The organism is Actinomadura rubrobrunea NBRC 15275 (assembly GCF_001552235.1).
Classification (GTDB): Bacteria; Actinomycetota; Actinomycetes; order Streptosporangiales; family Streptosporangiaceae; genus Spirillospora; species Spirillospora viridilutea.
This window is the reverse complement of sequence record NZ_BCQU01000034.1, coordinates 1-57,671: the sequence shown is the minus strand read 5'-3', so window position 1 is coordinate 57,671 and position 57,671 is coordinate 1. Positions and strand designations below refer to the sequence as shown.

At 73.1% G+C, this 57,671-nt stretch carries 49 protein-coding genes (1 of these 49 running past the window's edge); 19 read left to right on the top strand and 30 right to left on the bottom strand.

Annotation, left to right across the window (positions count from 1 at the left end; genetic code table 11):
* The 4 genes from AR3_RS13225 to AR3_RS13210 all read left to right on the top strand — a co-directional run.
* Nucleotides 1-234, top strand: partial view of a helix-turn-helix transcriptional regulator gene (locus AR3_RS13225; protein ID WP_067913784.1) — the 3' end only. The gene continues 615 nt to the left of window position 1, outside the view; the window shows 234 of its 849 coding nt (coding positions 616-849); its start codon lies beyond the left edge, outside the window; the stop codon is at nt 232-234.
* Between the two features lie 179 nt (nt 235-413).
* Nucleotides 414-1,388: a TIGR04222 domain-containing membrane protein gene (locus AR3_RS13220; RefSeq protein ID WP_067913779.1), complete on the top strand. Its 975-nt coding sequence runs from the start codon at nt 414-416 to the stop codon at nt 1,386-1,388.
* A 148-nt stretch (nt 1,389-1,536) separates the two neighbouring features.
* Entirely contained in the window at nt 1,537-1,845 is a 309-nt protein-coding gene (locus AR3_RS31700) for a hypothetical protein (protein WP_067913775.1), read from the top strand.
* 55 nt (nt 1,846-1,900) lie between these two features.
* A complete protein-coding gene (locus tag AR3_RS13210) occupies nt 1,901-2,860 on the top strand; it encodes a TIGR04222 domain-containing membrane protein (RefSeq protein ID WP_067913771.1) in 960 nt (319 codons plus the stop codon).
* A 24-nt stretch (nt 2,861-2,884) separates the two neighbouring features.
* Here AR3_RS13210 and ccrA read toward each other — a convergent pair whose 3' ends face one another.
* Both ccrA and AR3_RS13200 read right to left on the bottom strand, forming a co-directional pair.
* On the bottom strand, nt 2,885-4,222 hold the full coding sequence (gene ccrA, locus AR3_RS13205; protein ID WP_067913766.1) for a crotonyl-CoA carboxylase/reductase: 1,338 nt from the start codon (nt 4,220-4,222) through the stop codon (nt 2,885-2,887).
* A 62-nt stretch (nt 4,223-4,284) separates the two neighbouring features.
* Nucleotides 4,285-10,758 carry a type I polyketide synthase gene (locus tag AR3_RS13200; RefSeq protein WP_067913763.1) on the bottom strand — a complete coding sequence of 2,158 codons (6,474 nt, stop codon included), beginning with the start codon at nt 10,756-10,758 and terminating at the stop codon, nt 4,285-4,287.
* A gap of 310 nt (nt 10,759-11,068) precedes the next feature.
* On the opposite strand from AR3_RS13200, the gene AR3_RS13195 reads away from it, so the two are divergent.
* Together AR3_RS13195 and AR3_RS13190 are read left to right on the top strand one after the other, a co-directional pair.
* Entirely contained in the window at nt 11,069-12,739 is a 1,671-nt protein-coding gene (locus AR3_RS13195) for an MFS transporter (RefSeq protein ID WP_176579568.1), read from the top strand.
* A 10-nt stretch (nt 12,740-12,749) separates the two neighbouring features.
* Nucleotides 12,750-13,991, top strand: coding sequence for a glycosyltransferase (locus AR3_RS13190; protein ID WP_067913760.1), 1,242 nt, complete (start codon nt 12,750-12,752; stop codon nt 13,989-13,991).
* A gap of 929 nt (nt 13,992-14,920) precedes the next feature.
* Here the strand turns inward: AR3_RS13190 and AR3_RS13185 are convergent.
* The 5 genes from AR3_RS13185 to AR3_RS30505 form a co-directional block, all read right to left on the bottom strand.
* Nucleotides 14,921-15,232, bottom strand: coding sequence for a hypothetical protein (locus tag AR3_RS13185; protein WP_146150247.1), 312 nt, complete (start codon nt 15,230-15,232; stop codon nt 14,921-14,923).
* Nucleotides 15,233-15,360: 128 nt separating this feature from the next.
* On the bottom strand, nt 15,361-16,692 hold the full coding sequence (locus AR3_RS13180) for a helix-turn-helix domain-containing protein (RefSeq protein ID WP_227023115.1): 1,332 nt from the start codon (nt 16,690-16,692) through the stop codon (nt 15,361-15,363).
* Nucleotides 16,693-16,851: 159 nt separating this feature from the next.
* On the bottom strand, nt 16,852-18,045 hold the full coding sequence (locus AR3_RS13175; protein WP_067913752.1) for a helix-turn-helix domain-containing protein: 1,194 nt from the start codon (nt 18,043-18,045) through the stop codon (nt 16,852-16,854).
* Between the two features lie 101 nt (nt 18,046-18,146).
* On the bottom strand, nt 18,147-19,340 hold the full coding sequence (locus tag AR3_RS13170; RefSeq protein WP_067913750.1) for a helix-turn-helix domain-containing protein: 1,194 nt from the start codon (nt 19,338-19,340) through the stop codon (nt 18,147-18,149).
* Between the two features lie 80 nt (nt 19,341-19,420).
* Complete coding sequence (locus tag AR3_RS30505; RefSeq protein ID WP_157406664.1) at nt 19,421-19,576, bottom strand: hypothetical protein; 156 nt, start codon at nt 19,574-19,576, stop codon at nt 19,421-19,423.
* 364 nt (nt 19,577-19,940) lie between these two features.
* Between AR3_RS30505 and AR3_RS13165 the strand changes: the two genes are divergently transcribed.
* Together AR3_RS13165 and AR3_RS13160 are read left to right on the top strand one after the other, a co-directional pair.
* Nucleotides 19,941-20,492, top strand: coding sequence for a hypothetical protein (locus tag AR3_RS13165; protein ID WP_146150248.1), 552 nt, complete (start codon nt 19,941-19,943; stop codon nt 20,490-20,492).
* 44 nt (nt 20,493-20,536) lie between these two features.
* Nucleotides 20,537-21,109 (top strand): OmpA family protein, encoded by a 573-nt coding sequence (locus tag AR3_RS13160; protein ID WP_067913746.1) that lies wholly within the window; start codon nt 20,537-20,539, stop codon nt 21,107-21,109.
* A 623-nt stretch (nt 21,110-21,732) separates the two neighbouring features.
* On the opposite strand, the gene AR3_RS13155 is transcribed toward AR3_RS13160, so the two are convergent.
* The 5 genes from AR3_RS13155 to AR3_RS13135 all read right to left on the bottom strand — a co-directional run bounded on the left by AR3_RS13155 (nt 21,733) and on the right by AR3_RS13135 (nt 29,240).
* Nucleotides 21,733-22,455: an SDR family NAD(P)-dependent oxidoreductase gene (locus AR3_RS13155; protein WP_067913742.1), complete on the bottom strand. Its 723-nt coding sequence runs from the start codon at nt 22,453-22,455 to the stop codon at nt 21,733-21,735.
* Nucleotides 22,456-22,661: 206 nt separating this feature from the next.
* Complete coding sequence (locus AR3_RS13150; protein WP_067913739.1) at nt 22,662-25,178, bottom strand: MMPL family transporter; 2,517 nt, start codon at nt 25,176-25,178, stop codon at nt 22,662-22,664.
* A 76-nt stretch (nt 25,179-25,254) separates the two neighbouring features.
* Complete coding sequence (locus AR3_RS13145) at nt 25,255-27,063, bottom strand: fatty acyl-AMP ligase (protein WP_067913736.1); 1,809 nt, start codon at nt 27,061-27,063, stop codon at nt 25,255-25,257.
* A gap of 412 nt (nt 27,064-27,475) precedes the next feature.
* A complete protein-coding gene (locus tag AR3_RS13140) occupies nt 27,476-27,727 on the bottom strand; it encodes a TFIIB-type zinc ribbon-containing protein (RefSeq protein WP_083951446.1) in 252 nt (83 codons plus the stop codon).
* A 199-nt stretch (nt 27,728-27,926) separates the two neighbouring features.
* Complete coding sequence (locus AR3_RS13135) at nt 27,927-29,240, bottom strand: hypothetical protein (protein WP_067913729.1); 1,314 nt, start codon at nt 29,238-29,240, stop codon at nt 27,927-27,929.
* A 391-nt stretch (nt 29,241-29,631) separates the two neighbouring features.
* Here AR3_RS13135 and AR3_RS13130 point away from each other — a divergent pair, with 391 nt between their 5' ends.
* A complete protein-coding gene (locus AR3_RS13130) occupies nt 29,632-30,333 on the top strand; it encodes an IclR family transcriptional regulator (RefSeq protein WP_245637881.1) in 702 nt (233 codons plus the stop codon).
* On the opposite strand, the gene AR3_RS13125 is transcribed toward AR3_RS13130, so the two are convergent.
* Nucleotides 30,330-30,695 carry a YkvA family protein gene (locus AR3_RS13125; RefSeq protein WP_106258609.1) on the bottom strand — a complete coding sequence of 122 codons (366 nt, stop codon included), beginning with the start codon at nt 30,693-30,695 and terminating at the stop codon, nt 30,330-30,332. The two genes, AR3_RS13130 and AR3_RS13125, sit on opposite strands and share 4 nt — an antisense overlap.
* Before the next feature lie 427 nt (nt 30,696-31,122).
* Between AR3_RS13125 and AR3_RS13120 the strand changes: the two genes are divergently transcribed.
* Nucleotides 31,123-32,193: a prolyl oligopeptidase family serine peptidase gene (locus AR3_RS13120; RefSeq protein ID WP_217998530.1), complete on the top strand. Its 1,071-nt coding sequence runs from the start codon at nt 31,123-31,125 to the stop codon at nt 32,191-32,193.
* 90 nt (nt 32,194-32,283) lie between these two features.
* On the opposite strand, the gene AR3_RS32160 is transcribed toward AR3_RS13120, so the two are convergent.
* Nucleotides 32,284-32,619, bottom strand: coding sequence for a septal ring lytic transglycosylase RlpA family protein (locus AR3_RS32160; protein WP_281179262.1), 336 nt, complete (start codon nt 32,617-32,619; stop codon nt 32,284-32,286).
* A 34-nt stretch (nt 32,620-32,653) separates the two neighbouring features.
* Here AR3_RS32160 and AR3_RS32605 point away from each other — a divergent pair, with 34 nt between their 5' ends.
* Complete coding sequence (locus AR3_RS32605) at nt 32,654-32,785, top strand: hypothetical protein (RefSeq protein WP_281179261.1); 132 nt, start codon at nt 32,654-32,656, stop codon at nt 32,783-32,785.
* 735 nt (nt 32,786-33,520) lie between these two features.
* Here the strand turns inward: AR3_RS32605 and AR3_RS13110 are convergent.
* From AR3_RS13110 to AR3_RS13100, 3 genes are all read right to left on the bottom strand, one after another.
* Nucleotides 33,521-34,363 carry a hypothetical protein gene (locus AR3_RS13110; protein WP_146150249.1) on the bottom strand — a complete coding sequence of 281 codons (843 nt, stop codon included), beginning with the start codon at nt 34,361-34,363 and terminating at the stop codon, nt 33,521-33,523.
* A 291-nt stretch (nt 34,364-34,654) separates the two neighbouring features.
* Nucleotides 34,655-35,761, bottom strand: coding sequence for a ferritin-like domain-containing protein (locus AR3_RS13105; protein WP_067913716.1), 1,107 nt, complete (start codon nt 35,759-35,761; stop codon nt 34,655-34,657).
* A gap of 284 nt (nt 35,762-36,045) precedes the next feature.
* Complete coding sequence (locus AR3_RS13100; protein WP_067913713.1) at nt 36,046-36,468, bottom strand: hypothetical protein; 423 nt, start codon at nt 36,466-36,468, stop codon at nt 36,046-36,048.
* Between AR3_RS13100 and AR3_RS13095 the strand changes: the two genes are divergently transcribed.
* Nucleotides 36,455-36,691, top strand: a complete 237-nt coding sequence (locus AR3_RS13095) for a hypothetical protein (protein ID WP_067913710.1) — start codon at nt 36,455-36,457, stop codon at nt 36,689-36,691. The genes AR3_RS13100 and AR3_RS13095 overlap by 14 nt on opposite strands.
* Before the next feature lie 92 nt (nt 36,692-36,783).
* On the opposite strand, the gene AR3_RS13090 is transcribed toward AR3_RS13095, so the two are convergent.
* Nucleotides 36,784-37,383, bottom strand: coding sequence for an LURP-one-related family protein (locus AR3_RS13090; RefSeq protein ID WP_067913707.1), 600 nt, complete (start codon nt 37,381-37,383; stop codon nt 36,784-36,786).
* Between the two features lie 57 nt (nt 37,384-37,440).
* Nucleotides 37,441-38,064, bottom strand: coding sequence for a TetR/AcrR family transcriptional regulator (locus AR3_RS13085; RefSeq protein WP_083951442.1), 624 nt, complete (start codon nt 38,062-38,064; stop codon nt 37,441-37,443).
* Nucleotides 38,065-38,232: 168 nt separating this feature from the next.
* Here AR3_RS13085 and AR3_RS13080 point away from each other — a divergent pair, with 168 nt between their 5' ends.
* Nucleotides 38,233-39,558 carry a GH1 family beta-glucosidase gene (locus tag AR3_RS13080; protein WP_067913693.1) on the top strand — a complete coding sequence of 442 codons (1,326 nt, stop codon included), beginning with the start codon at nt 38,233-38,235 and terminating at the stop codon, nt 39,556-39,558.
* Nucleotides 39,559-39,677: 119 nt separating this feature from the next.
* Here AR3_RS13080 and AR3_RS13075 read toward each other — a convergent pair whose 3' ends face one another.
* Entirely contained in the window at nt 39,678-40,733 is a 1,056-nt protein-coding gene (locus AR3_RS13075) for a CapA family protein (RefSeq protein WP_227023116.1), read from the bottom strand.
* A 472-nt stretch (nt 40,734-41,205) separates the two neighbouring features.
* Here AR3_RS13075 and AR3_RS13070 point away from each other — a divergent pair, with 472 nt between their 5' ends.
* On the top strand, nt 41,206-42,132 hold the full coding sequence (locus AR3_RS13070; RefSeq protein ID WP_067913686.1) for a Rieske (2Fe-2S) protein: 927 nt from the start codon (nt 41,206-41,208) through the stop codon (nt 42,130-42,132).
* A 22-nt stretch (nt 42,133-42,154) separates the two neighbouring features.
* On the opposite strand, the gene AR3_RS13065 is transcribed toward AR3_RS13070, so the two are convergent.
* The 4 genes from AR3_RS13065 to AR3_RS13050 all read right to left on the bottom strand — a co-directional run bounded on the left by AR3_RS13065 (nt 42,155) and on the right by AR3_RS13050 (nt 44,605).
* Nucleotides 42,155-42,607 carry a VOC family protein gene (locus AR3_RS13065; RefSeq protein ID WP_067913683.1) on the bottom strand — a complete coding sequence of 151 codons (453 nt, stop codon included), beginning with the start codon at nt 42,605-42,607 and terminating at the stop codon, nt 42,155-42,157.
* Entirely contained in the window at nt 42,604-42,861 is a 258-nt protein-coding gene (locus AR3_RS13060; RefSeq protein ID WP_067913679.1) for a DUF8836 family protein, read from the bottom strand. The genes AR3_RS13065 and AR3_RS13060 overlap by 4 nt, the downstream gene beginning before the upstream one ends.
* Nucleotides 42,862-42,932: 71 nt before the next feature.
* Nucleotides 42,933-43,700 (bottom strand): sulfite exporter TauE/SafE family protein, encoded by a 768-nt coding sequence (locus AR3_RS13055; protein WP_067913800.1) that lies wholly within the window; start codon nt 43,698-43,700, stop codon nt 42,933-42,935.
* Nucleotides 43,701-43,816: 116 nt separating this feature from the next.
* The gene (locus AR3_RS13050) at nt 43,817-44,605 is read right to left on the bottom strand and encodes an ABC transporter ATP-binding protein (RefSeq protein WP_067913676.1); all 789 of its coding nucleotides are present in this window, start codon (nt 44,603-44,605) and stop codon (nt 43,817-43,819) included.
* A 268-nt stretch (nt 44,606-44,873) separates the two neighbouring features.
* On the opposite strand from AR3_RS13050, the gene AR3_RS13045 reads away from it, so the two are divergent.
* Nucleotides 44,874-45,659, top strand: a complete 786-nt coding sequence (locus tag AR3_RS13045; RefSeq protein WP_067913674.1) for an Rv1486c family protein — start codon at nt 44,874-44,876, stop codon at nt 45,657-45,659.
* 81 nt (nt 45,660-45,740) lie between these two features.
* On the opposite strand, the gene AR3_RS13040 is transcribed toward AR3_RS13045, so the two are convergent.
* The 5 genes from AR3_RS13040 to AR3_RS13020 form a co-directional block, all read right to left on the bottom strand.
* Nucleotides 45,741-46,451 carry an RDD family protein gene (locus AR3_RS13040; protein ID WP_067913672.1) on the bottom strand — a complete coding sequence of 237 codons (711 nt, stop codon included), beginning with the start codon at nt 46,449-46,451 and terminating at the stop codon, nt 45,741-45,743.
* Between the two features lie 90 nt (nt 46,452-46,541).
* Nucleotides 46,542-46,889 (bottom strand): DUF2752 domain-containing protein, encoded by a 348-nt coding sequence (locus AR3_RS13035; RefSeq protein ID WP_227023117.1) that lies wholly within the window; start codon nt 46,887-46,889, stop codon nt 46,542-46,544.
* Between the two features lie 623 nt (nt 46,890-47,512).
* Complete coding sequence (locus AR3_RS13030) at nt 47,513-48,301, bottom strand: PP2C family protein-serine/threonine phosphatase (RefSeq protein ID WP_083951440.1); 789 nt, start codon at nt 48,299-48,301, stop codon at nt 47,513-47,515.
* Nucleotides 48,302-48,339: 38 nt separating this feature from the next.
* Nucleotides 48,340-49,035, bottom strand: a complete 696-nt coding sequence (locus AR3_RS13025) for a response regulator (protein WP_067913670.1) — start codon at nt 49,033-49,035, stop codon at nt 48,340-48,342.
* A 160-nt stretch (nt 49,036-49,195) separates the two neighbouring features.
* A complete protein-coding gene (locus tag AR3_RS13020) occupies nt 49,196-50,431 on the bottom strand; it encodes a GAF domain-containing sensor histidine kinase (protein ID WP_227023118.1) in 1,236 nt (411 codons plus the stop codon).
* 241 nt (nt 50,432-50,672) lie between these two features.
* Here AR3_RS13020 and AR3_RS13015 point away from each other — a divergent pair, with 241 nt between their 5' ends.
* The 4 genes from AR3_RS13015 to AR3_RS13000 all read left to right on the top strand — a co-directional run bounded on the left by AR3_RS13015 (nt 50,673) and on the right by AR3_RS13000 (nt 56,834).
* Nucleotides 50,673-52,130 (top strand): MFS transporter, encoded by a 1,458-nt coding sequence (locus tag AR3_RS13015; RefSeq protein WP_106258582.1) that lies wholly within the window; start codon nt 50,673-50,675, stop codon nt 52,128-52,130.
* Nucleotides 52,127-53,149 carry an S-adenosylmethionine:tRNA ribosyltransferase-isomerase gene (locus AR3_RS13010; protein WP_067913667.1) on the top strand — a complete coding sequence of 341 codons (1,023 nt, stop codon included), beginning with the start codon at nt 52,127-52,129 and terminating at the stop codon, nt 53,147-53,149. The genes AR3_RS13015 and AR3_RS13010 overlap by 4 nt, the downstream gene beginning before the upstream one ends.
* Before the next feature lie 95 nt (nt 53,150-53,244).
* A complete protein-coding gene (gene serB, locus AR3_RS13005) occupies nt 53,245-54,453 on the top strand; it encodes a phosphoserine phosphatase SerB (RefSeq protein ID WP_067913666.1) in 1,209 nt (402 codons plus the stop codon).
* A 125-nt stretch (nt 54,454-54,578) separates the two neighbouring features.
* Complete coding sequence (locus tag AR3_RS13000; protein WP_067913665.1) at nt 54,579-56,834, top strand: FUSC family protein; 2,256 nt, start codon at nt 54,579-54,581, stop codon at nt 56,832-56,834.
* A gap of 53 nt (nt 56,835-56,887) precedes the next feature.
* Here AR3_RS13000 and AR3_RS12995 read toward each other — a convergent pair whose 3' ends face one another.
* The gene (locus AR3_RS12995) at nt 56,888-57,358 is read right to left on the bottom strand and encodes a SixA phosphatase family protein (RefSeq protein WP_067913662.1); all 471 of its coding nucleotides are present in this window, start codon (nt 57,356-57,358) and stop codon (nt 56,888-56,890) included.
* Nucleotides 57,359-57,671 lie beyond the last annotated feature (313 nt).

Genomic DNA, 57,671 nt, shown 5'->3' with positions numbered 1-57,671 from the left:
CTGGCCGGCGCGCCCTTCACCCGGCGGTTGCAGTCCCCGCCGGCCGCGCCGCGCCGCACCGGCGTCGAACGCCTCGTCCACCCCGACGTGGGGGAACTGCGGCTGGCCTACGAGGTGCTCGACTCCGAGGGCCAGCGCCTGGTCGTCCACCTCCCCGCCGACGACGCCACCTCCGCCGCCCTCGATCACCTCGACAACCGCCGGCCCGGCGCCCTGCGCGCGGTACGGGGCTGAGCGGCTCGCCTGAAGCGCCGCGGCGGGGCTCTCGGCCCGCGCGAGGAGTCACGAGACCCCGGGCATGCCGGTGCGCCGTCGTCTGCGGGACGGCAGTCCACGCGGGCGTTCCGGCAGCGGCCTGAACCCGGCCCGTCATCGGCCCGTCGAACCGGGTACCGGTGCGACGGGAGGGTGCCATGCGGGCGCAGGAGCAGCTCTGGGGAATCCCCGACGTCGCCTTCCTGAAGGGCGCCGCGATCCTGGGCGTGCTCTTCATCCTGGTCGCGGGCGTCGTGCGTTTCCGGCTGCGGCGCGGCCACCCGCCGACCCGGCCGCTGCACCCCTACGAGGTCGCCTACCTCACCGGCGGCGGGCGCCACGCCATCGCGGCGTCCCTGCTGTCGCTGCGTCTGGACGGCGCCGTCCGCGCCGATCGTCCCGGCGGCGACCTGCACGTCGCCGGCGAGCGGCGGTCGGCGGACACGCCGCTGGACGAGGCCGTGTACGAGGCCGTCCGCAACCGCCGGGCGCGGACGGTGGCGGCGGTGGCCGCGGACGCGACCGTCAAGGACGCGGTGAAGGCGCTGCGCGACGGCCTGATCACCCAAGGCATGATCATGGACGGGCGTCGCCGCCGTCTGGCCCGGCTCGCCGCCGTGCCGCTGTGGCTGGTGGCCGCCGTCGGCATCGCGCGTCTGGCGTGGTACACGGCCGACGCCAGGTTCTTCGGCGGCCCCGACGTCCCGACCGCCGCATTCCTGAACATCTGGCTGGCCGCCGGACTGGCGATCCTTTACGCGATGACGCTCGGCGACCCCGAGAAGACCCGCGCCGTCGAGGCCGCCCTGAAGGACATCCGGCAGCGGCACGGCCACCTGGACCCGCGCATGTTCCCCGCCTGGGCCACCTACGGGACCCCCGCGGCCGCCATGGGCGTGGCCCTGTTCGGCACGGCGGCGCTGATGAGCATCGATCCGGAGTTCTCGCAGGCCGCGGGGCTGGGACGGCTTCTGCAGTTGGCGGGCCGCGCGTCGGCGTCGGGCGGCATCGGCTACGCGGGGCCGTCCTGTTCGTCCACCGCGTCGGTCTGCTCGTCCAGCGGTTGCGGCGGCGGCTCTGGTGGAGGCGGCGATGGATCCGGCGGCAGCGGCTGCGGAGGAGGCGGCGTCTGACGCCCGCCCGGAGCCTCGTCGCACCTCGGACCGAGAAGCGGTCAGGTTCTGACCGCTTCTCCTGCGACGCTGGTCACCGACGGGCGGTGCGGCCGACTCCGCGGCGCGACCGCCCGGCAGAGGTGAACCGAGAACCCGAGGAGCCGCCATGTCCGCCGGTGCGACCGTCCTGGACACCCGGACGCTCAACCGCGCGACGCTCGCCCGGCACCTGCTGCTCGACCGCGCGGACCTGCCGGTGCTGGACGCCGTGACCGTCACGCCGCTGCGCCGCCTCACCCGAGCCGAGCGCGCCGAGGTCGCCGAGGAGGGAGCCGCGCTGGCGGCCTTCCTCTCCGACGGCGCCGGCGACCGCGTAGAGATCGCCGCTGGGGTTCGACCCACGGCGTCCCCCCGTACGCGGATGCATCGCCGCCCGCGGGACGGCGGTCCACATGGGCGTTCGGCGCTGGCCTGAACCCGGCCCGCCACCGGCCCGTCGAACCGGGTACCGGTGTGCGACGGGAGGTGCCATGCGGGCACAGGAGCAGCTGTGGGGAATCCCCGACGTCGACTTCCTGGTGGTCTTCGCGCTGCTCGGCGTGCTGTCCGTCGTGGGAGCGGCCGTCGTCAGGTTCCGGTTGCGGCGCGGCCATCCGCCGACACGGCCGCTGCACCCGTACGAGGTCGCCTACCTCACCGGCGGCGGCCGCCACGTGATCGCGGCGGTCCTGATGTCGTTGCGGCTGGACGGCGCCGTCCGGGCCGCCGACCGGGGCGGCGACCTGTACGTCACCGGCGACCGGCGTGCCGCGGACACGCCCCTCGACCGGGTCGTCCACGAGGCCGTCCGCACCCGGCAGGCCCGCACCGTGGCGGGGGTCGCCCAGCACGCCGAGGTCAAGAAGGCGATCCAGGAGCTCCGCGACGGCCTGGTCGCCCAGGGCATGGTGATCGACGAGCGGCGGCGGCGCCTGGCCAGGCGCGCCGCATGGCCGCTGGTCGCGATCATCCTCGTGGGCGTCGCCCGCCTGGTGCAGTACCTGCTCGACGATCCGCCGGGCGCCCCGGTCGCCGCGATCATGATCTTCCCGGTCATCGTGGTGCTGCTGCTCCTGTACGGCGTGCTGGCGGGGCACGCGGAGCAGACCCGTGCCGTCAAGGCGGCGCTCCGCGAGACCCGCGACCGGCACGCGCACCTCGACCCGCGCATGTCCCCGGCCTGGGCGACGTACGGCATCCCCGCGGCGGCCATGGGCGTGGCGCTGTTCGGGACGGCCGCCCTGATGAGCATCGACCCGGCGTTCGCCCACGCCGCCGGCCTGGGCCGCCTCCTGCAGATGGCCGGTTCGGGGTCGCCGGGCGGTGTCGACTACGGGGGGCCGACCTGCTCGTCCACCGCGTCGGTCTGCTCGTCCAGCGGTTGCAGCGGCGGCGATGGCGGCGGCGGTTCCTCGTGCGGCTCCTCCTGCGGCGGGTGCGGCGGCGGCTGACCGGGCCGAGCGGTGTGCGGCGGGTCAGCGGCGCCGGTACAGGGTGAGGTTGTGCTCGCCGATGCGTTCGCGGAGGGCGGGGTCCTCGACGCCCTGCCCCTCCTTCTCGGCGGCGCACAGGACGGCGACCTTGCCGACGTGCCGGTTGGTCTGGACGACGCGGGCGGCCTCGCCGGTCCGCTCCAGGGGGTACACGGCGGACAGGGTCGGGTGGATCATGCCGAGCGCGATCAGGCGGTTGACCTCGACGGCCTCGGCGTAGTTGAAGCCGTGCGAGCCGATGATGCTCTTCAGCCGCATCCACAGGAAGCGGTTGTCGTACTCGTGGCGGTAGCCGGTGGACGACCCGCAGGTGACGATCTTGCCGCCGCGCTTGGCGACGTAGACGGAGGCGCCGAAGGTCTCGCGGCCCAGGTACTCGAAGACGATGCCGGGGTCCTCGCCGACGCGGCGGCGGATCGCCTCGCCGAGGATGCGGCCCGCCTTGGGGTGGCGCATGCCCTGCTCGCCCAGGTCGAGCTCGGTGCGGTTGATGACGTGCTCGCAGCCCTGGGCCCGCACCAGCGCGGCCTTCTCCTCCGACGACACGACGGCGACGGGGATGCCGCCGCCGTTCTTCACGAGCTGGACGGCGTAGGAGCCGAGGCCGCCGGTGGCGCCCCAGACGAGGACGACGTCGCCCTGCTTCATGCGGGCGCCGTGGACGCCGACGAGCATGCGGTACGCGGTGGCCGCGCACAGGGTGTTGGACGCGGCCTCCTCCCAGGTGAGGTGGGCGGGCTTGCGGATGAGCTGGTTGGCCTTGACGACGCAGTAGTCGGCGAGGCCGCCGAAGTTGGTCTCGAAGCCCCACGCGAGCTGGGTCTCGCTCATCATGCCGTCGTCGTAGGAGCCGTGGTCCTCCTCGTCGACGTAGGCCGGGGAGATCACGACGCGGTCGCCCGGCTTCCACTTGCGGACGCCCGCGCCGGTGCGGACGACGACGCCGGCCGCGTCGGAGCCGATGACGTGGTACGGCAGGTCGTGGCGGGCGCCGTGCCAGCCCTGGCGGCCGAACTTCTCCAGGAACGCGAACGTCGGCACCGGTTCGAAGATGGCCGACCAGACGGTGTTGAAGTTGATCGCGGCGGCCATCACGGCGACCACGCACTCGTCGGGCGCCAGTTCGGGCATGTCGACCTCGCCGACGTGGATGGAGCGGCGCACGTCCTTGTCGGTCTGGCCGTCGAACAGGCCCACCTCGTCCTTGCGGAGGTGGGCGGCGCGGAAGCGGGTCGGCAGCGGGCAGTCCAGCAGCTGCCGGCCGTCGGCGCCGGCGCGGACGGCGTCCAGCAGCGGATCGGACGAGGCGGACGTGACCATGGATCTCCTCGGGGTGATCGGGATGGACGGGCGGCCTCCGTGCGGGACGAGTCGACCGGGGGCTAGGGGGCCGGTGCGGTCGCGGCGCGGCCGCCGTCCTCGGCCGCGCCGACGGCGAGCCGGTGGTCGAGGTCGGCGGCGAGGACGCGCACGGCCGGCGGGTCGAGCAGGTTGAGGTGGTGCGCCCCGGGGACGGTGACGACCTCCAGGTTCGGGCACAGCGGGCCGAAGCCGTTGGTGCCGTCGAGGACATAGCGGGCGTCGTGGACCGCCCAGGGCGTCTCCTCCGGGGCGCGGTAGAGGACGACGCGGCCGTCGTAGGGCCGGGGTTCGTAGGTCTCCAGGGAGCGGGTGTCCTGGTGGGACGTGAGCTGGTGGGTCAGCGCGGCCTGGGGGATGCGGTCGGCGAGGGGCGCGGCGCGCTCCATGAGCAGCGCGAACTGCTCCTCCTCGGCCAGCCCGGACAGCTCCTCGTAGGCGAGGGCGATGTCGAGGCCGTAGGTCTGGTTGACGTAGTCGGCGAACGCGGAGTACCGGCGGGCCAGGGCGTCGGCTTCGTCGTCGACCGGCAGCGGCAGCCCGGCGTCGAACAGCGCCACCAGTTCGACGTCGCGTCCGGCGGCGGTGAGCTGCCGCGCGGTCTCGTAGGCGAGCACGCCGCCGAACGACCATCCGCCGAGCCGGAACGCGCCGTCCGGCTGCGCTTCCATCAGCCGTTCGGCGTAGCGGGCGGCGCGTTCGGTGAGGGGCGGGGCGTCGTCGAACCGTTCGAGGCCGTGGACGGGCTGGTCGTCGCCGAGCAGCGCGACGAGCTGCCGGTAGCAGGCGGTGGTGCCGCCCGCCGGGTGCGCGACGAACAGCGGACGCCGTGTCCCCGACGGGCGGAGCGGGCGGACGATCTGGCGCGCGGCGCGTTCGTCGGCGGCGCGCAGGAACTCCGCGACGTGCTCGGCGGTCGGCACGGCGAGCAGCTCGCCCCGGGTGACCGGCTCGGGGGCGGCCTGGTCGGCCAGTTCGGCGGCGACCCTCGCGACGACCTGGTCGGCCTGGTCGTCGCGTCCGCCGAGGTCGGCGAAGAAGTCGGCGGTGACGCTGACGCGGTCCAGGCCGAGCACGTCCTCGAAGATGCGGACGGCGAGGCGTTCGGCGGCGTCGCGGGGCATCACGTACCCGTCGGTCGCGTTCGCCGCGGCGTGCGGGGCGACCGGAGCGGCCGGGGCGGGGGCGTCCAGGCCGAGCTCCGCGGCGGCCCATTCCTCGAACGCGTGGACGCTGGCGCCCTTGAGCAGCACCGACGGCGGCACGGTGAGGCCGAGGTCGTGCTCGACTCCGCTCTTGATGCGCACCGCGACGAGCGAGTCGAGGCCGAGATCGGTGAGCGGGACGGACGGGTCGAGCCGTTCGGGGTCGAAGCCGAGCACCGAGGCGATCCGGTACCGGACGCGCGCGGCGATCGCGGCGCGGGCCTCGGCCGCGGGGAGGCGGCGGACCGCGTCGATGCCGGGCCAGTCGTCGGCGTCGGACCGCGCGGCGGCGGCCGTCTCGGTCAGCGCCGCGAAGTACGGCATGCCGATGATCTCGGGGAACAGTTCGACGGCCGCGGCCGGGTCGAACTTCAGCACGCCGGTGACCGAGCGGTCGGCGGCGAGCAGCGCCTCCAGCGCCTCGGCGCCCTCGTCCGGGGTGATCGGGTCGAGGACCGGCACGGACCGGCCGGCGGCGCCGCCGACGCGTGACCAGGTGCCCCAGGCGACGGCGGTGGCGGGGCGGCCGTGGGCGCGGCGGTGGACCGCCAGGGCGTCGAGCGCCGCGTTGGCGGCGGCGTAGGCGGCCTGGCCGGGCGAGCCGAGCAGCGCGGCGGCCGAGGAGTGCAGCAGGAACCAGTCCAGGTCCAGGTCCCAGGTGGCGGCGCTGAGCGCCCGCGCCCCCTCCACCTTGGCCGCCCACACCTGGTGCAGGTCGTCGGGGCCGAGGTCGGCGACGAGGCGGTCGGCGAGGACGCCCGCGCCGTGCACGACGCCGCACAGGCGGCGGCCGCCCTCGCGGGCGGCGGCGACGAGCCGGTCGGCGGTGCCGGGGGCGGCGATGTCGCCGAGGACGACCTCGACCTCCACGCCGCTCTCGCGCAGCCGGGTGATGGCCTTCTCCGCGTCGGCGTCCGGTCCCGAGCGGCCCGACAGCACGAGCCGTCCGGCGCCGCGTTCGGCGAGCAGCCGGGCGGTGACCAGGCCGATGCCGCCGTACCCGCCGGTGATGATGTACGCGCCGCCGCGCCGCACGACCCGGCGGGGGCGTCCCTGGCGTTCGGGCAGCGCGGCGCGGGCGAGGCGGGCGACGCGGCGCACGCCGCTCCGCCAGGCGACCTCGCGGGCGGCGCCGTCGCCGAGCAGCTCGGTCACCAGGTCGGACGGGCGGTCCACGTCCACGAGGGTGGCGCGCAGCGCGGTCCGTTCGAACGCCAGCACGCGGGTGAGGGCGCGGAGGAAGCCCTGGCCGGGTTCGCCGCTCTCGCCGTCCGCGACGGGCAGGGCGCGGCGGGTCGCCACCCACAGGCGCGCGGTGTCGGGGAGCGCGCGGGCGATCCCGGCGACGGTGAGGACGAGGTCTTCGTCGACGAGGTCGGGCGGCGGGACGGCCAGCACGGCCGCCGCGTCCGGCTTCGCGGGCGGTTCGGCGGTCAGGGGGCGGCGGGCGACGCGGTGGCCGCGTTCGTGCAGCTCGGCGGCGACGGCGGCGGCCAGGGCGTCGTCGTCCTCGGCGAGCAGCAGCCAGTCGCGGGGCTCCCCCGGCCCGGGTGCGGGCTCCTCGTCCCACACCACCTCGGTGATCTTGTCGGTGAGGGGGACGGGCACGTCCGCGCGCTCCACCTTCCGCAGCCCGATCTCGACGGCCTCGACGAGCACGTCCCCGTCCGGGCCGAGCAGCCGCAGCGCGCCGACCAGCCCCTCGCCGGTGTCGGTCACCTCGACGTGGACGCGTCCGCCGCGGTGCGTCGGCCCGTACACGCGCAGGCCGCCGATCGTCTCCGGCAGCCACACTCCCGCGTCGAGGCGCGCCGCCTCGTCCGACAGGACGGCCAGGCAGCGGTCGAAGACCTCCGGGTGCAGCACGTAGTGGCGGCTGCCGCGCTCGGCCCCGGCCACCTCGACGGCGGGTCCGGTCGGCGGGACGGGCTGCGGGCGGTGGTCGTCGCCGACGTCTGCGCTGGCCACCCGCGTCCACGTGCCGGCGGGGGTGAGCGCGTGGATCTCGACGCGCTGTTCCTGCTCGGTGAACGTGGTGGTGACGGTGGTGTGCTCGGCGAGGGGGAGCCTCCGTTCCATCCACAGGCCGTTGACGCGCACCCGCCGGCTGCCGAGCGCGACGGCCCCCGCGGCGAGCGCCATCTCCGCGACGGCGGCGAAGGGCAGCACGTTGTGGCCGTGGACGCGCACGTCCGCCGGCCACGGCTGCGCGGCCGTGCCGACGTCGGCGCGCCACGCGTGGCGGTCTTCGCCGGGAAGCTCGACGTGCGCGCCGAGCAGCGGATGTTCGTCGCTGCGCCGCGCCGGGCGGCGCGACAGGTCCACCCAGTGGCGTTCGTGCCGCCACGGCGACGGCGGCACGTCGATCACCGCGCCTTCGGACGGGCCGGTCAGGGGGTGCCCGTGCACGGCGAGGTCGGCGAGCCGGGTGTGGAAGGTCAGCGTGTCGTCGGTCTCCCGGCCCTTGGGGGCGCGTTTGAGCGTGTGGGTGACGAACGCCCCGGTGCCCTCCAGGGTCTCCTCCAGCGCGTGCGTGAGGAGGGCGTGGGCGTTCACCTCGATGAACGTGCGGAAGCCGTCGTCGGCGGCCGCGGCCACCGCGTCCGCGAGCCGCACCGGGTTGCGCAGGTTCGCGGCCCAGTGGTCGGCGGTCAGCGCGGGCGTGCCGTCGGCGTAGGCGCGCGGGTCGTCCAAGGCGGTCGTGTAGAGGCGGATGCCGTCGGCCAGCGGGGTGCCGGGTTCGGCGCCGACGTCGGCGAGCTGCTCGCGCAGCTCGGGGACGAGCGGGTCGACCTGCGGCGAGTGGCCCGCGCCCTCCGCTTTGACCAGGCGGGCCAGGCGGCCCTCCTCCTCGGCGCGTCGCACGATTTCAGCGATCTGGTCGGCGTCGCCGGTGACGACGGTCTGCTTCGGCGAGGAGTGGACGGCGGGGTGGACGTCCGGCAGCCCCTCGGCGAGCCGCGCCACCTCGTCGGCGGACGCGCCCAGCACCGCCATGGCGCCGCCCCCGACCAGCCGGGTCAGCAGGCGCGACCGGCGGTGGATCACCTTGACGCCGTCGGCCAGGGTGAGGGCGCCCGCGACGACGGCGGCGGCGACCTCGCCCATCGAATGCCCGATGACCGCGCCGGGCGTGACCCCGTACGACGCCCACGTGCGCGCCAGGGCGACCTGCACGGCGAACAGCGCGCACATCGCCTCCACGGGGCCGTCCGGCTTGGTGCCGGACTCCAGCAGGTCCCAGACGGCGGGGCCGCCCTCCTCGGCGAACAGCGTGTCCAGGTCGTCCAGGGCCTCGGCGAACGCGGGCTCCTCCTCCAGCAGCCCGCGGGCCATCCCCGCGCGTTGGGCGCCGTACCCGGAGAACACCCAGACGGGTTTGCCGGGCACGCCGAGCGCGGTGCCGGCGACGACGCCGGGGTGGGGGCGGCCTTCGGCCAGGGCGGTCAGCCCGTCCAGCAGCGCGGCGCGGTCGCGGGCGGCGACGGCGGCGCGCGCCCGGCCGCGTCCGTTGCGGCGGTGCAGGGTGTGGGCGAGGTCGGCGAGCGAGACGTCGTCGCGGGTGCGGAGCCAGTCGGCGAGCACTCGGGCGTGGTCGCGGACGCGGTCGTCGGACGCGTCCGACAGGGGGAACACCCGCATGGCGGCCGGGGGTGAAGAGCGCGGCGCGGGCCGCGGCGCCTCCTCCAGGACGATGTGCGCGTTCGTGCCGCCGAACCCGAAGCCCGACACGCCCGCGAGCGCGGGCCGGTCCCGGTCCGGCCACGGCGTCTCGTCGGCCGCCACCCGCAGCCGCAGGTCGTCGAACGGGATGTGCGGGTTGGGCTCCTTGTAGTGAATGCTCGGCGGGATCACTCGGTGGTGCAGCGCCAGGACGGTCTTGATGAGCCCCGCAGCGCCCGCCGCCGACTCCAGGTGCCCGAGGTTCGACTTGACCGACCCGATGAGCAGCGGCGCGTCCGGGTCGCGGCCGACGCCGAGCACCTCGCCCAGCGCCGCGGCCTCGATCGGGTCGCCGAGGAACGTGCCGGTGCCGTGCGCCTCCACGTAGTCGACCTGGCGGGGGTCGACCCCGCACGCCGCGTACACCTCCCGCAGCAGCGCCTTCTGCGCCTCGGCGTTGGGGGCGACCAGGCCGTTGGAACGGCCGTCGGAGTTGACGCCGCTGCCGCGGACGACCGCGAGCACCCGGTCGCCGTCGCGCAGCGCGTCCGACAGCCGTTTGAGCACCAGGACGCCGCAGCCCTCGGCGCGGACCATGCCGTCGGCGGACGCGTCGAACGCCTTGCACCGGCCGTCGGCGGCGGTCCCGCCCGCCTGGTCGAACGTCATGGTGATCGTCGGGGACAGCAGCGCGTTGACGCCGCCGGCCAGCGCCACGTCCGCCTCGCCGTCGCGCAGCGCGCGGACCGCCAGATGCGTCGCGACCAGCGACGACGAGCACGCCGTGTCGACGATCATGCTGGGGCCGCGCAGGTCCAGCAGGTACGACAGGCGGCCCGCGACGACGCTGAGCGCGGCGCCGGTCGCGGTGAACGCCTCCAGCGCGGCCGGGTCGGACGCGGTCAACGCGGCGTACTCGGGGGCGGACACGCCGATGAACACGCCGGTGCGGGAGCCGCGCAGCCCCGCCGGGCCGAGCCCGGCGTGCTCGAACGCCTCCCAGGCCACCTCCAGGACGAGCCGCTGCTGCGGGTCCATCACGGCGGCCTCGCGGGGGGTGATGCCGAAGAACGAGGCGTCGAACGCGGCGATGTCGCGCAGGTAGCCGCCGAGCCGCGTGGTGGCGGCGAGCCGGTCGGCCGCTTCGGGGGATCCGTCGTCGAACGGCGCCCACCGGTCGTCGGGGACCTCGCGGATCGCGTCGCCGCGTCCGGTGAGGAAGGCCCACAGGTCGCCGGGGCCGGTCAGGTCGCGGTCGCCGCCGGGGAACCGGCAGCCGACGCCGATCACGGCGATCGGCTCGTCCGCACGCGTCCGGCCCGCGGGCGCCGGGGCGGGCTCGGGGGCGGGGTCGCCCGACGTGAGCGCGGCGGCCAGCCGGTCGATCGTCGGGTGCTCCCAGACGAGGGTGGCGGGCAGGGCGCGGCCGAGCAGCCGTTCCAGCTCGCCCGCGACCGCCACCGCGTCGCGCGAGGCCAGTCCGAACTCCTCCAGGGGGCGGCCCGTGTCGACGTCGGCGGCGGGGACGCCGGAGCGGCGCGCGATCTGCTCGACCAGGAACCGGCGAACCGAATCCTCGCTGATCCGCGTGCCGTCCTGCGCGGCTCCGGAACGATCGGTGCTCTGCATGCGTGCGGATCCCCCAATGAATCCAGGATCGTTCGAAGCGGAGGGACCACCTTGACCCACAATCACCGGCGCATGATGCGCACCCAGACCACTTTTCTCCGCGTTTACTTGTCACCTTAATGACAAGACCGCACGCGCGCCGCTGTGGCCTCATGGGATAGTTGACAGAACCGCTCCGGCCACAAGGAACGGTAACCGCCCGCAAACAATTCGTCACAATAACCACACACGCTCGTAGGGGGAAGCGGCCTTTTCTCCGCGCCCGTCCGGCGGCGCCCGCGGGGCCGGGGGAATGCGCCGCGCAGGTGCGTTGACACGCGGCCGATACAGATGGGCGCTGGCGGTCGTCGCCGTCAGCGCGTTCATGATCACCATGGACAACACGGTGGTCGCCAACGCCCTGCCCACGATCATGGCCGACCTGGACCTGTCCGCCGCGGCCAAGGACTGGGTGGCCACCGGCTACATCCTGATGTTCTCCTGCCTGCTGATCGCGGGCGGGCGGATCGCCGACGTCTACGGCTGCCGGGCGGCGTTCGTGTCCGGCATGGCGGTGTTCACGGCGGCGTCCGCGGCGTGCGGGCTGGCGCCGGACGCCACCGTGCTCATCCTGGCGCGGGTGGCGCAGGGCGCGGGCGCCGCGCTGGCGCTGCCCGCCACGCAGGTCATGGTCACCGTGGGACGCTCCGACCGGCAGCGCTCCCTCGGCATGATCGTGTGGGTGGGCGCGGGCTCCACCGCCACCGCGCTCGGCCCGGCCATCGGCGGGTTCATCGTCCAGCACTGGCACTGGGGCTGGATCTTCCTCATCAACGTCGCGCCGGGCGTGCTGGTGATCCTGCTCGGCCTGGCCGTGCTGTCGGACCGGGCCGCCAACCCCGACGCCCGGGTGGACCTGCCGGGCGTGCTCATCTCCGCGACCATGCTGTTCGCGTTCACCTACGGGCTGGAGGAGGGACGCACGCGCGGCTGGACCGACCCGTCCGTGCTCAGCGTGTTCGCCCTGGTGCTGGTCGCGCTGGCGTGCTTCGTCGTCGTGGAGAGCTGGGCCCCCGACCCGATGATCGACCTGCGGTTCTTCCGCAACCGGGTGTTCACCGGGGGGCTGGTGTCGCAGATGCTCTACGGCATCGGCTTCAACGGCATGATCTTCTACTCGGCGGCGTTCCTGCAGCGCTACCTGGGGTTCAGCCCGCCCGAGGCGGGCCTGGTGCTGCTGCCGCCGTCCATCGCGATCATGGCGCTGACCCCGGTGGGGTTCTGGCTCGCGGCCCGGATCGGGCCGCGCCCGGCCATCGGCGGCGGCATGGCGCTGATGGCGTTCGGCATGTTCCTGTTCTCCACGCTGCGGCGCGGCGACGGCTACGCCGAGCTGATGCCCGGCGTGATGATCCTCGGGGCGGGGGCGGCGCTGGCCATGCCGCTGGTGATGTACGTGCTCAAGGCCGTCCCGGAGCAACGCGCAGGAGTCGCCAGCGGGATCATCAACGTGATCCGCGAGGCGTCCGGCGCGTTCGGCATCGCGATCCTCGGGGTGCTCGTGCGGGAGGTTCCGGACGCGGGCGCGAGCGCGCAGAGCCTGGAGCGGTTCCGCGAGGGCACCGCCTCCGGCCTCGTCCTCGGCGCCGCCCTCGTGCTGATCGGCGGCCTGATCTGCGGCGCGACGCTGCCCAGCAGGCGCGGCTGGACCGGCCCCAAGCACGGCAAACGCTCCCGCCCGTCCGTGCCGCCGCCGCGCCGGCCCGAACCCGTCCTCGCCGCCCCGGTCGCCTCCGGCGAGGCTCCCCGATTCGGCCGCCTGCGCCGCAAGAGCGCACACCCCCACAGCTCCACAGACGTCCAGTCGCCGCGCGGGGACGAGGCGCCGCGCCGCTTCCCCTTCCCCCCGCCGCCCCCGGGCTGGTACCTCCCGTACGTGCCGGAGGACGACACCGACCCTTGGGGCGAATGGGACGGCCCACGGCGCGGCGACGCCTGGTAAAGGAGGACCGTTGAGCCGCAGAATCGTGATCCTCGCAGCGGGGTCGCGCGGCGACGTCCAGCCGTGCGCGGCGCTCGGCCGGGCGCTGACCGCCCGCGGCCACCGCGTCCGCCTGGTCGCCGGCACCCGCTACGCCCCCCTCGCCCTCGCCGCCGGGCTCGACCACGCCCCCCTCACCGCCGACCCCACCGAGATCCTCTCCTCGGACGCGGGCCAGAAGCTGCTCGCCGGGGGCCGCAACCCCGTCACTTTCCTGGGCGGGTTCCGCCGCATCCTCGGCCCGATGGCGCAACGGCTCCTGGACGAATGCCACGACGCCTGCAAGGACGCCGACCTCATCCTCAGCCCCACCCTGGGCCTGCTGGGCCGCCACCTGGCCGAACACCGGTCGATCCCCTGGGCTCTGATCCACTTCCAGCCCAGCCACCCCACCGGCGCGTTCCCGCACCCGTTCCTGCCGCAGGCGCGCCTGCTCGGCCCTGTGGGCAACCGGGCGAGCTTCCTGGCCGTCGACCAGCTCGCCTGGCAGTTGTCCCGTCCGTTCATCAACCCCTGGCGCCGTGACAGCCTCGGCTTGGCGCCGCTGTCGACGCGCGGCCCCATGCACGAGGCCCGCCGCGAAGGCCGCCCCGTGTTGGCGTGTTTCAGCCCGAGCGTCGTACCGCGTCCCCGCGACTGGCCCAGATACGTGCACGTGACGGGCTACTGGTTCCTGGACGAGCCGTCATGGCGGCCGCCCGCCGAACTCGCGCAATTCTTGGCCTCCGGGCCGCCGCCCGTCTACGTGGGCTTCGGCAGCATGGTGCCCAAGGACCCGGACATGACCGACCGGATCGTCCGCACGGCCCTGCGATTGGCGGGCGTCCGCGGCATCGTCCACGGCGACCCGTCCACCTCGGACGACGACGTCCTCGCCGTACGGGACGTGCCGCACTCGTGGCTGTTCCCCCAGATGGCGGCCGTCGTCCACCACGGCGGCGCAGGCACGACCGCCGCCGGGCTGCGCGCGGGCGTGCCCGCGGTGGTGTGCCCGTTCTTCGGCGACCAGCCGTACTGGGCCGAACGTGTAGCGGCATTGGGCGTCGGGCCTCGCCCCGTCCCGTTCAGCAGCCTGACCGTGCCGCGCCTGGCGAACGCGATCCGCCAAGCCGTCCAGTCGCAGGACATCTGGCGGAACGCCTCCGCCCTAGGCCGCCGCATCCGCTCCGAGGACGGCCTCACCCACGCCTGCAACGTCCTCGAATCCCTATGACAGTCGCCGCAGCCCCAGGCACCAGGCCACACCGGTGCCCAGGGCTGCGGCGTTAGGAGGGCGACGGCACCCGAGTTGCCGCACTCGAGGACGCTGATTGTGGTGCCGACCGTCGTCCAGGACTAGCGACTGCCGCTCAGCACCACGCCGATCACCACTCGTCCGTCCGCGACAACGCGCCGAGCAGCCGTCGCAACGCCCACGGCCCCGGTGCGCTTCGTGCCGCCTCCGCGCCGGACGTGACAGGTCCGGCGGACGCGATGCCACCACACCACGCGGCGATGAATCCGCCGCAGCAAACACCGCCACCGCCCGCGTGGACCCGTGCGAAACCGCACCTACGTGTGGCCGAGCCTGCACAAATGCAGGCCGTGCAGCCACACTCTCCGAAGACGTGGAAAGAGCATCGCGCGAACTCGCAAGCTGTCCGGCCCACGTACGAGACGACGCCACGAGACCACGCGACGATGACTGCGCATCGGTAGGTACGGCCGCCACCGTCCGCGGCGGCTGATGCGACACCGCACTCTGACGATCGTGAGACCGGACCTCCGCATGCGGACGCAGCGCAGCCGTCGGCGGCCCGGACAGCGCACCGCCCGAACGCGCAGGTGGTTCGGTGCGTGCTGGCGGAGGGCCAGCCGGAGCCCGAAATGTGGAAGGCGCCCACAGCTCCGCCGTCATCCCGCCCACTCCCAACGCCCCGCTCGGCCACTGCGGCACGGACGCGTCCAGGCGACGCGCGAGCTCGGCCGGGTCATCCGCCTCGATCAAGTGGACGCGGCCGGAAGGGTCACGCCAGGCGCCCCACAGGCTGCCGGTGAACGCGCCGCGCCAGACCATCACCGCTGGGAAGCGCGCACGCAGCACGGCCAGCACCCGCTCGTCATCCGCCTCCGCCGCCCGTCCACCGGCGACCGGCCCGGCGGTCATGACCGCTCCTCCGGCCGCCGCGACAGGCAGGCGTAGATGTACATGGCCGCGTCGTCCACCTGCTCAGCGGGGGCGATCGGCTCCCGCCACGAGGTGAAGAACCACGGCACGCCGCCGTCGTCGGCGCGGCGCCGGCACGTGATCAGGTCGGACGGGTGCGCCGTCTCGGCGCAGCACCCGGTGACGTTCTCGTTGACGACGTGGAGCCCATCCGCCCGGTAGTCCACCGTCAGCCGCCGCGCCGCCAACCGCACTCCTAACGCGGCAAGCGGGTCGTACGAGTGCAATCCGCCCGTACGATCGTCCATAGCCAGGACCCACCTTCCTGGTCAGGCCCCGGTCGACGCCTGCATCGTCGCGTCCGGGGCCGCCTCCGTGTTCGGCGGCACCGTAGGACGCGCATAGTTGCAGAGCGTTTCCGTTCAGAAACCCTCTGTCAGATCAGGTTCATGCGCCACGCCAGTCCGCGCAGCTCACGGCCACCGAAACGGTCAAGGAGATCGGCCACGAGCTCCCGAATGAACGGGTTGTTGCGCGTCTGCTGAGGCGACAGGCGTTCCGCCTGACGCAACTCCTGGTAGATGACCTTCGGCGAGTGACCGAGCATCGCGCGGGCACGCGCCCTCTCCATGCACAGCGCCGCCCGCCGGTTTTTGGACGCCAGGAAACGCGGCTGCACCTCATCGGCATAGGTGAGCGCCTCGGCCGGTTGCTCAGCCTCCACCGCCAAGCTTGCCCGCCAGACGCCCGTGTTGGCCGGTCCGAACAGTTCAAAGGCGTTCGGGTCCTCACCGAGGCGTTCGGCGACCCGGGCGGCCTCGGCCGCATGGTCCGCGGCCGCTTGATGGTCGTTGTTGATCTGGCACGCGAGAGCACTCGACAGCCTCAACATGCCGTACACCTGCTGACCGAACGGGTCGTCCCCGATGTGCGGTTCCACCTCGTCGGCGATCCGGGGGGTGACCATGAGCGCCCGAGGCTTGTTGGCCGAGATTCGCGCATGCGCGCGCCCGAACGCGGCGGCACCACGCCACACCGGATCATTCAACATGTCCGCGGCCTGCTGCCCGCGCTCCCCTGCGATCCATGCGAGATTGGCCTCGCCCAGATGCCGAAGCATGCACGTCGCGTCAGAGCCGCACGCCTGGACGACGAGGCGCAGCGCCTCGCTCCGTGCCTGTTCGTCCCCGGTGGCGGCGTGTACATACAGCTCGCCGATAACGGATGTCAGCAGGCGAATAACGGTGGCGTAGTCAGCGTCGCGAAGTGCCATGTCGGCCTGGTGGACCTCTGCGCGCAACACCTCAAGCGGACGGGCCGGAATGTCAGGCGGATCATCAGGGGCGGCATCAAGCAGCACCCGTTGCAATCCCAGCAGGCTGTAGACCTGCCGCTCAGGTTGGACTTCCGGCGCTGGACCATCGAGCAGGTAGTCGGCCGAGACCTCAAGCGCCTCCGCGAGCGCGGCGATGTCGGATCGGCGTTCAAGACGCGTCTTGCCGTTCTCGACCTTGGACAGCCACGCCTTGGATCGGCCGACCAGACCAGCGACCGTCTCCAAACTCTTGCCACTTGCCCGGCGGGCGGCACGCACGTTCTGGCCGATGCGGCGTGCACTGTCGTCAGCGAGTCGAGCCATGGCCACCCTCGCGTGGTCGATTCGATCCTCGTCACCCACAGTACGGGGCAGAACCTCCTTCCGCCCGAAATCCTCTGTGAGCCGTCGCATCACCAACAGCACTCCCGACGCGGCGAGCGGGTCAGACAAGTGCCATCCGCGCGATCGTCCGCGCCCAGACTTCGCCTTCCTGATCAGGTCCCGGCAGTCTCGGCTGCGGCGCAGCGGCTCAGAAGCAGCCCTACATTGCGGAACAGAGGGGTTGGTGTTTCGTGTCCAGCCTCTATGAGGAAATGAGTCAGCTACCGGCTAGGCGCTCATGCGGGCGTGGAGCCGCCGCAGCGCTTCATGAACAGTCCTCCGCATATCCACTAGATGAGTCACTACGGACCTCGCCGAGGGGTGGTAACGCGTCATCTGCGGTGCCGTACGATCGGCGGCCACGAGCCGTTCAAGCGCAGTGTCGTAGTTTCCGAGTTCGACGTGCACTCGGGACATGTCGATGTGATGGTGTGCGCGACGTTCCGCCGCTAGTCCGGCCAGCAAGGGAGCCGGAATCTGCTCGTCCCGCCGGACCGCCTCGTCGAGGTCGCCCAGCTCCAATGCGATCGCCGCGCCATGAATGGCGATGTTCCCGGGGTTGAAATCGGTGCCGTGCGCGTCCAGGGAGGGCCCGCCGGCTGCCCGGCTCACCTCGACGGCCTGCTCGTAGTGCTCCCACGCGTCCGACGGCCTTCGGCCACGGGCCGAGACCACGGCCGCACGCAGATGGAGAGAGCCGAGCACCTCGGTCGCATCAAGCCTGGCCCGGTCCACTCGGCTGATCGAACGGTCGAGCAGACGGACCGCCGGCCCGTAGGCGGCGACCCCCATCATCAGCAGCGCCCGCCGGTGCGTGATCATCAACGGAAGGTGCGGGTCCTCCGACTGCCGGGCGGAGACGGCGGCGCGCTCCATGATCTGCCCGGACAGGTCGTTGTACCCGAGGCGTCGCGTGAGGGACGCCGCGATGTTGTGAGCACGGTTGAGCAGAGTCCAGGCGCGCGGGCCGCCCACCTCGTAGGCGTGCCAGGTGAGTTCTTCGATGAGGGCAGGCAGGCGGGCGCTGAGTTGGACGTGGCGTGCCTGGTGGCGCAACTGCAAAGCGGCGTCGATCGCAGCGGCCAGCTGATCGAGCGTTCGCGGCGGTACGTCCAAGTCAGGACCGACATCGACGCAGGCCATCGCGCGCCGCAGATCAGAGATTGCGCCGTGGACTTGGTCTTCATGTGGCGTGTGGCCACGGTAGGGCTGTCCGTAAATTTCCGCGGGGTCCACGCTGAGAGCCGCGGCCACAGCCGCCACGAACGCAGGAGTGGCGACCTTGTGCCCCGCCTCCACCTGCGCCAGGTGGGACCGCGAATACTTCGCACGTTGCGCCAGCCCTTGCTGGGTGAGGCCGCGCCTCTTGCGCGCCCGTGCTATGCGTTTGCCCACGTGCACGGGGGTGGCATCGTCGGACATCGGCCCTGCACCTCTCCTGCCCGGTCGCAGTCTCAGGCTACGGCGCAGGTCCGTCGTGCGTCCCGTGTGCTGACGTCCGTGGTTAGGGCGTCACGAAGCGGCTATGTGCGCATGCGGTGGTGGAGCCGCCGAAGCGGTTCGGGGAGCGTGCGCCGGACGCCTACCAAGTGAGTCACCACAGAACGCGCCGTCGGGTGGAAGGTGACCATCTGCGGGGCGATGCGGTCGGCGCTCTCCAGCCGTGCCTCTGCCTTGCTGTAGTTCCCTGTCTCCACGTGGACGCGCGACATGTCGATCTCGTGGTGCGCGCGCCGCTCGGGAGGCAGCTTCGCCAGCGTGGGCTCGCCGATCTCGTGGTCACGGCGCGCCGCCTCGTCCATGTCACCGAGCTCGACCGCGACGGCGGCCCCGTGGATGGCGACGTTCGCGGGCGTGAACTCCAGCAGATGCACCGGCGTCCCGACGCGTCCCCGGCGGATGCGTTCAGCCGCCCTCCTCCAGTAATCCCACGCCCGAGAGCTGTACTCGTCGTGGTCCCGCGCCGCGCGCGCCGCGATGATGGCCGACCGCAACTCGATCGCGCCGCCGACTTCGCCGCCGTCGGGGCTGTCGTCATCGACGTTCGCCGCTGCCTGGTCCAGCAGTTTGAGCGCGGGCTTGGGCTCGTTCAGGTTCATCAGAATCAAAGCCCGGACCAGCGTCACCAGCAGCGGCAGGTTCGGATCTTGCGACCGTCGTGCCGCGTCGGCGCCGCATCCGAGCAGGGCCAGGGCGTCACCGCTGTAACCGAGCCGGCGCGTGAGGCTGCCCGCGGCGCGGAATGCCCGAGACAGCAGTCCCCAGGCTCGCGGGTCGTCGGTCTCGTACGCCCAGTGCATGAGCTCTTCGAGCACGGCTGGGAGCCGTTCCCCGATCTTAGTGAGCTGCGCTTTGAGCATCAGCCGCTGCGCGGTGGCGACCTCGGCGGCGAGCACATCGAGACTGCGGGGAGGGCTCGCGAGTTCAGGCCCTACATCGACGTACGCCAGGACGCGACGCAGTTGGGGAACAGCCGCGTGCACATGGTCGTCGTGCCCGTACGGCTGTCCCCACAGCACGGACGGATCGACGCCCAGCGCGGCGGCCGTCGCGGCGACGAACGCGGGAGTGGCGACCTTGTGGCCGGCCTCTACCTGCACCAGATAGGACCGGGAGTAGTTCGCACGCTGCGCCAGCCCGATCTGTGTCAGGTCGCGCTTCTTCCGCCAGCGGGCGATGCGCCTGCCCACGTGCTCCGGGGTTGCGTCGTCGACCATCGACCCCTACCTCTCCTGAGCGGCCGCATTTTCAGGCTACGACCCGGGCTGCTTCTGGGAGACGGGAGAGCGATCAGCAGTTACATCACCGACGGGGCGGACGAGGACGACGTCGGCCACATGCCGTCCTTGAGCTGCGTGACGATCGGCTCATCCGACGCCACCAGCCGTTCCCATTCCTGCGGGTCGTCGCGGCGAGACAACGGCACCAGCTCGCCGTCCCGGACGACCCACACTGTCTCAGGGATGAAGAGCCGCCGGTCAACAGGCGGAAGCCCGACGACCCTGGTCACGACGCCTGTCCCGTCCCGCCGGAGGCACCGCACGCTTGTTCCTTTGCATGCTTCCCCATTGCATGCGCCCTTCTGCCAGCGTTCTCCGGACCCCGCAGCGGAACATAGCGTCACCACTCGCCCTACGCCTGTCACCCGGCGGTCCAACACGTGTCACCGTCGTTCGATGACGCTTCTCAGACCACGGGCGCCGTGTCCACGCCTCGCTATCGAGTTGACGTTGTGCTCTGACCTGGCCAGAGTGACGTTCTGTCTGTCTGTGCCGCTATGGTCACGACCGGACACGAAGGGTAAGGAAAGGGCAGAGGTGACGTTGCGTAGAGGCCTGCGCATCGCGATGGCCGCGGGGGCGTTCGTGGTGGCGGCCACCGGATGTTCAGTCTTCGGCAAGGGCGGGGACTCCGAGGGCTCGTCCGCCAACCCCAAGAGCACGGCGGCCCCGAGCGTCGACGTGAACAAGACCGTGGCCAAGGCCACCTTCCCGTCGCCGCTGGCGGACGGCGCCACGGTGGACGTCAAGATCCACGGCTTGCACAGGACCGGGAAGCTGGCCGTGCTCAGCGTGTCGCTGACGCCGCACGTGCCGGGCGAGCACGACGACGACATCAGTCCATACGACATCAACGGCAATCGCGGGCTCTACCCGTACCTGGTCGACCCGGTGAACGCCAAGCGGCATGTCGTCCTCAAGGACGCCAAGGGCGCAGAGCTCGGCTCCCATGACGTGTTCACCAACGGCCGCAACAACACGCCCATGTACCTGCGGTACACCTTCGCGGCGCCGCCGGAGAACGTGTCGACGGTGGACGTCTACATCGGGGAATGGCCACCGTTCCGCAACGTGCCATTGGAGCGGTGATGGAGCGCCGGAAGCCACGTTCGCCTCGGCCCGTCAGAGCGCTGGTGTTCCTGCTCGCCGGGGTGGTCTGCATCGGTGCGGTCGGCACCGGGTCGGCTGCGGGGACCGTGGTGGCAGACCCCAGCCCCAGTCCCCTTCCGGAGGTGCCGGACGCCAACATCCAGAAGAGCATCGTGCCGATCCAGCCGACGACCGTCGACCTTCAGCTGCCGGCCTCGATCACCCCTCTGCAGAGCGAAACCGCCTCCAACGGGCGGGTCACGGTGACCTTGGCGTCGGACGTGCTGTTCGACTTCGACAAGGCGACGCTCACCGCCGACGCGCGCCGCCGGATCGCCGAGCTTGCCGCGAGAATCCGCCAGACGTCCGGGGCGGTGCGGGTGGACGGGTACACCGACGCGAAGGGAACTCCCGCCTACAACCTGCGGCTGTCCAAGGCGCGTGCTGCGGCCGTCAAGGCGGCGCTGGAGCAGGCACTGTCCGGGAGCAACGTGCGCGTCACGGCGATCGGACACGGCGAAGCGAACCCGGTCGCGCCCAACACCATCGGCGGCAAGGACAATCCGGCGGGCCGGGCCAAGAACCGCCGCGTCACGGTGACCTTCCGCCAGAGCTGAGGTCATTGCCCTCCCACGGACGGTCGCCAAGGTCATCTAGCTGTATCGCCGCACCAACGTCCGGTGCCGCTGTTTCAGCGCCAGATTCATTGGTGAGGGTCGGATACGACTCGCGCCTGGTTTGGGGACAGGCCGCCGCGGCGGGTGTGCCCGTTCGCCACCCCCGGACACCGCGGCCGCGTGCCGTTGGCACCGGGTGCAGCAGGTCGCCACGGCCAGGCCATCGTGGCCGCTGGTCGGGCCGGCTCCTGGGGACGGCGCTTAAACGTGCCGCATCGGCTCGCAGGCCATGTGAGCGAAGCGCGCCCCGCAAGGTGCCGCACTGGTGCCCCCGTCGTCGCCACCGGATAACTGCCCTCTGCCACGAAGTGCGCGCCTGGCTTCATCGCGCCCCGGCCATGGATGCGCGTGACCACCAGCGTCGCAATCCAGGGCCGACGCACGGCGTCCCCGGCACGTCCGCCTATCGCTGTGCCACGCGAGCGCACGTCGGCCGCCAAAAGCGCATGAGCCTGCACACTGGCCGGCGCGTCCCCAAAAAGCGTGCAGGCATTCTGGCCGGGACGCTCGGCAGCTCGCGCCGCCAGGCGTCCTGGATGGCGTCGGCGCGGTCGCGCGGCGGGTCAGCGGCCGCGTTCGGCTCCGCCGTTCACCTGGATGATCTGCGCGGTGACGTGCCCGGCGCCGGGCGAGGCGAGCCAGTACACGGTCTCGGCGACGTCCTGCGGCGTCCCGGCCCGGCCGGTGTGGGTCTGGGCGATGAGCGTCGCGCGGCGTTCGTCGTCCATGGTGTCGCGGAAGAACTCGGTGTTCTCGATGTATCCAGGGGCGACCACGTTCACCGTGATGCCGCGCGGCCCGAGGGCGGCGGCGAGATCGAACGCGTACGGATGCAGGGTCGCCTTCATCGGCCCGTACGAGGTGCCGTTCGACCTGCGGAAGGCCGCGATCGAGCTGATGAACACGATGCGCCCGGACGGGTTGAGCAGATCGCGGAACGCCTCGGTCGGCAGCACCGCCGTCAGCACGTTGGCCCGGAAGTTGGCCGTCCACCGCTCCGCGACGCCGCCGAGGTCGCCGTGCCGTTCGACGTTGCCGCCCGCGTTGTTGTCCAGCACGTCGATCGAGCCGAAGCGGTCGGCCAGGGCGGCGCGCACCCGCTCGACCTGCGCCGGCTCGCTCAGGTCGGCGGGCAGCGCGGTGGCGCCCAGCTCCCCGGCCGCCTTCTCCAGGACGTCCGCGCGGCGACCGATGATCACCACCCGGTCCCCGTCCGCCGCGAAGCGCGCCGCCACCGCCCTGCCGATGCCGGTGCCCCCGCCGCTGACCACGATCGTGCGTGCCATGCCGACCCCCTGGCGTTGGATCTGAAGTCAGAGCCTCAGCCGGCTCTGGGTGGTGAGTCTTCCAGGTCGGCTCTGGGTGAAAGCCGCCGACCGGGACGAACGAGGGTCAGCAGGTGGGGCGACCCGTGCGACACGGTGACGATCTGCGCCGGTCTCCGCGTCGTGCGTGCACCGCCGGGGCCGTCCGACGCGGCCGACCGCGGCGGCTACTCGTCGTCCTCCCAGCGCAAGAGTCCTTTGTGCGGCTCGGATACGCCCTGAGCGGCGTGCCGTCGCGGGGGTTCTGACTGCCCGTTCGCCTCGGGGCGTCCCCGCCGCGTGCCGTTGGTGTCGGGCGCTGCGGCGGTCCGGTCCGGCGGGACCTCGGAGGCAGTGGGGGCGGGCTCCCACTGCAAGGGGATGGGAGGCGGAGACGTGGGGGCGGCCTCGAACACGTCGTCGCGTTCGCGCAGGTCCATGTGGGAGTGGAGACCGGCGAGGGGGCGCGGCAGCCACCAGTTGGCGGCGCCCATGAAGCGCATGGTGGCGGGGACGAGCAGCGAACGGACGAGCACCGCGTCCACCACCACCGCCACGAACATGCCGACGCCGATGAGCTTGACCACGGTGATGCCCGCCGTGCTGAACGCGGCGATGACCACGAGGAACAGCAGGGCGGCGCTGGTGATGATGCCGCCGGTGCGCTGCATGCCGACCGCGACGGCGGTCCGGTTGTCGCGGGTGCGGTCCCACTCCTCGCGGATCCGGCTGAGCAGGAACACCTCGTAGTCCATCGACAGGCCGAACACCACCGCCAGGATGAGGATCATGCTGGTGGCCTCGACGCCGCCGGTGGGGGTGAAGTCGAGCGGCCCGGCCAGGTGGCCGTACTGGAAGCCCCACACGATCACGCCGAACGACGCGCCGATGGACAGCACGTTCATGGCGATCGCCTTGAGCGGCAGGACGATCGACCCGAAGAACATGAACAGCAGCAGGAACGTGGCCGCGCCCACGAACACCGCCATCTTCGGCAGGCTGCGCATGAGGCTGGCCATCAGGTCCATCTGCGCGGCCGTGCTGCCGCCGACGTCGATGTGCAGCGGGTAGCCGTCCTTGGTGAGGGTCATCGCCCGGATGCGTTTGACCAGGTCCTGCGCCTGCGGCGCCATCGGCTCGTATTGGTGGGTGACGGAGATGCGCACGCCGCCGTACGTGCCGGAGTAGCCGGTGAAGCGGGCGTCGGTCACGCCGGGCAGGGCGGCCAGGCGCTTGCGGAAGTCCTCCAGGTAGGGCGGGATGCCGCCGCCCTTCTGCGTCGGCCGCCAGTTGCGCGGGATGAGGTCTCCGGAGACGACGACGTCGATGGGTTCGGCCGTGCCGTTGGGGAAGTCGCGTTTGGCCGTCTCCACGACGGCGCGCGTGGGGCTGTCCTTGGGCAGGACGCGCGCGTCCACGCTGGAGAACTGCACGTTGAGGAACGGCCCGAACAGCACCCCCAGGATCGCCAGCGTCACGGCGAAGTACGGCAGGGGATGCCGCATCACGCTGTGGCCGAGCCTGTACCAGAACCCCGAGTCGGGGTCGCGCTGCGCGCGATTGGAGGTGGGGCGCCGCCACGGCATGCGCCCGAACTCGACCTTGGGGCCGAGCAGCGCCAAAAGGGTCGGCAGCAGGACGGTCGCGCCGAACACCGCGACGAGCACGGTCGCGATGCCCGCCAGTCCGATCGTCCGCAGGAACATCTGCGGGAACAGCAGCAGGCCGCCGAGGGCCGCCGATACTGTCACGCCGGAGACGACGATGGTGCGTCCCGCCGTGGCGAGGGTGCGGGCGAGCGCCGCCTCGCGGATCGGCGCCAGCGTCTTCTTGTAGGCCTTCTTCGCGGCGCGGCGTTCGCGGCGGCCGCGGACGGTCTTCCACGGCTTGCCGTCGGGGACGCCGTGCGCCGCCATGCCGCGCTTCAGCTCCTCCCGGAACCGGGAGACGACGAACAGCGAGTAGTCGATGGCCAGTCCGACGCCCATCATCGTGACGACCTCCAGCGCGAAGGACGTCACGTCGGTGACGTACGTGACGGCGTGCACGACCGCCAGGCCGCCGACGATGGCGAACACCGCGACCGCCATCGGCAGCAGCGACGCGGTGATCGCGCCGAACACCAGCAGCAGCAGGACCAGCAGCGGCAGGGCCGTGATCGTCTCGGCGCGGACGATGTCGGTGACGACCTGCTCGCCGAACTCCAAGCCGAGCGGGACGCTGCCGCCGATCCGGGTGTCGAGGCCGGGCGCGGCGAGCCGGTCCTTGATGGCCTCGTAGTCGCGCGCCTTGGCGGCGTCGCCGGGTCCGCGCAGCTTGATGGCCACGAACGTCTGGTGCCGGTCGCGGGAGACGAACGGGGCGGCGTCGCGGCCCTGGAACGACCAGTACGACATCTGCTCGGCCACCCGGTCGGTGGGCAGGCGCGCGACGGTCGTCACCACGGCGGCCATGTACCGCGGGTCGTCCACCGTCATGGTGTCGCTGCGGTACAGCACGAGGACGTCGGGGTTGGTGCTGCCGAAGTAGGTGGCGCCCAGTTTGGCGACGAGGGTCGACGACGCGTTCGGGTCCTCGAACCCGCCCTGCTTGAACCGCTCGAACACCCCCATGCCCCATCCGCCGGCCAGCACGGCGGCCAGCAGGATCGACACGAGAGCGGCCCAGCGCCGTCGGTGGATGAGACGCCCCAGCCCGGCGAGCATGGTCCTCCCGTGGTGTCGGGGCCGCCGGGTGCGGCCGGCGGCCGTGGCCCCGGCCCGCGCGGCCGGGGGCGGTCGGTCAGCCGTCGCCGCGACGCGCCTCCAGACGCCGCCGGGTGGTGGGCAACGCGCCGTCAAGGTACCGCTGCCGCGTCGCCGACCGGGCGATCTTTCCGCTGGACGTGCGGACGACCGTGCCGGGCTCGACCAGCACGAAGTCGTGGACGCTCATCTCGTGCTCGACGGTGACGGCGGCGCGGACGGCGTTCTCCACCTCGTCCGGGTCGAGCCGGGCCAGCGGGACGCGCCGGTTGCGTTCGGCCACCACGACGAGCAGCTCCCCGGAGTCCTCGCCCTGGATGGAGAACGCGGCGACGTGGTCGGGGCGGATCGCGTCGTGCGCCTCCTGCACGGTGACCTCGATGTCCTGCGGGTAGTGGTTGCGGCCGTCGACGATGATGAGGTCCTTGATGCGGCCCGTCACGTACAGCTCGCCGTTGTGGACGACGCCGTAGTCGCCGGTCTTCAGCCACGGCCCGGACGGCAGGTCGCCCGGTTCGGCGAGTTCGCCGCCGAACGTCTCCGCGCTGCGTTCGGAGTTGCGCCAGTAGCCGCGCGCGGTGTTCGGCCCGTGCACCCAGATCTCGCCGACCCGGCCGTCCGGCTGCTCGCGGCGGGTCTCCGGGTCGACGATCGCGACGAGCTGCCCCACGGGGCGTCCGCACGACACCAGCGCGGCGGAGCGTTCGGCGTCCGCGTCGCACGGGACGAGTTCGCCGCGCGTCAGCGCGTCCCGGTCGACGTGGACGACCCTGGGCGGGTCGTCGTCGGCGGCGGCGGACACGAACACGGTCGCCTCGGCCAGCCCGTACCCGGGCGACTGCGCGCCCGGCCGCAGCCCCGCCGGGCCGAACGTGTCGGCGAACATCGACAGCGTGGACGTGCGGATCGGCTCGGCCCCGTTCAGGCAGGTCACCAGCCCGGACAGGTCGAGGTCGGCGAGCCGTTCCGGGGTGGCCTGGGACGCGACGTACTCGTAGGCGAAGTTGGGCCCGGCGGTGTAGACGTTCCGGGCGGGCCGCTCGGCGATCAGCTCCAGCCAGCGCATCGGGTCCATGACGAACGACACGGGGTCGGTGTAGATGGCGTGGTCGCCTCGCACCATCGGCAGCGCCATGGTGGAGATCAGGCCCATGTCGTGGAACAGCGGCAGCCAGCTCACCAGCTCCGGGGCGGGCCGGTCGGGCGACCAGCCGGCCCACAGCTGCATCGCGTTGGCCGTCACGTTCCCGTGGGTGATCTCCACTCCGGCGGGGCGGCGGGTGGAGCCGGAGGTGTACTGCAGGTACGCCAGGTCGTCGAAGCCGATCGGCTCGTCCCGCCACTCGTCGGCGCGCGCCCGGTCGGCCTCGTCGGCGAGGACGATCTCGCGGGGCCGCGGCACGTCGTGGTCGGCGAGGAACTTCTCCACGTGCGGCAGCGCGTCCCGCGAGGTGACGATCACGGCGGGTTCGGCGTCGGCGTAGGCGCCGAGCAGCCGGTCGGCGTGGCCCGGCAGGTCCGGCGAGAACAGCGGCACCGCCACCACGCGCGCGTACATGGCGCCGAGCATCGTCATCATGTAGTCGAGCGTCTGCGGCAGCAGCAGCGCGGCGCGTTCGCCGGGCTCGGCGGTGGCGCGCAGCCGCACCGCCATGGCGCGGGCCCGCCGGTGCGTCTCCGCCCAGCTCGCGGTGATCTTCACGCCCGCGGGGTCGGCCGAGTAGTCGACGAAGGTGTAGGCGGGGTCGTCCGGCCTGTCGGCGGCCCAGCGCGCGACCCGCTCGATGAGGGGGGTGCGGCCCGAACCGCCGGGCGCCAGTTCGGGGAGCAGCGAGCCCAGTGCCATAGGTCATCTCCCGGGGGGGACGGGCCGCGCGCGGCGTCGGACGGGGCCGGGCTCGGTCGGGCAGGGGCGGGCCGACCGCCCGCTCCCGGCCGACGGGTCCGGACGGTCGGGCCTTCCCGGTCGGCTCCGCCGGTCCCGGCCGGTCCTCCGGCGCCCTCCGGGCACGCGGCAGCGGTCGTGCAGCGCGAAGTTACCCGATGGTACGGACGAAAGACATGAGCCGCCCGCACATTACCGGCCGCCGTTTTTGTCATCCGGGTGACAAACGGAATTGCCGGCGGATATGCGTTCACCGGTGGCGGTCACCCTAGGTGCGCGGGTCGTTCTCGACCGTTTTCGCGGTCGGCGGCGGGCGGCCGCCGGACGGAAGGCCGGTGCGCCGGCGCGCTCCCCCGCGCCGGCGGCACCCGGCTCAGCTCGCGTCGTCGGAGAAGATCTGCCGGACGATGCCCCGGCGGTGCCGTCCCTGGTAGGTGGTCTGCGGAAGCTCGTCCTCCGACAGCTCGGCCAGATACCGGCTCTCGGCGTCGATCAGCTGCTCCAGCTCGCCCCGGTCGAGGAACACGCCCTGGCATCCGGTGCATTCCTCGATCACCACGCCGTGCCGCTCGTGGGTGTGCAGCACCGAATCGCACTTGGGGCACTGCATTGTCGCCTTTGACATACCGGATCCCCTGTCCGTAACGCAGGCGCTTACTTCGGGCGGCCAGCTTAGTCAGGCAATTGCCGTTTTGGTATGTTTCAAGCGCCGTTCTGCCCGTCGATCCGGACGCCGTCCGCCCGTGCCCGCCCCGTTCGGACGGCCGTCGGCGGTGTCGCGGCGCGCACGCGTCGATCGCGTCCGAGGTCCGGGGCTCGCGTGGTCAGCAGGCGTCGTACCTGCGCCGGGCGGCGCGCGCCGCCATGGACTTGATCAGACGGGCGCGCAGCAGCGCCAGGCAGGTCGCCACCCACAGCAGCGCGACCTCGAGGACCACCACCATCCCCAGCACCACCAGCCACGGGGTCCCCTCGCCGCCGTACAGCCCGGCGGGGGAGACCAGCGTCATCCCCGTGTCGGAGCCCCGGCCGCCCGACGGCGCCACGACCGGGGGCGACGCGGACGGCATCGGCGGCAGCGCCGGCGCGTGCTCCTGGCTCGACGGCGACGCGGGAGCCCCGTGCACCCCGGTCGTCCTCGGCCGCGGGGCCGGCGAGTCGTCCGGCTCCCAGCTCGGCGCGCCGTCCGCCTCGCGCGGTTTGCGACTCGGCTTGTGGTTCGGCTTCTTGCTGGTGCGGGGCTTGACCGCGCCTTCGCCGCTCGGCCGGGCCTGCGGAGTGCCGCCCGGCGACGGCGCCGCGCCCGTCGACGGCCGCTTCTTCTCGTAGTCGGCCTTCGCGCGCGGCGTCTGATGAGGCCGACGCACCGTCTTCTTGGCCGTCGCCTTCTTCTTGGGCGGCTCCTTCTCGGGCCTCGACGAGTTCTTCTCTGTCGTGGACGAGCCGCGGGGCGTCGTGCCCTTCGACTGGTGCTTGGACGCGTCCTCGCGCGACTTGTCGCCCTCCGGTGACGGGGTCGACGCGTCGGGCGAGGAGTCCAGCGCACGCGGCGCCTCGGGCAGGTCCGGAGCCTTCGGCGCCTCGGGAACCTCGGGGATCTTCGGTTCCGCGGCCGTCTCGGACGTCTTCGACATCGTGCCGCTCTTGGGCGCCTTGGCGCCCTCGAGGGGCTTGTCGGCCTTGGACGTCTCGGCGGCGTTCGACCGCGGGACGCGGCCCGCCGGCGGCACGAGGCGCAGCCTGGACGGGCGGTCGACGTTGCCCGCCGTCACCACGGCGGTGAGGGTGGGGACGCGCGCCATGCGCGACAGGCGCGTCCAGCGCGGGATGCGCAGGTCGACCCGGAGCAACCGCGCCCCGTTGACGTTGCCGAGCGAGCACTGCAGCCGCCTCCCGGACGCGGCGCAGTCCTGCGGATGCCTGCCCCACGACATCGGCTCGGACGCCCTCAGCCGCAGCCGCACGTCCCTGGCCGTGGCGCCGTGCGCGCGCACCGTGAACCCGTAGGTGAGGACGTTCTCGCGGGCGAGCGCCTTGGTGCGCAGCAGGGCCGCCGAGGCCGTCAACCGCACGGCGCCGGCGCCCGCGGGCGGACCGGTGAGCAGCACCGGCGGCACCGCCAGCGCTCCGCCGAGCATCGCGGCGCCCCATCGCCGGGCCGCACGCCCGTTCGGCCGCCCGGCCCGCTTCCCCGTGCGAAGGCGGGCCCGCTGCCAGGCCCGCGCGCGTCCGAGCGCGACTGCATCGCCCTTGGGCACCCGTTCCCCCTTCGTTCGCGGTCTTGTCCGCCCGGGGGGACGGCGCCGTCGGCGCCAGGCTCACAAGATTATTTCCAGTCGATCACCCTGGGTAACATACGACGCCCCTTTCGCGCAACGAAATCCCGGCTCCATAGAATTCGGACGGTCGCGAGGAGAGGAGCCGCCGGTGGCGCAGGCGGGGAACGCCCAAGGCGGGAACGCCCAGGCCGTACGCTCCCTGGAACGCGCCTTCGAACTGCTGGAGCATCTGGCGGACGCGGGCGGCGAGATGGCGCTGTCGGAGCTGACCGAGGCGTCCGGCCTGCCGATGCCGACGATCTACCGGCTGATGCGGACGCTGGTGAACCGCGGGTACGTGCGGCAGGAGCCGTCCAAGCGGTACGCCCTCGGCCCGCGCCTGATCCGGCTCGGCGACGTCGCGAGCCGCCTGCTGGGGACGTGGGCGCGGCCGACCCTGGCCCGGCTGGTGGACGAGGTGGGCGAGACCGCCAACATGGCCGTGCTGGAGGGCGACGAGGTGGTCTACGTGGCCCAGGCCCCGTCCCGGCACTCGATGCGGATGTTCACCGAGGTGGGGCGGCGCGTCCAGCCGCACTGCACCGGCGTGGGGAAGGCCCTGCTGTCGCTGCTGCCGGAGCCGACGGTGCGGGAGATCCTGGCGCGCACCGGGATGCCCGCCCAGACCCCGCGCACCATCACCGACCCCGACGCGCTGGTGGCCGAACTGGCGCGGATCCGCGAACGCGGCTACGCGGTGGACGACGAGGAGCAGGAGATCGGGGTGCGCTGCGTGGCGGTGCCGCTGCCCGGGGCGCCCACGCTGACGGCGATCTCGGTGTCGGGTCCGTCGGCCCGGCTGACCGCCGAGGCCGTCACCGACATCGTCCCGGTCATGCGCGCCGCCGCCGACCGCTTCACCCGCGAACTCGCCGGCGGCGCGCGGGGCCCGGCGGCCGGGGCGGACGGCTAGTTGATCACCTCGCCGGGAACGGCGGCGGGGCGACCGCTGCGCTCCCAGATGACGTAGTCGCCCGCCGCCTTGCTCAGAACGGCCGCCAGCCACAGGGCGACGCCCGTGTCGTCGGCGAACCCGACGACCGGGACCAAGATCTCGGGGACGACGTCCACCGGCGACAGGAGGTAGACGAGCCCCAGCGCCAGCATGCCCAGCGTGCGCGGCGACAGGCCCTTGTACTCGCCGCGCAGGACGGCCTTCAGCATGCGCGGCACGGCGCGGACCCGCTCCCGCAGTCCCGGCGCGCCGGGCTCGAGCGTCTGGCTGTAGATCCGCCAGGCCTGGCCCGCGGCCATCGCCCTGCGTCTGCTGATCACCGGCACACCCCCGTCCGCGTCGATCCCGCGTCGATCCCGCGTCCCTCGCCCGCGTCCATCGCCCGTGTCCGTCCCCGCGGCGCGTTCCTCGCCGCGCTCACTCGTTCGACGTCCGATTCGCCGGACTTGTTCCCTTATTCGGCGGTCAGTCGTTATTCGCCCGCCACCTCGGGACGCGGCGGCGTTTGCCCAGTTCATGGAGGTGCACTCCTGCCCTCACGGGGCAGGTGGGGTTACCACAGGTGAGGTATCCGTCACTACGGCGTACGAGCTCCGGGATTTCGGCCCCATCGTCCGCCGTCCGCTGGAAACATGATCTAGGGGAACCTCTGGGTTGTGGGAGGGGCGCCGGCTCCCAATGTTCCGGGACTCCCAGCGTTTCCCGGCACGACCGGAAAGTCGAGACCGCAGGAGCTGACGCGAGCAGATGAGCGGCGACCGCCCGAACCGCCCCGACGTCGGCCGTCCGATCTCCGGTACCGCCGACGGCATCGCCTACCTGGCCCTTCCGCCGACCGCGGTGGACGCCCGGCCGGCGGGGCCCACCCGGCTGATCGTGGCCTGGCCCGGCTTCGACCCGCCGCGCACCGCGCCCGCGCTGGCCGCCGCCCTGCCGCTGACCGGCGTGCCGACCTGGCGCGTCTACCTGGAGCTGCCCGCCGTGGACGGCCGTCCGCCGAGCGGCCTGGACTCCGGCGCCCTGCTCACCTCCGAGGGCGTCGAGGCGTACGGCGCGGCGGTCGAGCAGGCCGTGGAGCGGCTGCCCGCCGTGCTCGCCGACCTGCGCCGCGACCTCGGCCTCGGGGACGGGCCGATCGGCGTGGCCGGGTTCTCGGCGGGCGGCGCCGCGGCGCTGCTGACGGTGGCGCGCGGCGTCGTCCCGGTGACCGCCGCGGCGCTGGTCGCCCCGGTGATCGCGCCCGCGAACGCCGCCCGTTCCCTGGAGAAGCGCTCGGCCCGCGAACGCGACTGGAACGAACGGGCCGGCGCGCTGGCCGAACGGCTGGACCTCGGCGCCCGGGCCGGGGAGATCGCCGGCCGCGACACGGCGCTGCTGCTCGTCGCCGGCACCAAGGACCGGCTCGTCCCGCCCACCGAGATCACCGCGCTGCGCGACCTGCTGCGGCGGCGCGGCGCGACGGCGGTGGAGTCGGCCGCCTTCCCGATGGGGCACGCGCTCGCGGCCGAGCCCGGCACCGAGGCGCGGCCGCCCATCACCGAGGCGGTGCGGGTGGACGGCGCCCTCACCGACTGGTTCCGCGACCGCCTCGCCGAGGTGAGCCCCGATCTCGGCTCCGGCCGGATCGCCTCCGACGGCGACGCCGTCGACGCGCAGGCGCCGCCGTCCCCGACGCTCCCGGACGTCGCGGCGGCGTCCCAGACCCCGGCCGACTCCGGCGCCCCGGCGGACGACCGGCCCGCGCAGGGGCAGGCGCCGGTGCGCTTCGACGGGCCGAGGGTGGAGGCCGCGAGCGGAAGCACCCGCCGTCCCGGCTGAGACCGCGGGCGCGGCCGCGGCACGCCGCCATCGGAACGGCGCGGTGGCGCCGCGGCCGTGTCGTGGCGAGCCGTGTCATGGCGAGCCGTGTCAGTCGCGAGCCAGCACCTCGTAGCGGACCGGGATGACACCGGAACCGATGCCGCCGAGCTTGGCCATCGCCGCCTTGGACAGGTCCAGGCAGCGGCCGCCGACGAACGGTCCGCGGTCGTTGACGCGCACGGTGACCGAGCGGCCGTTGTTCTTGTTGGTCACCCGGACCTTGGTGCCCATCGGCAGCGTCCGGTGCGCGGCGGTCAGGGCGTCCGGGTCGAACCGCTCGCCGCTGGCGGTGTGCTGCCCCTGCCAGTAGTACGACGCCGAGCAGGAACCGCTGCTCACGACCCGCCGCTTGCGCTTCTTCTTGGCCTTGGCAGCGGTCTTCAAGGTGTCAGGGACACCGGGAAACCTCGGTGCCTCCGTGGACGACGACGACCGCTCCGGAGATTCGGACGGCTCCGGTGACGCGGACGGCTCCGGTGACGCGGACGGCTCAGGCGAGCGCGTGCCGCCGCGGCTCGCGCGCGTCGGAGCGGTGCGCGGCGGGTCCTGAAGCGGCGGCGTGCCGGTCGGGCTTTCGGGCGCGTTCCGCGCGGCCCGCGCCGATCCGGGGTCGCGGCCGGTCGCGGCCAGCACCCAGGCGCTCCCCGCCAGAACGGCGACGGCGACGCCGGAGATGATGACGATGCTTCTGATGTGGCGTTTGAGGCGATGTTCGCCAGATCTACCCACGAAGAATCCTTTGATCGGGGACAGGGCCCCGGACGCCCGGCGTGGTCGTCACCGCCGTTCGGCCACGGCGGGCGGTCGGCACGGACGTCGTCACGTCGCGCAATCCCCCGCCGCGCACCGGTCGTCGGCCTGATCGGGGTAGACGGCCCCGCGGCCTCGCGCCGTCAGGCCCTCCGTGGGCCTCCGGCCGACCAATGCGCCATCTTCGGCGCCTCCGCACCATTGCGGAAATTCCGGCGTCCGGCAGGTGCGACGCCGGCGTGGCGCGTCACGGATGCCCAGCGGGCGCCGCACACAAGTCCATGACCGTACGGCGAAATTCGCGGAAATCAACCGGTGGGCCGCCGTCTGTGGGGTTTGTCACTCCGACATTTTGCCCGACGGAGTCGATCACATACGCACCGTGATCAGGATTCGCCACCGCTTTTGCCGCCTTTTGGAAGGTGATCACGGGGCGATAAATACAGTTCACCCGGAATGTTCACAAACAGCGAAACGGGGCGCCGCGCGGTCGCGACGCCCCGTTCGACGGGTCGGTTCAGGTGACGGGTGCGGCTCAGCTCGAGCCGTTCGCGCCGGTCACCTCCTGCGCCTGCTGCTGCGCCGGCGATCGCTGCCCGGACTGCGGCAGCAACGTGTTCTGGCCGGTCGGCTGCTCGAACAGGACCCGGGCCAGCAGCGAGCTGATCAGACCGTTCGTCGAGGTGCCGGTGTCCGCCGGCTGCACGGGCGTGCCGTCATCGGTCTGCGCGCGAGGCGTCGGCAGGGTCGCCGTCGTTTCCGACGCGGGCTCTGCATCCGTCATGGCCCCGGACGTGGGCTCGGCCTCCTTCGAACCGGTTGCCGGCTCGACCTCCTTCGTCGAACCGGTTGCCGGCTCGGCCTCCTTCGTCGAAGTGGACGCGGGCTCGACGTCCGCCATCGCCCGGACGGACTTCCCGACCGTCCGTGCGGCGGGCCGCGCCAGGCGGGCGTTCGCCGGCACGGCCGGATCCGAGCTGGTCGACACGTTGGTGTTCCGGTCGGCGACGCAGCCGTCCACGAGCCGGGCGCCGTCGAGCTCGACGTCGGCCGGCTCAGCGGCGCCGTTGCCCGACTGGCAGTTCAGCGTGACGCTCTGGTGCTGGACGTTGGGCCGCGGCCGCTGCGGGTTCGCCTCGCGGCGGGTCTGCGCGGCACGGCTCTGCCTCAGGTTGACGCCGCCTTGCAAGGAGGCGGCGCCGTTGCGCGCGGCGGACAGCATGTCGCGGACCGTCGCGGTGGACCAGTCCGCCCCCTGCTCGGCGGAGAACAGCGACGACGGGTCGCTCGGGTTGAAGGTCAGCCGGACCGGCTCGTCGCCCGGCCCTTGGACGGCGTACCCCGCCGGCGCGGCGGCGACGGTGACGGCGATGGCCACGGGGGCCAGCACCGCGCCCCTGAGCAGGCTCCTGACGGATTGATTCATCTATCCCCCCGGCGTTGGTCGTTCGACCGTGGACGTGTGCGCGCCGCGGAACCGGTTCTCGTCACCGGACGCGGCATTTGCGCACACCGACGATCGGGGACGCTAGTACGGCCCCCGTGACCGCACGGCTGATCACCAGTCCAATTGGACGACGCAGGGGAAGATTTAGCGAACCGCATATCCGCCGCGCGGATCGCGCGCGATGTCCGGGCGATCCGCGCGGCGGACGCGTTCGGGCGGCCGTCAGGACTCTTCGCCGAGGGCGATGGCCTCGTCCACCTCCTTCTTCCGGACGGCCAGTTCCTGCTCGTAGCGCTGCCGGTCGTACTTCTCGGCGATCTCCTCGTCCTGGCGCATCAGCGCGTCCAGGTCGGCCTTGGCGTTGTCCAGCACGCCCATGTCGGCGTACGCGGACTGCACTTTTTCTCCCCAAAGACCGATGTCCTTGACGCACGGGACGATGCGGCTGAAAAGCAGCGACTGGTAGAGCGTGTACATTTGCGAGTTGTCGACGTACTTCATGCACTCGTCGACGGGCAGGCCGAGGTTCTCGAACACCTCGCGCCCCTTGAAGCGGTCCCGCATGAGGTAGCAGCCCTCGACGACGAACTCCTCGCGCTCGGCCCGCTCCTTCTCGGTGAGCTCGGCGTAGTAGTCCTTGAGCGCCAGGCGGCCGAACGCCACGTGCCGCGCCTCGTCCTGCATCACGTACGCCAGCAGCTGCTTGACCAGCGGGTTGGTCGCCATGTCCCGGTACACGCCGAACGCGGCCAGCGCCAGCCCCTCGATGAGCACCTGCATGCCCAGGTAGGGCAGGTCCCACCGGCTGTCCTCCAGCGACTCGGCCAGCAGCTTGGCCAGGTCCTGGTTGATCGGGTAGTACATGCCGATCTTCTCGTGCACGAACCGGCTGTAGAGCTCGACGTGCCGCGCCTCGTCCATGGCCTGGGTGGCGGCGTAGAACTTGGAGTCCAGGTCGGGCACGGTCTGCACGATGCGGGCCGAGACGTTCAGCGCGCCCTGCTCCCCGTGGAGGAACTGGCTGAACAGCCAGGAGCCCTGGTGGCGGCCGTACTCCTGCCGCTCCTTCTCCGACATGCGGTTCCAGATGTCGGACCCGAACAGCGGGTTGACGTGCTCGGGGATGCCGATGACGTTGTACGGGTCCACCTCCAGGTCCCAGTCGATGCGCTTCTGCGCGTCCCACTGCTTGTCCTTGCCCTTCTGGTACAGGGCGAGCAGCCGGTCGCGACCGTCCTGGTACTCCCACGTGAAGCGGGTGTCGCCCGCCATGGGGACGTTCCAGGTCTCCTTGGGCACGGGGGTGGTGTAGAAGTCGAACGAAGTCACCGGGATGCCTCCTCGGGGGCGCCGACAGCACTGTCGCAGCGCGAAGGGCCATGCCGCGGGCGCGTCCCGCGGCCCGCACGGCCCACCGTTTTACAACTCTTCGTAACATGTAAAGCCGCCGGAAGGCCATACCCTCGCGCCGTCCACAAGGCACCCCACGGCGATCCACCCCCACGGATCTACACATCCACCCCCATACCGCCCACCTCCCTCGCTCGACGGCACGACCGACTCACTTCCGTTGGGATCGTGGTGCTCGACGCGTGTCGCCGTCGCGTCGGCTGTCAAAGGGACGCCATCGCCCCGGTGACCTGGGCTGACAGGAAACGCATAGCCGACTGATAGCCCCACGTCTGTTTCCTGGGATGCCAGAGAGGCCTCTCCAGCACATCGATCGAGGACTCGAGAACGGGGGATCGAATGAAGCTGAGCAGGATCACGGGGGCGCTCATCGCGGCGGGAGCGGCCCTGCCGCTGGCAGGGCTCAGCACTCCGGCGGCGCATGCCGGACGTGTCCAGGCGTCGAGCGCGCCGGCGGCTTCGGCGGCGCCGGTCAGCGCACAGGGCGGCTGCGACTGGACGGGATGCAGCGAGATCCAGAACCGGTCGAACAGGTCCGTGCGCGTGGCCAGGGACTGGTGCGGCAGCGGGGGGAACGGGACGGTCGTCACCGAAGCCTCGAGGCGCGGGCCGTTGGCCTGCCGCACCAACGCCTACAAGTCGCTGCGCCCGGGCCAGCACTCCTACACGTCCGCCTGGCACGACACCGACGCGTTCGGTGTCTCTGGCGGCTGCAGGATGGCGGTCCAGTGGAACCTGGACGGTCAGGAGAGCGGCCCGATCAAGTACTACGCCCCGCCCCGAGGCACCAACTACTGGGTGAAGGTGTCGAACATCTACGACATCGACATCGAGTCGTACACGTGCTGACGGGACGGTGGTGAGCCCGCCCGCGTAGGCGACCGGGAAACGGGCCTTCTCCTCGTCCGAACGGGGGGAAGGCCCGTCTCCCCTTCGGCGGGTCAGCGCCCCTGAAGCGCGTCCAGCGCCACGGCCTGGGCGATGACCAGGCGGCGGTCCAAGGCGGGCTCGGCGATGTCGACGACGTAGCGGTCGCGCAGCGCGAACTTCTTCTCCACCGAGAAGGCCGGGCGCCCGTCGATCGTGAAGTCGAAGTGGTACGGCCAGGCGAACGGCAGGTCGCCCACGATCGGGATGAAGTCCCAGACGCGCCGCAGCACCGCCACGACCTGGTCGCGTTCGCTGCCCGCGGCCGTGCCGACGCCGGGCTGCTCGAGATGCCAGGTGGACGACAGCAGCGACCTGCGGAAGTCCTTGCGGAACGCGCCGAGCGGCGCGCCGTGCTCGTCGGCCACGTCGTACACGCCGGCCAGGTCGATGACCGTGCGCGCCTTGAACGAGGCGAGCGGCCGCGTCTTGGTGTCGTCGGTGTAGAGGGTGACCTGCTCCTTGAACGCCACGCGCTTCTGCTGGGCGAACGCGACGAGCTCGCCTTCGGAGCCGTCGGGCGCCGCCAGCCGGACCTCGTACTGGTTCACGACCGGTCGCACCCGCTGGCGGACGAGGAAACGGTTGTGTGCCTGGAGGCGGTCGACGTCCACGTTCTGGTCCTCGGGCCGGGGGGAAGCCGTCGTGCGGAGTCTCCCACAGACGGCGGCTCAGCGGTCGCTGATGTGGTCCGCGAGGTAGGCGTGGATCAGCCGCTCGGCCTCCGCGACGATCTCGGGGTCGCCGTCGGGGTCGCGGCGGAAGGCCATCTTCAGCACCGCGTCGCCCGCCTCGACCGAGATGGCCAGCGCGCGGGCGAGGTCGGGGGTGTCGGCGACGCCGAACCGTTCGACGATCATGCGCCGGAGCCGGTCCGCCACCACCGAGTTGTTGTCGGCGTCCGAGTCGAGCAGGTGGACGTCGGCGACGTCCCCGAAGCGCAGCACCCGGAAGCCGGGCACGGTGCGGTGCATGTCCACGAAGATCTCGATGATGGCGCCGACCGTGTCCGACCAGTGCTCGAAGTCGCCCTCGGCCAGCCGCCGGGAGACCCGTTCGCCGAACTGGTCCAGGTTGCGCAGCGCCAGCGCCTGCGCCACGGCCCGCTTGTCGGGGAAGAACTGGTAGACCGAGCCGATCGCCACGTCGGCGCGCTGGGCGATGCGCGTGGTGGTCAGTCCGTCGTAGCCGTCCTCGTCCAGGATCTCGGCGCACGCGTCCAGCATCCGCTGCACGCGCTCGGCGCTGCGGCGTTGGGCGGGACGGCGGCGAAGCGGCGTTCGAAGCTCGGTCACCCGACCATTGTCGCCTTTGGCGGGCCGGGCCCGCTCCGCCAGTGACCGAGGCGGCGGGCGGGATCTGCGACGCGGAACGGTCCACTGGTGGCCTGCGTCTGGTGGGCGGCGCCGTCCGCACCTACCATCCGAACAATCTTCACGTTCCGGTCCGCGGGAGGTGCTCGGATGGGACTGCCGGACGGGTTCCAGTGGGGCGTGGCGACCTCCGCCTACCAGATCGAGGGGGCGGTGGACGAGGACGGCCGCGGCCCGTCCACCTGGGACGTGTTCTGCCGGCAACCCGGACGGGTGCGCGACGGCCACACCGGCGACGTCGCCTGCGACCACTACCGCCGCTGGGCGGAGGACGTCGCGCTCATCGCCGACCTCGGCGTGGACGCCTACCGGTTCTCGATCGCGTGGCCGCGGGTCCAGCCCGCCGGCCGCGGCCCCGTCAACCCCGCGGGCCTGGACTTCTACGACCGCCTCGTGGACGCGCTGCTGGAACGCGGCGTCGCGCCCGTCGCCACGCTGTACCACTGGGACCTGCCGCAGCCTCTGGAGGACGACGGCGGCTGGATGAACCGAGACACCGCCTACCGGTTCGCCGAGTACGCCTACCTGGCGGCCGAACGGCTCGCCGACCGGGTCGCGATGTGGATCACGCTGAACGAGCCCGTCGTCGTCACCGCGTACGGGTACGCGTTCGGCCTCTACGCGCCCGGCCGGACGCTCGGCCTCGCCGCCCTGCCCACCGCGCACCACCAGCTGCTCGGACACGGGCTGGCCGTGAACGCGCTGCGCGGACGCGGCGCCCGCGCGGTCGGCATCACCAACCACTACTCACCGGCAAGGCCCGCCGACCCGTCCTCCCCCGACGACCGGGCCGCCGCCGACGCCTTCGACACGCTGATGAACCGGCTGTTCACCGACCCGCTGCTGCTCGGCCGCCTGCCCGACGGCCTGTCCGCCGGACCGGACGACCTCGCCGCCCACGTCAGGGACCAGGACCTGCCGGTCATCGCGGCGCCGCTCGACTTCCTGGGCGTCAACTACTACCAGCCGACGCGGCTGCGCGCCGCCGCACCGGACGCGCCCCTGCCGTTCGACATGGTGCCGGAGGAGGGGTATCCGGTCACCGGGATGGGCTGGCCGGTCGCCCCGGACGCGATGCTGGCGCTGCTGCGCACGCTGCGGGAACGCTACGGCCCCGCCCTGCCGCCGCTGTACGTCACCGAGAACGGCTGCTCGTACCCCGACGAGCCCGGACCGGACGGCCGCGTGGACGACGAGGCCCGCATCCGCTACCTGGACGCGCACATCGCCGCCGTCCGCACCGCGATCGACGAGGGCGTCGACGTCCGCGGCTACTTCGTCTGGTCGCTGCTGGACAACTTCGAATGGGCGGAGGGGTACCATCCCCGGTTCGGCCTCGTCCACGTCGACTACGCCACCCAGAAGCGCACCCCGAAGAAGTCGTACGCCTGGTACCGGGATCTGATCAGGTCGTAGCCGCTGCACGGGGACGCGGCGGCCGTGCTGCGAAGACGCAGCGCGACCACCGGCTCGGCCGGATCCGCTCGCATCCGCGAGCGCCATCACCTAGTGAGGCGGTCGCCGGAGGCGTCCGCTCACGGGCGGGCGGACAGGTCCGTGCAGCCGCGCAGGCCGTTCCAGCGCTTGAGCTCCGCCTGCGCCGCGGCACCCGTCAGCAGGCGCGGCAGCCCGCCCGTGATCCGCGCGGGCTTCCACTTCGCCGCGGTGATCTTGCCGTTCTCGGCGCGCAGCAGCAGGACCCCCGAGTTGGCGGTCTGGCCGTTGGCGGAGTTGAACACGAAGTTGCCCAGGCCGTAGTGGACGTACTTGCCCTCGAGGAAGCCGCCGCCCAGCGGGATGTGCGCGTGCCCGCCGACGATCACGTCGGCGCCCGCGTCGATGAGCTGCTTGGCCAGCTCCTTCTGCCGGGGCAGCGGACAGGGCTGCAGCTCGGCGCCCCAGTGCACGTGGACGATCACCAGGTCGGCGCCCTTGCGGGCCTCCCGGACGGCGCGCACCATGCGCGGCACGTTCTTCGCCGACGCCAGGCCGCCCTTGGTGTCGGTGGCCGTCCACGCCGGGATGAGGTGGTCGTCCAGCACCTGGGTCGCGCCGACGATCGCCAGCCGGTTGCCCTTCACGGTGACCCGGTACGCGCGGTACGCCTCGTCCGCGTTGCGTCCGATGCCGACGGTGGGGAAGCCGGTCTGGCGGATCGCCTTGAGGGAGTCGCGCAGCCCCGACTCCATGAAGTCCATGCCGTGGTTGTTGGCCATGGACGTGACGTCCACGCCCGCGGCCTTCAACGCGGCGAACGCCGACGGGGGCGCGCGGAAGGTGAACTGCTTGTTCGGCGCGGGCGTACCACCGGTCGTGATCGCCGTCTCCAGGTTGACCATCGCCAGGTCCGCCGCCCGCAGCGTCTTGGCGATGGGGCCGAGCGCGGTCGACGGATCGGCCAGGCGGGCGCGCAGGTGGCCCTCGAAGTGCACGTCCCCGCCGAACGCCAGGATGATCGGCTGCTTGGCGGGAGCGGCGGTGGACGGCGGCGGGCTGGACGCCGTGGGCGTGACCGTCTCCCCTTCGGCCTCGGCCTTGCCGGGCCCGCTGCTGCACGCCGCCACGGCCAGCGCTGCCGCCACAGCGGTCACCAATACCGCATATCTAGGCAATTCCACTCAACTCCCACACTCGTCGCATAAGCATGCCATGGGTCGGCATGCCGTCTCGGCGAACGGAGCGGCAGCATGTGGCCATCTGAGGCCGCCGGCGACGCGTCGTCGCGACCGGTTTCACGGACCCGGCGGACGCCGGACCGGCTCGGCGTCGTCGGCGGCACCGTCGCTAGGAAGTCGCTAGGAAGTCGCTAGGAAGTCGATGGGAAGTCGATGGGAAGACGCGCGAGTGTCCCGTCACGTGCACGTCTCGACCAGAACGCCCGGAACCGGGGTTTAGGTCCCGGTACCCCCAGGTAGGTAACAGGGACCGCGCGGCACGGCAGATCGCGGATGTCCGGGGAGGGGCCGGTCCTCTCCTCGGGTGGTCGCGGGTGCTCGGGGCCGGTACCGTCGCCGCGAGCGAGCCGTTACGCCGTCTTTCGGGACCGCGCACCCGAGGAGGGACATGAATCGACGGACGAGCAACATCTTCCGGCGCGGCCCCCGGGCGTCCGTCCGACCGCACCCCGTGGCCATGGTCGACGGGCTGGAGCACGCCGGCGCCCTGGACCGCGTGATCCGCGGCGTGTCCACCGTCGTGCAGCGGACGCTGCGTCCCGGGCGGACCAAGGACGCGCTGCACGGCGTCCCCTTCGGCCACCCGGCCCACCCGCCGCTGACGGACCTGCCGATGGGCTGCTGGATGTCCGCGGCGGTCCTGGACTTGATGCCCAGCACCGCCGGGACGCAGCTGGCGTCCCAGGCGCTGGTCGCGGCGGGGCTGTCCACGGCCGTCCCCACCGCGCTGACCGGCCTGGCCGACTGGTCGGCGCTGCAGCGCCGGCAGCAGCGCGTCGGAGTGGTGCACGCGGCGAGCACCGCGACGGCGACGGCCCTGTACGCCGCGTCGCTGGTGGCGCGCCGCCGGGGCCGGGACGGCGCCGGGCGCGCGCTCGGGTTCGCCGGTCTGACCGCCCTGCTGGCCGGCGGCTACCTCGGGGGCCATCTGGCGTTCCGCCAGGCGGCCGGCGCCAACCACGCCGACCAGATCGCGCACCTGGTGCCGCTGGGCTGGCAGGACCTGTGCCCGATGTCGGACCTGCCGGACGGATGGCCGGTGGTGCGCCGCCTCGGCTACATCAGCCTGTTCGTCATGCGCGACGGCGAGGACGTCCACGTCCTGACCGACCGGTGCAGCCACCTGGCGGGGCCGCTGCACCAGGGCCGCATCATCACCGACGACAACGCCGACCCCTGCGTCGTCTGCCCCTGGCACGGCAGCACGTTCCGGATCCGGGACGGCTCGGTCGTGCACGGCCCGGCGACCGCACGCCAGCCGGCCTTCGAAACGCGTGTACAGGAGGGCACCGTCCAGGTCCGGCCCATCACATAGCAGCGGCAGCCGGCGCGGCGGGTCAGGCGTCGCCCCAGAGTTTGCGGACCGTCTCGTAGACCTTCTGGTTGTGCGAGATCTCGACGACGTTGCCGTCCGGGTCCTTCAGTGCGCAGATGTAGCCGACGGGGCCGGGCATGTCGCGCGGCTCCCAGTGGAGGCATCCCAGCTCGCGCGCACGCTCGGCCAGGGCGTCGACGTCGGCGCGTTCGGGCACCTCGATGCCCAGGTGCGCGAACGGCCGCAGCAGGCCGAGCTGCTGCCCCCGGTCCTTGTCGAACGCGACCAGCACCAGCACGAACGGGGTCTCGACCTGCCCCTCGTTGGACAGCCACGCGCTCTGGCCGGCCTCGTCCTCGAACCGCTCGACCACCACCAGCGGGGTGAGCGTGGTGTAGAACTCGATCGCCTTGTCCAGGTCGCCCGTCGGCAGCGCGATGTGGGTCCAGCGCGCCCGGGTCAGCCCGGCCGTCATCGCGGCTCACTCGCCTCGCGCGGGCGGCGGCCCTCCTCGTCGGTGACCGGATGCTCCACCAGCGCCAGCACCCGGCCGGCCATGAAGCGGGCCGTGCGGACCGCGCCGCCGGTGCGGGTGACCTCGCTGACCTCGATCACCCCGCGGCGGTTGCTGATCTCCACCCGGCGGCCGGCGCGGGTGGCGACGACCTCGTACGTCCGCGTCCCCGCGCCGCCGACGTCGATGACGATCTCGACCCTGTCGCCCTTCATGCACCCTCCGGATTCGAACGTCTATTCGATATATACCCGGAGGAATCACCCGCAATCCTTGCCGAGGACGCTCAGCCCACCAGGTTCACGATCGCCGCGACGCCCACGGCCACGATCACGCCGCGCAGCACCGCCGGCGGGAACCGGCGCCCGACCTTGGCGCCGATCAGGCCCCCGACGCCCGAGCCCAGCGCGATCAGCAGCACCGCCATCCAGCTCACCTCGGTGCTCCCGAACGCCCACATGAGGGTGAACAGCACCGCGGCCGCGCCGTTGACCACCGACGACAGCACGTTCTTGGTCGCGTTCAGGGCCTGCAGGTCGTCGTCCAGCGCGATGGCCAGCATCGCGATCAGGATGACGCCCTGCGCCGCGCCGAAGTAGCCGCCGTACACGCCCGCGCCCAGCACGCCCAGCCACAGCCAGGCGCCGCCGTGCGCGGAGTGCCCCTCGCGCCGGGCCAGCACCCACCGCTGGAGCCTCGGCTGCACGATCACCAGCACGACCGCGATGGCGATCAGGCCCGGCACGATGATGTCGAACGCCTCGGGGGGCAGGGTGAGCAGCAGCAGCCCGCCCGTCACCGCGCCGATCAGCGACGCCGTGCCCAGGCGCAGCAGCCGGTCGCGCTGCCCCTTGAGCTCGCGCCGGTACCCGTAGACGCCGGAGACGTTGCCCGTCACCAGGCCGATGTTGTTGGACACGTTCGCCACGACCGGCGGATAGCCCAGCGCGACGAGAGTGGGGAACGTTATCAGAGAGCCCGAACCGACGATGGCATTGATGCACCCGGCGGCGACACCCGCCGCGAAGACGGCGGCCGTGTCCAGCACGTTCACGTTCGACCCCACCCGTTTCGGCGCGTTGGCGATTGACCCACGATGGTAGGGATCGGCCGCGCCGCCTTCGGGCACGGGGTCGGTCTACGGCCGGTCGGCCGCCCGTCTTCGCGACCTCAGCGGGCGGTTCGCGCGTACCAGCGGCCCTCGCGGCGCTCCACCGTGAGCGGAAGGCCGAAGCAGGTCGACAGGTGCTCGGGGGTGAACACCTCGTCCACCTTGCCCTGCGCCACCACCTCGCCCTTGCGCAGCAGCAGCGCGTGCGTGAAGCCCTCCGGGACCTCCTCCACGTGATGGGTGACCAGGACCATCGTCGGGGCGGCGGGGTCGTCGGCGAGACGGCCGAGCCGGTCGACCAGGTCCTCGCGGGCGCCGAGGTCCAGCCCGGCGGCGGGCTCGTCCAGCAGCAGCAGCTCGGGGTCGGGCATCAGGGCGCGCGCGATCTGCACCCGCTTGCGCTCGCCCTCCGACAGCGTGCCGAACGTGCGGCCGGCCAGGTCCGCGCAGCCCAGCGCCTCCAGCAGCGACACCGCACGGGAGACGTCGGTGGAGTCGTACTGCTCCCGCCAGCGGCCGAGGATCGCGTAGGAGGCGGTGAGCACGACGTCGACGACCTTCTCGTCCGCCGGCACCTTCTCGGCCACCGCCGCGCTGGCGATGCCGATCCGCGGCCGCAGCTCGAACACGTCCGTGCGGCCGAGCTGCTCGCCCAGCACCCGGACGGTGCCGGTCGTCGGATACAGCAGCGTGGCGGCGACCTGCAGCAACGTCGTCTTCCCCGCGCCGTTGGGGCCGAGGATCACCCACCGTTCGTCCGCGTTCACCGTCCACGACAGCTCGCGCAGCAGGTCGGCTCCTCCCCGCCGGACCCCCACCGCGCGCAGGTGCACTACCTCGTCGGTCATCGCCTGCCTGTATCCCCCAACTCGCTCAGTCCGTCGGAATGAACCTATGCGATTTCCACCGCCGCGGGGACCCGCCCCAGGCCCGCAGGCCACCCCGGACAACGGCGCGCCGGTTCCTGCGATCCGACTCTGCGCCGCGTCTCGGACAGGCGATCGAACGTGTGGAGCGGGACGACCGCGGCCGCCCCTCGGGGAAGCGGGATCGCAGCGCCCTGTCCGCCCCAGCACTTATCGTGGTCACCATGTATGCAGTGGCTCGGCGGGCACTGTGAACGGGCTCGGAAGCGCGGCGACCTCGCTGGTCGCCTGGGGCAACGCGTGGCTGACCGGGCACGTCGGCCTGGACGAGGCGGTCGACGCGGTGGAGAAGTCTGCCGGGCCGCAGATCGTTCGGGGCATCCCTGGGACCGGGTCCGCGGAGCGGGACCTGCCGCTGCGGGCCGGGTTGGGCGAGCTGCGCGTCGCGGGGCTGTCGGGGCTGCGGGTCGCGCTGCCCGCCCCGGGCGACCCGCTGGGACTGACCGGGCCGCCCGACTTCAACCGGGCGGCGCTGGACGCGCGGGCCGCCGTCATCGCGGTGCTGCCGGACCGCGCGGTGGGCCTGATCCCGGCCGAGGACCGGCGCGGCTCGTCTTATGTCGGGGTGCGGTGGCAGGCCCGGGACGCGGCGACCGGCACGCCCGACGTGCCGTCGCTGCCCGAGGCCGACCGGCAGCTGCTGCTGGCGATGCGGGACGCGACCGAGGTGCTGCTGACCGTGGACGACGCCGCGTCCGGAACCGTCCCGCCCGAGATCGCCGACGCGCTGGCCGACCTGCGCGAGCCCGGACCGGACGACCACCCGCTCGCCCCCGGCTACCCGCAGCGCGCCCACCGGGTCGCGGCGCTGGCCGGACGCCTGTCGCAGGTGGTCGACCTGGCCCGGCGGCTGGACGAGCGCGGGCTGACCGCCGAGCAGATGCGGCGGCGCGGCGAGGCGCTGCGCATGCTCGACCGGGCGGTGCGGCGCGCCATGGTGGCCGCCTGCAACAGCTCCTTCGACCCGGTGCCCTGAACGCGGGACGCGCCCGGAACGCCGACGGGGCACCCGCCGCGGCGGCTGCCCCGTCCTCGAGGGAAAGCGCGGGTCGGCGCGTCAGGCGCGCACGACGTAGGTGTTGCAGATCTTGTCGCCGAACGTCTGCCGCTTGTCGTCCCACAGCGGCCACAGGAAGCCCAGGTAGCAGACGGCGCCGTCGATCGTGTGGTGGCACAGCCGGCGCAGGATGCCCCAGCCGAAGCCGATCGGCTGACCGGTCTGCGCGCTGATCACCTTGATGCCCATCTGGCGCTTGCCGATGGTCTGGCCGGTGGTGCCCTCCTGGTAGGCCAGCCACAGCGCGCCGGCGATGAACTCCACCCAGGCCAGCAGGAAGAACAGCACGCCGAGCACCGCGGCGCCGCCGCTGCCGGAGGCGCCGAGGACGCCGCCCAGGATGTAGAGCACGCCGAACGGCACGATCACGATCAGGTAGTCGATCAGGTAGGCGGCGAACCGGGAGCCCCAGGTGGCGAGCTGGCCGCTGGAGCCGTAGTAGTGGTGGTGCACCTCCTGGTAGGCGGGCTGCGCCGGCTGACCGTACGCCGGCGCCGCGGGCGGCGCGGGAGGCGCGGGCGGCTGCCCGTAGCCGGGCTGCGGAGCGGGCTGGCCGTAGCCGGGCTGGGGCGGCGCCGGCTGTCCGTAGCCGGGCTGGGGCGGCGGGGGCTGCTGGCCGTACCCGGGCTGCGCAGGCTGTCCGTACCCGGGCTGGGCCGGGGGTTGGCCGTAGCCCGGCTGCTGACCGTAGGGGTCGTAGGGGTTACCCACACTTGCTCCTTATTGATTGACCCTTGTGGTTATGTGACGCCCGCCGGACTCGGAGGGCTCCGCGCGTCTGGCCGACGTTCCGACGGCCGCCTAAACCCGCAGGAGCCCGAACCGGGCGAGTTGCCACAGCTCCGACCCCACGAGGGCGGTTCCGAGCACCCAGGCGCGGGTGCCCGGCGCGAGCGCCCACCACCGGCGCCCGAGGCCCAGCGGCGCGAGGGCGAGACCGACCGCGCCCGCGAGCGCCGCCGGGTTCGCCAGCAGCGCCCCGACCGGGCGGCCCGAACCCAGCTCGATGAACACGGTCGTGCCGCCGCACAGAGGGCAGGGGATTCCGGTGAGCCTCCGGAGGGGGCAGAGCACGCCGGGATCGTTGACACGGTGGATCCACGCCGCGCCGACGGCCGCGACGGCCATCGCCGCGACACGCAGCACCACCGCGCGAGGGCCGTGCCGCGCTGCGGTGAGGGTCCGGCCGACCACGCGGCCGAGCGCACCGACCGGCGCGCCGGCAGCCGTCGCCTCGGACTCTCCCCCCAACAGAATCCTCCGCCTCGATGCCTGGTCCGGTGACCCGTATACAGGGACCACCCCGAGGTAGGTCAAGCCGCGCCGAAAATCCGCAGCCGGACCGTTACCTCAATCGAGACGCTTGTCGCCTCGGGAAAAGCGTAGGACAAACGGGTCACCGCAGGGCCCGGTTTCCGGCGAGGTACGGGCGTCGCCGGGGCTATGGGCGGCCGTTTCGGGGAGCGGCGTCCGGGCCGATACCCGCGGAACGGAAGGGCCGCGGCGCAAGGGCGGGACCTCGCCGGGCGATGTCGATGGATGATCTCGCCGGGACGGCCGCGCGACGGCGCCTCTTCGGCGCCGCGACAACCGGTGGACACGCGACGTCCGCGAACAGAAGGAGGGACCTCCGCGACGCGCCGGGCCGAATGCGCAAAGGCACGGCGGCACGCGGCGTCCGGAACGGGGCGCACGGCCTGGGCGACGACCGCACGCCGGACGACCTGCGGGGCGGGGACCCGGCAGGCGACGGGCAGGGGCCGCCGGACGGGTCAGACGTGGGCGACCGCGCCGACGGTCACGGGGCCGTTCTGCCTCTCGATGACGTGGTCGACCTCGACGACGTCGGCGATGACGGCGGTGATGTTGTCCGGTCCGCCGCCCTCGCGGGCCAGCCGGACCAGCACGTCGATGGCCCCCGCCGGCTCGGGCTCGGCCGTCAGCACCTCGTAGATCGTCTGCGGGTCCACCACGTTGCTCAGCCCGTCCGAGCACAGCAGGTAGCGGTCGCCCAGGCGGGACTCGCGCAACTGCAGGTCGGGCCGGCGGTCCTCGCGGCCGTCCAGCACCCGGTACAGCACGTGCGCCAGCCGCGACGACTCGGCCTGCTCGGGGGAGCCGCCCTGCTGCTCGGCCTCGGCCTTGAGCAGCTCCTCCATGGTGTGGTCCTTGGTGATCTGGAACAGCTCGCCGTCGCGCAGCAGGTAGCCGCGCGAGTCGCCGATGTGGGCCAGCGCCACCGTCCGGCCCTGCCACAGCATGGCGGTCAAGGTGGTGCCCATGCGGCTCAGGTCGGGCCGCTCCTCCCGCACGATCCGCAGCTTCTCGTTGGCTTCGGCGACGGCCCGGCCCAGCGCCTCGACAAGATCGTCAATATGGGCGTCGGTGTCCAGCGAGCGCAGCGAGCCGATGACGGTGGAGCTGGCCACCTCGCCGCCGGCATAGCCGCCCATGCCGTCGGCGACCGCGATCAGCCGCGCGCCGGCGTACCCGGAGTCCTCGTTGTTCTCCCGGCTGCACCCGATGTCGCTGCCTGCTGCGTACTTGATTATTACGTCCATACTGATATTTCGATGACGATCCTGTCAGAGGAGTTGTATCAGCCGCCGGCGTCTCCTCCGGCCGCACCGGAGGAATCGATGCCGTGCCGGACCGCGTAGAGCGCCGCCTGCGTCCGATCCTGTACTCCCAGTTTCATGAGCAGATTACTGACGTGCGTCTTGACCGTCTTCTCGGAGACCATGAGCGCGCGGGCGATCTCGCGGTTGGACCTGCCCCGCGCGATGTGCACGAGCACCTCCCGTTCCCGTTCGGTCAGCGCGGCGCGGCCGCGCTCCGACTCGGCCGCCGGGTCGGCGTGCGGCGCCGCGCCCGGCGGCGATGTCCGGCCCGCCAGCACCGCCTCGGCGGCATCGGGCGCGAACAGGACGTGCCCGTCGTGGACCGCTCTGATCGCCTGGACGAGCGCCTTCGGGTCGACATCCTTGTAGAGATACCCAGACGCGCCCGCCCGTACAGCAGGCAGCACATGACCGCGCTCGGTGACGCTCGTCAGCACCAGGACCCGGGCCGTCACCCCGCGGGCGCGCAGCTCGGTCAGCGCCGTGAGGCCGTCGGCACCGGGCATCTTCAGGTCCAGCAGCACGATATCGGGCCGCAGCCGCTCGGCCAGCCGCACCGCCTCCGCGCCGTCGGCGGCCTCCCCGACGACCGCGATGTCGTCCTGGACGCCCAGGAAGGTGCGCAGCCCCTGCCGGACCACCGGGTGGTCGTCGGCGATCAGCACCCTGATCACGGCGTCCTCCGCTCACCGCGGCGCGGCGCGTCGCGCCCCGCGCATGGAACGCTCCCACTGTCGCTCGTCACGTCCGTTGTAGCAGCCGTTCTATCCCGCCCGGCGGGCCGGACGCTCGGCTTCGGGCGAACGGCCGCGCGGTGCGTGTCCGCCGACGTTCTCACAACGGCACCTCCAAGCGCACGACCGTGCCCGTTCCCGGCGCGGCGTCGATGGCGAGCGCGCCGCCGATCGAGAGGGCCCGGTCGCGCATCGAGGCCAGCCCGAGCCCCCCGTGCGGCTCGCCGCCGTTCTTGGCGGACGCGGCGCCCGGGTCGAACCCCACGCCGTCGTCGGCGACCTCCAGCACGACGGCGCCGTCCTCCGTGCGCAGCCGCACCTCGATCGTCCGGGCGGACGCGTGGCGCAGCGCGTTGTACAGCGCCTCCTGGGCGATGCGGAACACCACGGCCTCGTGCTCCTCGGGGAGGGCCACGGCGCCGCCGTCCATGGTGAAGCGCACGTCGGCGTCGTAGGCGCGGTCGAGGACCTCCACGTGCTTGCGCAGCGAGGCGGCCAGGCCGTCGGCCAGGTCGGCGGGCCGCAGCTCGAAGATCACCGCGCGCAGCTCGGCGAGCGCGTCGGCGGCCAGCCGTTCCACCTGCGCCAGCTCGCGGACGCAGCGGGCGGGGTCGCGTTCGGCCAGCGCGGCCGCCGCCTGCGCGGTGAGCCGCAGCGAGAACAGCTTCTGCGCGACCGCGTCGTGCAGCTCCCGGGCGAGCCGGTTGCGCTCGGCGACCACGGTCAGCTCGCGGTTGCGCTCGTACAGCCGCGCGTTGGTCATGGCGATGGCGGCGTGCGCGGCGAACAGGGTGAGCAGTTCCTCGTCGGCCTCGGTGAATCCGCCGGGCCGCCGCCGGTTGGCCAGGAACAGGATGCCGAGCACGTCGTCGCCGTCGCGGATCGGGACGCCGAGGAAGTCCTTGAGCACCGGGTGGGCCGAGGGCCAGCCCTCGAACTCCGCCTCCCGGCGGATGTCGGCCAGCCGCTTGGGCTCCTTGTCGCGCAGCATCGCGGCGAGCATGCCGTGCTGGCGGGGCAGCGGCCCGATCGCCTCCCACTCCTCCTGCGAGACCCCCTCGACGACGAACTCGGCGAACGAGCCCTGGTCGTCGGGCACGCCGAGGGCCGCGTACCGGGCGTCCAGCAGCTGCGCCGCGGCACGGACGATCACCTGCAGCACCTCGTGCACCGACAGGTGCCGGGTGACGGCCAGCACGGCCGAGCTGACCGCGTGCAGGGTCGCGCCCGGCTCGGCGCCGCACGGCGCCGCGCCGCTCCGGTGCTCGCCGTCCATCCGCCGTCCGCTCCGCTCGCCGCTCGGTGCCGGGTCCCCCGTGACCATGTGGTCGTCCACGGAAAGACCGTACTCGCCGACCTGGGCTGCTCGAATCCGTCGTGCTCCCAACGACCTAGGACCATCTGGGCAAGCGGCCCCCGCCCGGCGGCCGATGCGGACGGTCACCGCCCGCTTTTACCGTCGGCGCCATGGACCGCACGACCGCACTGATCATCGGAGCCTCCCGCGACGGCGCGGGGAGGACCGTCGGCGCGCACGGCGCCGTCGACGTCAGGCCTCGGACGAACGGACGCGGACGATGACCACGACCTTCGGCTCCGACGACGCCACCGCGCCCGGCGGCGCCGCCGCGATCGACGGCGAGGCGTCGGCCGCCGAAGGCAAGGCGGCGGGCGCGGGCGCGGCGAGCGCCGGGCGGCTGCTGGACCGTGGCCACCGGGCGGTGACCGCCGGGATCGTGCTCGTCGTGACGCTCCTGGCGTTCGAGGCCATGGCGGTCGGCACCGTCATGCCGGTCACGGCGCGGGATCTCGACGGCCTGGAGCTGTACGCGTGGGCGTTCAGCGCCACGTTCATCGCCAGCGTGTTCGCCCTCGTGCTGGCGGGCGGCTGGTGCGACCGGTCCGGCCCGGCGCATCCCCTCCTGACCGGGCTGGCCGTGTTCGTCGCCGGGCTGGCCGCCGCCGGGTTCGCCCCGTCGATGTGGGTGTTCGTCCTGGGACGCGCCGTGCAGGGGCTCGGCAGCGGCCTGGCGATGGTCCCGCTGTACGTGGTGGTCGCCCGGGTGTACCCCGAGCCGCTGCGGCCGCGGGCGTTCGCGGCGCTGTCGGCCGCCTGGGTGCTGCCGTCGCTGCTCGGCCCGGCCGTGGGCGGCACCGTGGCCGAGCACGCCGGGTGGCGCTGGGTGTTCCTCGGGCTGATCCCGCTGGTCGTCCCGCCCACCGTCATGCTCGTGCCCGCCCTGCGCGGCCTGCGCCGGCCGTCGGGCTCCGCGCCGCCGCCCCGGACCGCCCGGCACGCCTCCCGCGTCCTGGCCGCCGTCACGACCGCGGCGGGCGCCGCCGCGCTGCTGTACGCGCTGGACCATCCGCGCTGGAGCCTGCTGCCCGTGGCGGCGGCGGCCGCGGCGGGGCTCGGCTTCGGGCTGCTGCGGCTGATGCCCGCCGGGACGCTGCGGATGCGGCGCGGCCTGCCCAGCGTCGTGCTGGCGCGGGGCCTGCTGGCGGGCGCGTTCTTCGGCACCGACGTGTTCATCCCGTTGGCGCTGACCTCGCTGCACGGGTTCAGCCCCACGCAGGCGGGCGTGGTGCTGATGGGCGCCTCGCTGGGCTGGTCGGCGGCGTCGCAGTACCAGGGCCGTTCCCGCCGCCCCCGGGCGTTCTTCGCGGTGCTCGGCGCCGGGTTCGTCACCGCCGGGGTCGTCGCGGTGACGATCACCGCGCAGCTTCCCGGATGGTGGACGGCGCCGGCGTGGATCCTCGGCGGCGTCGGCATGGGCCTGGCGATCGGCAGTTTCAGCGTGCTGCTGCTGGAGCTGTCGCCCGAGGACGAGCAGGGCGTCAACTCCTCCGCCCTGCAGATCGCCGACACGCTCGGCTCGTCGCTGGTGGTCGGCGCCGCGGGCGCGGTCGTCACCGGTTTCGGCGCCGACCGGCTCCGGGTGGGGCTCGCCGTGGCCGGGGCGATGGTCGCGGTGGTCGCCGTGCTCGGCGTGCTCGCCTGCCTCCGTCTCACGCCGTCCGAGGGGAACGGGTGACGACCCCGCCGGGCGTCGCGCTCCCGGCCGCGCCCGCGGCGCGGGAACCGCCCGAGGAGCGCGGCCTGGCCCGCGACGCCGTCCGGCTCCTGGTCGGCCGCCGCTCCACCGGCGAGATCGCCCACCACCGGTTCCGGGACCTGCCCGGGCTGCTGGACCCCGGCGACCTGCTGGTGGTCAACACCTCGGCGACGCTGCCCGCCGCCGTGCGGCTGGACAGGCTCGCCGTCCACTTCTCGACGCCGCTGCCGGGCGACGACGGGCTGTGGCTCGTGGAGCTGCGGCGGCGCACCGCGACGGCGAGCGTCCCGTACGGCGGCGGCAGCCCCGGCGAGTGGATCCCGATGCCCGGCGGCGCCACGCTCGTCCTCGTCCGGCGGCACACCGAGCGGCTCTGGGCGGCCCGGTTGGACAGGACGGTCGTCCCCTACCTGCACCGGCACGGGGTGCCGATCCGGTACGGCTACGTACGCCGCGACTGGCCCATCGCCGCGTACCAGACCGTGTTCGCCCGCGACCGCGACAGCGGCGGCGCGGAGATGCCCAGCGCGACCCGGCCGTTCACCACCGACCTGGTGACGGCGCTCGTCTCCCGCGGGATTCTGCTGGCTCCCCTCACCCTGCACACGGGACTGTCCTCCCCCGAGGCCCACGAGCCCCCGTCCGCGGAACGCTACGAAGTGCCGGAGCCGACGGCCGCGTTGATCGAGCATGTGCGAGCCCACGGCGGACGTGTCATCGCGGTGGGGACGACCGTCGTGCGCGCCCTGGAGACGGCCGTGGACGCCGACGGGCAGGTCCGACCGTCACACGGCTGGACCGAGCACGTCGTCACCCCTGACAGCGGCGTGAGGGCCGTGGACGGGCTCCTCACCGGCCTGCACGACCCCCGGTCGTCCCACATGACGGTGCTCACCGCGATCGCCGGTCCCGGCCTGGTCGCCGCCTCCTACCGGGCCGCCGTCGACCACGGCTACCTCGGGCACGAGTTCGGCGACGCCCACCTCGTCCTCCCCTGAGACACCACCTGTCCCAGCAGGCGACGGCAGAGGTGTCCACATGCCGGACCTGACGCGCGGACGCGGCGCCCCGGCCGGTAGCGTTGGGAGCAGCCATGGACGCGACAGCAGAGCGCACCCTGCTCATCACACTCACCGGCCGCGACCGCCCCGGGGTGACATCCCGGCTGTTCAGCACACTCGCCGAATTCCCGCTGACGGTCTCCGACGTGGAGCAGGTCGTCATCCGGGGGCGGCTGGTGCTGGGCGTGCTGGTCGCCTACACCGACGGCGTGGACATCGGCCAGGTGTGGAGCGCCGCCGAACGCGTCGCCACCGACCTCGACATGGAGGTCGAACTGTCCACCGGGCGGTTCCGCACCCTGCCCAAGCGCCGCGGCCGGCTGCACGTGACGGTGCTGGGCGCGCCGCTGCGCCCGGCCGCGATGGCCGGGATCGCCGGCCGCATCGCCGCCGGCGGCGCCAACATCGACCGCATCGAACGCCTCGCCGACAACCCGGTGACCTGCATCGAGATGGACGTGTCCGGCGCCGACCCGGAGGCGCTGCGCGCCGCGCTGGCGGTGGAGGCGGCCGAGCAGCAGGTCGACGTGGCCGTCCAGCCCGGCGGGCTGCACCGGCGGGCCAAGCGGCTGATCGTGATGGACGTCGACTCCACCCTGATCCAGGGCGAGGTCATCGAGCTGCTGGCCGCGCAGGCCGGCTGCCAGGAGGAGGTCGCCAAGGTCACCGAGGCGGCCATGCGCGGCGAACTGGACTTCGAGGGCTCGCTGCGCGAACGCGTCGCGCTGCTGGCCGGGCTGGACGCGTCCGCCATCGACGAGGTGCGCCGCCAGGTGAAGCTGGCCGCCGGGGCCCGCACGATGGTGCGCACCCTCAAGCGGCTCGACTACAAGTTCGCCATCGTCAGCGGCGGGTTCACCCAGGTCACCGACGCGCTCGCCGCCGACCTCGGCATCGACTACGCCGCCGCCAACACCCTGGAGATCAAGGACGGCAAGCTCACCGGCCGGGTGATCGGGCCGGTGATCGACCGGGCGGGCAAGGCCGCGGCGCTGGAGCGGTTCGCCCGCGAGGCCGGCATCCCGATCAGCCAGACCGTCGCGATCGGCGACGGCGCCAACGACCTGGACATGCTGCAGGCCGCCGGGCTCGGCATCGCCTACAACGCCAAGCCGGTGGTGCGGCAGGCCGCCGACACCGCCGTCAACGTCCCCTACCTCGACACGATCCTGTTCCTGCTCGGCATCTCCCGCGAGGAGGTCGAAGCCGCCGACGCCGCGGACGCGACCACCACCCGCTGACACCGCACGCTGATCCTGCGCGCTGACACCGCGCCCTGGACGGCCCCCTCCGCCGCATACGATCATCGAGGTCCCGTTCGGGGTACGTGCCGACCGGGCATCGCGAGTCCAGGGGCGGTGGAACGGTGCTGCAGCGTGCGCGCGAGGCGGTCGCCGCCATCGGCGGACGGGCGGCGCCCTTCTTCGGGCTCGCCGCCGCGCTCGCCATGGCCGTCCCGCTCGTCGCGGGCGCGCTGACCGGGCACGCCGCACAGGGCGCGATGATCGCGCTCGGCGCGTACCTGGTGGGGCTGCGGGCCCCGGAAGGGCCGTACGGGGCGCGCGCCCGCAACCTGGCCGGCGCCGTGCTGGTGGTCGCGGTCGGCGCGACGATCGGCGGCAACCTCGCCGGGCACGCCTGGCTCGCGGTGGCCGTCGTGCCGATCGTGATGGCGCTGGGCAGCGCCGTCCCGTGGATCGGCCCGACCGCGGGGCTCGCGGCGCTCCTCACCGCCGTCCGCCCGCCCACGCAGGACGTCCTCTACAACGGCTTCCTCGAGCTGCTCGGCGGGCTGCTGGTCAGCGCCCTGCTGCTCGCGCCCTGGCCGGCCCGGCGGCTGCGCCCCCTGCGCGCCGCGCTCGCCGAGGCCGCGGGCGCCGCCGCCGGGCTGTTGGACGCCGTCGCCCAGAACGTCGGCGAGCAGGACACCGGTCCGCTCAGGACCGTCGAGGCCGCCGAGCCCGAGCTGGCCTCCGTCGCCCTCCGGCCCGACTGGGAGGCCTCCCGCCGCGCCGCGTCCCGCGCCCTGGCCAACGCCCGCGCCACCTACGGCTTCTACCGGTCGGGACGCGGACGCGAGGAGCCCGCCCGCCCCGAGCGTCTCATCGACGCGCTGGCCCGGATCGTGCACGAGACCGTCGCGCTGCACTCGCTGGTGGACGCGGTGCGGCGCCGCCCGCCCGACCGCGAATGGGAGATGGAGGCGCGCGTCGCCGTCGCCGCACTGGCCGCCCGGCTGCGCCTCATCGCGGGCGCCGTCGCCGCGCCGAACGGCGCGCCCCTGGGCGACGCCGACTCGGCGGCGGTGCGCCGTCTCGGCCGCCGGATCGAGGGCATCCGGCGCGCCAGTCTGGCCGGGGACGAGGACCTGCTCGCCGCGGCGCTGCTCGTGCAGCTGCGCCGCTCGGCGGAACGCGTCTCCGGCGAGATCGAATCGGCGCGCCGCATCGTGTCCGGCGGCCTGCGCATCGGGTTCGCGCCGCCCCGGCCGCCGGCCGCCCCGCGCCCCGGGCCGCTGTGGAGCCGCGTCGCCACCGCCGTGCGCACCCGTTCGCCGGGATTCCGGCAGGCCGCGCGGGTGTTCGTCACCGCGGCCGTGGCGATGGCGCTGGCCGCGGCCCTGCGCCTGCCGCACGGGCAATGGCTGACGATCACCGCGGCGCTCGGGCTGCGCGCCACGTACGACGAGACCGTCACCCACCTGATCCAGCGCGTCGGCGGCACCGTGATCGGCTCGGTGATCGCCGCGGTCCTGCTCGCGCTGGCGCCCGGCCAGGTCACGGCGGCGGCCGTCCTGTTCGGGTTCGCGTTCGCGGCGTTCGCGCTGCGGTCGGTGAACTTCGGCTACTGGATGCTGTTCGGCACGCCGGTGGTCCTCATGCTGCTGGACTTCTCCGCGCCGTCGGACTGGACGGCGGCGGGCGAGCGCATCGGCCTCGTCGTCGCCGGAGGCGCGCTGGCGTTCGCCGCGACCCGGCTGCTGTGGCCGACCGGGCACGCCGAACGCCTGCCCGCCCAGCTCGGCCGGCTGCTCACCGTCCACGCCGACCTGGTGCGCGCCACGGCCGCCGTCGTGGAGGGCGACCTCGAACGCCTGCCCCGCGACAAGGTCGTCGCCGCCGAGCAGGCCGTGGAGGCCGTGACGGACGCCCGCACGCACCTGCGGAACGAGCGCGTCCCCGACGGCGAGCGCATCGACCGGCTGACCGAGGTGATCAGCGCCGCCCGCCGCATCCGCGACCACCTCGTCGCCGTGACCCGCATGACGCGCCGGGACGCCGAGGACACCGGGCCCGTCCCGCAGATCCTCGACCGGGTCGCCGACCACCTGGAGGAGATCGACGACCGCCTGACCGCCGCGGAGGCGGCCGACCTGCCGCCGCTGCGCGAACGGCTCGACGAGGACTTCGCCGACCTCGACGCCCACCTGGCGAGGCTGGCCGGGCGCCGCCGCGCCGAGATCAGGGGCGGCGTGGGCACCGACGAGCAGACGCCCGTGCGGCACGCGGTGCTGCAGATCTCCGGCTCCCGCCACGCGCTGCGGTCGCTGCGCAGGGACGTCGACGCCCTGGTCGCCGGCTGCCTCGCCGCGGCGCGGCCAGGCTCCCCGCGCCCGTTCTAGCCTTCCGCGCCCGTCCTAGCCTTCCGCGCCCGTTCTAGCCTTCCGCGCCCGTTCTAGGCGTCCTTGGGAGTGCGGTAGGTGACGAGCGTGCCCGCGCCGTGCCAGGCGTCCGACCAGCCGCCCTCCCACTCGATCACGGCCAGCGCGCACGTGGGGAAGGAGTCCGGCGCGGCCCCGGTCAGATCGTGCACGAGCTGGTGCACCGACGGGTTGTGGCCGACGAGCAGCACCGTGCGCACGTCGTCGTCGGTCTCCCGGACGAGCGTGAGCAGCGCGTCGGCGTCGTTGTCGTAGATCTGCGGCTCGTACCGCACCTCGGCGGGGACCTCCAGGAGCTCCAGGGTCTCCCGGGTCCGCACCGCCGGGGAGCACAGCACCAGGTCGGGCGTCAGGCCGTTCTCGCGCAGCCACGCGCCCGCCGCCGCGGCGTCGCGTCGCCCCCGCTCGGCGAGCGCCCGTTCGATGTCGGGCGTCCCTCCGCCCGGAACCGCCTTGGCATGACGCAGGACGAGCAACGTCGACATGCCGTCACCTTAGCCGCCGCACCGCCGGACGCCCCGCCGGGGCCGCCCGCGGTCAGGGAGCGACCAGCGCGGCCAGGAGCCACAGGAGGGCGATGATCCCGAACATCGCCCCCAGAACGATGGCCATGCCCTTCCCGCCGGACATGGTGGACTTCCCCGTGCTCACGGCACGCCTCCCGATCATGGTCGTCCGGGGACCGTCGGCCCCTCGACCAGCGTACGGCCCCGTCGTCGCACCCCCGCACCGCCCCGGGTCTACGCCACCCGGGCGGGCATGGACGGGGGCCGGCGGCCGCACCGGCCGCCGGCCCCC

Coding starts and splice junctions, on each gene's coding strand:
- AR3_RS13140 (WP_083951446.1), bottom strand. CDS start 27,727: ATGTCAAAGGCGACAATGCAGTGCCCCAAGTGCGATTCGGTGCTGCAC.
- AR3_RS13145 (WP_067913736.1), bottom strand. CDS start 27,063: ATGGCACTGGGCTCGCTGCTCCCCGAACTGGCGCCCGGCGGTTCGGGC.
- AR3_RS13200 (WP_067913763.1), bottom strand. CDS start 10,758: ATGCAGAGCACCGATCGTTCCGGAGCCGCGCAGGACGGCACGCGGATC.
- AR3_RS13210 (WP_067913771.1), top strand. CDS start 1,901: ATGCGGGCACAGGAGCAGCTGTGGGGAATCCCCGACGTCGACTTCCTG.
- AR3_RS13150 (WP_067913739.1), bottom strand. CDS start 25,178: ATGCTCGCCGGGCTGGGGCGTCTCATCCACCGACGGCGCTGGGCCGCT.
- ccrA (WP_067913766.1), bottom strand. CDS start 4,222: ATGGTCACGTCCGCCTCGTCCGATCCGCTGCTGGACGCCGTCCGCGCC.
- AR3_RS13220 (WP_067913779.1), top strand. CDS start 414: ATGCGGGCGCAGGAGCAGCTCTGGGGAATCCCCGACGTCGCCTTCCTG.
- AR3_RS13120 (WP_217998530.1), top strand. CDS start 31,123: ATGAGCGGCGACCGCCCGAACCGCCCCGACGTCGGCCGTCCGATCTCC.
- AR3_RS13065 (WP_067913683.1), bottom strand. CDS start 42,607: ATGACGGCCGGGCTGACCCGGGCGCGCTGGACCCACATCGCGCTGCCG.
- AR3_RS13155 (WP_067913742.1), bottom strand. CDS start 22,455: ATGGCACGCACGATCGTGGTCAGCGGCGGGGGCACCGGCATCGGCAGG.
- AR3_RS13130 (WP_245637881.1), top strand. CDS start 29,632: ATGGCGCTGTCGGAGCTGACCGAGGCGTCCGGCCTGCCGATGCCGACG.
- AR3_RS13060 (WP_067913679.1), bottom strand. CDS start 42,861: ATGAAGGGCGACAGGGTCGAGATCGTCATCGACGTCGGCGGCGCGGGG.
- AR3_RS13135 (WP_067913729.1), bottom strand. CDS start 29,240: ATGCTCGGCGGAGCGCTGGCGGTGCCGCCGGTGCTGCTCACCGGTCCG.
- AR3_RS31700 (WP_067913775.1), top strand. CDS start 1,537: ATGTCCGCCGGTGCGACCGTCCTGGACACCCGGACGCTCAACCGCGCG.
- AR3_RS13185 (WP_146150247.1), bottom strand. CDS start 15,232: ATGGACGATCGTACGGGCGGATTGCACTCGTACGACCCGCTTGCCGCG.
- AR3_RS13080 (WP_067913693.1), top strand. CDS start 38,233: ATGGGACTGCCGGACGGGTTCCAGTGGGGCGTGGCGACCTCCGCCTAC.
- AR3_RS13070 (WP_067913686.1), top strand. CDS start 41,206: ATGAATCGACGGACGAGCAACATCTTCCGGCGCGGCCCCCGGGCGTCC.
- AR3_RS12995 (WP_067913662.1), bottom strand. CDS start 57,358: ATGTCGACGTTGCTCGTCCTGCGTCATGCCAAGGCGGTTCCGGGCGGA.
- serB (WP_067913666.1), top strand. CDS start 53,245: ATGGACGCGACAGCAGAGCGCACCCTGCTCATCACACTCACCGGCCGC.
- AR3_RS13170 (WP_067913750.1), bottom strand. CDS start 19,340: ATGGTCGACGACGCAACCCCGGAGCACGTGGGCAGGCGCATCGCCCGC.
- AR3_RS13030 (WP_083951440.1), bottom strand. CDS start 48,301: ATGGACGTAATAATCAAGTACGCAGCAGGCAGCGACATCGGGTGCAGC.
- AR3_RS13015 (WP_106258582.1), top strand. CDS start 50,673: ATGACCACGACCTTCGGCTCCGACGACGCCACCGCGCCCGGCGGCGCC.
- AR3_RS13175 (WP_067913752.1), bottom strand. CDS start 18,045: ATGTCCGACGATGCCACCCCCGTGCACGTGGGCAAACGCATAGCACGG.
- AR3_RS13050 (WP_067913676.1), bottom strand. CDS start 44,605: ATGACCGACGAGGTAGTGCACCTGCGCGCGGTGGGGGTCCGGCGGGGA.